This is a genomic window from Streptomyces sp. NPDC051963 (assembly GCF_044593495.1).
GTDB lineage: Bacteria > Actinomycetota > Actinomycetes > Streptomycetales > Streptomycetaceae > Streptomyces.
On sequence record NZ_JBIUCC010000008.1, the window covers coordinates 109,455 to 164,636 of the forward strand.

The window sequence follows — 55,182 nt, forward strand, 5'->3', positions numbered from 1 at the left end:
CCGGGATCAATCCCGGTCCGGCATTTTCTGATCGGGCCTCAGAAGTCGAATTTCGGCACCTTGACACCCTTGGGCAGCTCGACCTTGTTGGAGCAGTCCACGACCGGCCCGATCCTGGTGGTCCCGCCGTTCACCGTGGCGCTCTGGGGGAACGCCAGGCGCGGCCGTTCGATCGTCGAGCAGTCATGCTTCTGCTGGATGACGTACCCGCCCTGCTTGTCCTTGTGGACAGTCTCGCTCTTGCGAACACACGTGATGTCACCCTGGGCGGAGGCCTTGCAATCACGCGCGGGCACGTCGGCGTATGCGTGCCCGGCACCGCCGTAGAGCACGGCGAGAGTTCCAAGGAGCCCAGAGACGGTTGCGATCTTCTGTCGACCGATCATGTGCTGCTTTCCTTTGCAATCGGGGCCCGGCGCCTGGGCCGTTGACCGGCGCGGGCCCGAGCATTGCTGCAGCCCGGACGCGCACCCTGGTGGGTTTGCCGCGCGTCCGGGCTGCCTTCAGATCGTGCAATGTGCATACGTGGTTCCGACGGAGGTCGATGCGCCTGTCGTGACGCTCGAGGCGACGTGCGTCGCGATGGTCCGCGAGGCGGCCGAGGTGCTGGGCCGACCAGGGTGCGAACTGCGGCGCGACCGCCTGCGAAACGGCTTATGGGGCCCACTGTGGCGCGGAATGCGCAGCCACCCGACCCGCCGCTGTCACGACGACAATCGCAGTGCCCTGAAACTCGCGCATCGAACCCACGGCGCTTATTTACTTGGCGATGTACGGAGCGGAGTACTCGCCGTAGCCCTCGGGCGCGGCGTACTGCGGAGCAGCCTGGGGGGCAGCCTGCGGGGCGGCCTGCGGAGCAACCTGGGGGGCGGCCTGCGGAGCAGCCTGCGGAGCGGAGTGCGTCCCGCCGTGCGGAGTGCCCCACGTGGCAACAGCGTTGGCCTGCGAGGTCGCCACCGCGACGATGTCCGTACCGTCGTTCTCGTGGGCGAAGGCCGTACCGGCGCCGAGACCCATGGCGGACAGACCTGCGACCGCTGCGGCTACGACCGCAACGCGCTGAAACTTGCGCATTGAATTGACCCTTTCTTTCCGGGGCTTGATGCCCTGGCTTGACTACTTAGTGTGAGCATATACACGCAGACCGTAGCAATTTGGGACCTTTTGTCCTTCTGTGTGTCGTGTCGGATGACAGGGCTGGCGATGTGGAAACGACGTTGCCCCGAGGGGGAGTCACGGGTGGCGGGGCGCGGTCACCCGTTTGCCGAAACGGCGGATGGCCGGTCCAAGTCGCCCTGGTCCGGCCATCGTTGTTCGAGGGGAGGCTCAGCCGCCGAGCAGGCGAGCCAGCAGCGGACCGCCGTCCTTGGCGTCGCTCTCGGGTGCCTGCGCTCCGGGCGTCAGGTCGGCACAGGTGATCTGGGGCCCGATCCGCGTCTGCCCGTTGTTCAGCAGGCCGGGGGCAGGCAGGGTCAAAGGTTGTGTCGGCTGGCAGTTCACTGTCCGGTTGACGGTGAACGCGTCACCCTCGGGCGTCTGGCCCACGATCCGCTGGGCGCAGACGATGTTGCCCTCGGCGTCGAAGGTGCACACGCCCGGGCCTGAGGCGGCGTAGGCCTGGGAGGCGCCGAAGCAGGTCATGGCGAGGCCGCCGAGAAGTCCCGTGACGGCCGCGATCTTCTTCCCGTTGAACATGTGTTGCGTCTCCTAGGTGGGGGATGTCGGAGAGGAGGTTCAGGTCCTGGGACTGCGGGTGCAACCGCTCATCGCGGCGCCGGATTTCAGGGCCGTCGCGAACGCGTGCGTACCGGCGGAGCGGCCGCGCGCTCCGGGTGGCCGCACGTGAGCGGGCCCCTTCGGGGGGTGCCCCCGAGGGGCCCGCGGAAGGCGTCGCGCACGACTACGCCGCCGACCTCAGCCAGTGAAGGCGTTGTTGAACTGGCCGCAGGTGGTGTCGAAGGTCTCGGCGAGACCGAGCACGCCGATCGGGAGGTCGCCCTCGGCCACCGTCTGCGGGCTGCACTCCTGGTAGGGGCGGTAGAGGTCGGACACGTGCGGACGGTCGGCCACCTTCGGCGCGCGCCCGCCGTCGTGGGCGAAAGCGGTACCGGCACCGGCGCCGACGGCGGTAAGGCTGCCGGCCGCCGCTGCGACGATCATGACCTGCTGAAGCTTGCGCATGGAACCCTCGGTCTTTCATTACCTGTACGTCGAGGCTGATTGCCTACCGTGACTGAATGAACACTAGCAGTAGCGATCTACCGTATTCCACACCGGTGATATCCCGTGTCCCGGCGGGGACATGGGGGCATATGAGGGCTTCTCGAAAGTCGGTGGAATGCACCGTGACGCACACTCGGTCTGCGGTGATGACGGCTCAACCGGGCTTGACGCAGGCTTAATTGCCTAATGTCTGAAGATCGGCCCGCCGGGGACTGTCAATCTTCAGACTGTCAATATGCCTGCATGGCCAGTGAATTCGTGGAGCAGTGATGGGAAAGCGCTCGGCTGGGTGTCCCAGCCGAGCGCTCTGTGGAAGCGGGTCGTTTACAGGGTGTCGTCCTCGACTACGACGGGCTGACCCCCATCCACGATCTCGACCTCGCCCACCGGCAGGTCCTCGGCGTCCGGCAGCTCCACGCCGGGCACCTCCTCGAGGGTGACGCCGTCGTGGTTGGTCGTGGGGGCGTGGCCCGAGGTCGCTGCCGAAGCGGCTCCGCCCGCGGCGAGGAGTACGGCCAACGCGCCGGCCGTCACCATGCCCCGGCGGCGTGAAACCCTGCGCCATTGCATGTTCATGGGATCTGCTCCTTCGTGAGAGGACACAGGGGATGCCGGTCCTGTTCCGGCCCCCGGTCCCGTCGGGATCGAGTACGGGGCAACTCTTTCGCCGGGCGGCTGAGAGGCCGCTGAAGAAGCTGAAGATCCCGTTCAGCTGCCAACTCGATTGTGTGAGCGGCGGTCAGGACGAACCGGCCAGGCCGCTGGCTTCGGTCAGCCAGAGCGTTTCCTCGTGTCCGTGGAGTGCGTTGGCCAGCTGCACCCGGGACTGGATGTTGAGCTTCTTGAACACGGCGCGCAGATGGGTTCCGATGGTGTTGACGGAGATACCGAGTTCGGCGGCGGCGGACTTGTTGGTGTGGCCGGCGCCGATGAGCGCGGCGACTCGTTGCTCGGCCCTCGACAGACCGGGCGTACCGGCGTCCGGTGCTGCGACGGCGCACCACTTCACACGTCGGGCTCCCGCCTCGCGCATCGCCCGCTGCACCGCCGTACGAGGATGGTGCGCACCTATCGCGTGGTACTCGTCCCAGGCGTGGTCCAGCTGTTCCAGGCCCTCGGTCCGGCGCCCCGCGGCCAGCAGGGCACGGCCCAAGGAGTCGGCGCCGCCGGCCCGGAACACGGCGCGCGGGCCGGCGGCGAGCAGCTTCGCCGAGCGCTCGATCGTCTCCAGGTCCCGCATACGGCGGCCGAGCAGATTCAGGGCGACGCCTTCGAAGCTCGCCACCCCGGGATTGCGGGCGGCCGTGGTGTGCGCCGCCTCCGCCATGAGCTGGGTGAGGTCGTCGCCGGCGGGTGTGCTGTCGAGTTCCTCGAACCATCCCGTCCACCACGGCCACAACTGCCGGTACGGGTGGGCCCGGCCGGTGTCGTGGAGGAGCGGGAGCAGGACGTCCACCGCCGACCGCAGGTCACCCTGGGCCGCACGCAGCCAGCCGCGCATCACCGCCAGGGCGGGATCGCGCAGGGCGTCGTCGATGTGTGTCAGACCGTCCGCCTGCTCGAGCTGGGCGGCGGCGGTCGGGAGGTCGCCGCGGAGCAGGTGGACCGCCGCCCGTACGACGAACGCGTCGAGCACGAGGAGGTGGGTGCCCAGCCGCAGACCCAGCTCGGCCAGGGCCCGGGCGGTGGCGTCGGCGTCATCGAGGCGGCCGAGGTGGAAGTCCGACCACATCTGGGCGCGATGTACGGCGGGCAGCGCGTCGGTGACGCGCTCGGTGTCGGGGCGCAGTCGCCGTAGCAGCGCCCGGGCGTGGTCGTGGCGGTCCAGGGACTGCAACTCGGCGATCTCGTCCGCGAGATGGTCCGTACAGCCCAGCGAGCGCATGTCCTGGTAGTGCCGCAGGGCTTGCAGATGCCGGGATTCGTTGCCGGCGGCGACCGCGGCCGCCCACAGCGCCGACGTCACCGCCTCCCGGTCGCCGTTCAAGCGGGCCTCTTCGAGCGCCCCCTCGGCATGCCGGAGCGCTGTGTCGCCGCGCGCGAGCCCGGCGTCGGCCAGCGCTCGGGCGGCCCGCAGACGCGCCGCGACCCGGGGCGAGAGCGTCACCGCCCGCAGGGCCCGGTCGGCGCGTGCGCGCAGCTCGCCGACGCGCCCGCCGAACCACAGGGCGCTCGCCACGCGGGCCTCCACCTCGCCGACGAGATCGGGGTCACCGGCCTGCGCCGCGATCGCGTCGGCGACCGCGACGGCGTCGGCCGCACGCTCCGTACGGCACAGCACGGCCAGACAGCGACGGCTGAGCTCCTGCCACTCCGGCTGTGTGATCCGGAGCGTACGGAACGCCAGGTCAGCGCATTCGCCGGCCTCGGCCGGATTCGGATCCACGAGGGCCTCGGCCGCCGAGATCAGGAGCGCCGCGGCCGCCGTGTCACCGGGGCTGCATGCCTCACGGGCATGAGCGGCGGCCATCGGCACACGTCCCGCGGCGAGGCATTGGGCGGCGAGGGCCCGATGGAGCCCGTGTCGGCGGCCTGCGTCGATCGCGGCGTGGACGGCCTCCTCGACGAGGTCGTGGCGGAAGCCCAGTGCGGCACCGTTCACGACCAGCAGGCCGGCGTCGATCGCCTGTCCGCAGACACGCTCGCCGTCCACCCCCGCATCTCCGGTCGCGGCGCCCAGCAGCCCGGCCGCTTCCCACGTCGGCAGAGCGCCGCCCGCCACCGCCACGAGCTGCACCAGATCCCGGGCGGCCGCGGGCAGTGCCGCCAGCCGATGCGCGATGGACGCGTGGAACTCGGCCGCCATCCTGTCGACGTCACCGCCGGTCGTGTCACGGACCAGCTGGTCGACGAGGCGCGTGGCCAGCAGCGGGCTGCCGTCGAGGGCGTCGAGGAACCGCCGGGCGCGTGTGCCGGGCAGCCGGCCCAGCCGGTCGTGCGCCATCGCGACCAGGTCCGTGGTGTCCAGCGGCCCGAGCGGAATCTCCTCGACCAGGATGGGGTCACCGCAGACCAGGTCGCCCTCGAGCCCGCTGTCGCGGCCCGCGAACACCCACACGACGGGCTGCCCGGCCAGCCGCGAGACCAGCGCACGCAGCAGGAAGCGGCTCGTACGGTCCACCCACTGGGCGTCGTCGAGCGTGATGACCAGCGGGTGCGCTGTCGCCGCCACCGCCAGGCGGGCCGCGATGCGCTCTGCGACCAACAGCGGTTCGCTCGCGGCGGCCGAGATCTCCTCGTACTCGGAGGCGTCCAGCAGCGGGCGGCGCCCCGACCGCAACAGCGCGATGACCGGTGCCCCCGGACTCACCTGCTCGATCTCGTCGCACTTGCCGCCGACGACACGCAGCTTCAGCGCCGACGACTGCCGGCGCACCTCGCTCAGCAGCGCCGACTTACCGATCCCGGCCGGTCCGGAGACCAGCAGCACCCCGCCCCTGCCGTACCGGGCGGCGGCGCGTACGACGGCGAGTGCCCGCGCCATCTCCTCGCTTCTCCCGCGCAGCGGCCCGAACATCTCCCACTCCGTCCCGTCCGGACGTTCCGCATCGGAAGCTAACAACGGGACCTGCGCGAACGGCATCAGCAACTTGACTGAAGTGACCCGCGCCGACACCGGGCCGGACAGGCCCTAGCCGCCGTTCGCGGTGTGCCGGTCGATGAGGTCGCGAAGCTGGTGGCGGCCCGCGATGCCGAGTTTGGGGAAGGAACGGTACAGATGGGAGGCGACGGTGCGTGGCGACAGGAACAGCCGGTCGGCGATCTCGCCGTTGGTCAGTCCGCTGCCGGCCAGGACGACGATCTCGCGTTGCTGGGTGGTGAGTTCGTCCAGCGCGCTCGCGGCGCGGGGGGATCGCACACTCACACCGCAGGCCCGTAGTTCGGACTCCGCCCGCCGGGTCCAGGGGGCCGCACCGAGGCGGCGAAGGGTCTCCAGGGCCGCGCCGAGGACGGGTTTGGCGTCGTTGACGCGTCGCTGCCGGCGCAGCCACTCCCCGTAGTCCAGTTGGAGCTGGGCGCGTTCGAAGGGCCACACCTCACCGGCCGGGTCGGCCAGTGCCGTGACGAAGTGCTTCTCGGCGGTGTCGGGGTCGGCGAGCAGACCTCGCGCGCGGCCGGCGAGCTGATCCAGCCGGGGACCGGGTGCGGGGCTGATCCGGGCCAGCGCGCGTTCCAGCAGGGTCCGCGCCTCCGAGGGCCGTTCGGCACGGGCCGCGGCGGCGGCGAGGTCGGCGATGGCGAGGTAGGAGAAGGTGTGGTGCAGCGCCGTGCCGTCCTCGGCGAAGTGCCGGCGAAGCTGCGTGTAGGCGGCGCCGTGGTTGCCCTTGGCGAGTTCGGCGAGGCCCGCGGTGTGCCGGATTCTGGCGGCGTAACCGCCGTATTCGGCGACGTCCACGGCCGCGTGTACGCGGGTCAGCAGCGGCCCTACGTCGCCGAAGTCGCCGCGCATGGCCGCGACGGTGGCGATGGTGAGGTCGGCGGAACCGGCGACGGTCTCCATCTTGTAGGCGGCGGCGATGTCGTTGGCCTCACGCGCGGCGGCGAGGGCCTCGTCCCAGCGGCCGCTGTCGATGTACGCCCATTCCAGCGCCGAGAGCACCCCGCCGCTGGCGCCGCGCACACCCGGGGCACGCAACTCGGTGAGGTATCCGCGCATCAGACCGACCGCGGTCTCGGTCTCGTTGAGGACCCAGGCGGCGGCGCCCACCATGCCGGGGTCGGCGGGGGAGGCGTCGGCCAGCCGGTGCAGTTCGGCGACGGTCTCGTCCCGGTCGACGTACGGGTTCGTGCAGGCCTTCAGCCAGATCCGGTACTCCTGCGCGACCCCCTCGGGCGCGGGGGCGGATGCGTCCAGGGCGCCGAGCGCGGCACGGGCCCGGGTGACCGTGTCGGCCTTTCCGGTCTGGTGGGCGACGGTGGCGGCCATGGAGGTGGCGCCCCACGCCACGTCCGGCAGCCGTGCGCCTGCCTCGGCGGCGAGGGCGAGGAGCGTTTCGAACGCCTCCGCGTGGCGGTTCGACCACTGAAGCGCCCAGCCGATGCCGAAGCGGGCGGCGATGCGGAGATCCGGCTCGGAGGTCAGGGTGAGTACCTTCTCGGCCAGCGCCAGCACCCAGTCGGCCTGTCCGGCGGACTGGGCGAGATCGGCGGCGGCGAGCAGTCGCCGGGCCTTGTCGTGTTCGTCGGGGCTGAGCTCGGCGGCGCGTTCCAGGGCGGACGCCGCCGCGGCGGCGCCACCACGGCGCTGCGCCTGGGCAGCGCTCGTTTCGAGGAGTACGGCGATCTGTTCGTCGGGTTCCAGCGCCGCGGCGGCCAGATGCCAGGCATGGCGGTCGGGCTGGTCACGCAGGGCGTCTGCGACCTGCCGGTGCGCCGCGGAGCGATCGGTGAACGGCGCCGCGTGGTAGACGGCCATCCGGACGAGGCAATGCGTGAACTGGGGGCCGTGTGCGTCCAGCCGGATCAGACCGGCCGCCTCCGCCGGGGCCAGCGCGCCGGCCGACAGCCCCGGGACGGCGGCCGCCACGTCCGGGCTCTCGGCCACCGCGGCGATCAGCAGCGCGGACCGCGCGGCCGCCGGCAGGGCCGTGAACTGGGCGGCCATGACGGTGGTGAGCTGGGTGGTCAGCGGGAGCGGCTCGGTCACCCAGCGACGGCCCGCGTCGGGATCCTCCGCGATCACCTTCGCCAGCTCGATCAGCGCCAGCGGATTGCCGCCCGCCTGGGCGAGCACCTGTTCGCGGGGCCGCCCGCGCGGCGGACGCGGCTGGGCGTCCAGCAGCCGGCCGGCGTCGGGCAGGTCCAGCGGCGGCAGCCGAAGCTGCGGAAAGTCGCGTTCGAAGCCGGCCGGGGGAGCCGTCCCACGTGCGCTGAGCAGCAGCACCAGAGGCTCCGACTCCACCCGCCGGGCGGCGAAGGCGAGAGCGTCGAGCGATGCGCGGTCGAGCCACTGGGCGTCGTCCACCCACACCAACAGCGGTTGCTCGTCCGCCAGTTGGGACATCAGGGTGAGCACGGCGATCCCCGTCAGCAGGGCGTCCGGCGGCGCCGGTTCCGCGGAGATCCCGAAGGCACCGCGCAGCGCCTCGGCCTGGCGGACCGGCAGTGCGTCCACTCGGTCCAGTACGGGGCGCAGCAGCTGGTACAGCCCGGCGAACACCATGGACTGCTCCGACTCACGGCCGGTGGCGGCGAGGATACGGACCCCCGCCGACCGGGCATGCGCGGCGGCCTCCGCCACCAACGCGGTCTTGCCCACGCCCGCGTCGCCCAGGAGCAGCAGTCGGCGGCCTTCCGGATAGGGCGGGCCGACAAGACCGCGGAGCCGGTCCGTCTCCTGCCGCCGCCCGACCAGGTTCGAGCCCTCGTCGGTCATCGCGGGGATATCGCCTCGCACCCGCCCGAGAATACGCCCACGGCAGGTCGCGGCGAGGACGATGATGCGCTGCTCGGCTCCCTCGGAGCCGTGCGTAAGCGGCCCGGCTCGCCTACACCTCGTCACTCACAGCCAGGCGGTCACGAGGTTCTCGATCGGGTCGCCGCCCTCGCGGGCGAGGTAGAGGGCTCGTGCGCTGACCCACAGGACGGTCGTACCGATGAAGTCCGGGTAGCGCTCCCGCATGGCGTTGAAGAAGTCGACCGGTTTCTCGTACTGCGCCAGCGCGGCTTCGGCGTCATCGAGGTAGCGGCGGTGCTCCGTGATGAGTCGGGACGCGTCGTCGTCGAGGGTCCGGTTCTGATGGCTTGCGACGATCCTGCTGGGCGCCAGCGCGGCGACGGCGTCGACGGCTTCGCGCCAGGCAGTGAAGTCACCGTCCGGCGACTCGGCCAGGTACTGGTGGACACCGTTGTAGATCACGTCGCCGGCCGCCACCAGGCCGAGGTCCGGCACGTGCAGGACCGTACAGTCCTCGGAGTCCGCGTGTCCGACCTCCACGAGGCGCAGCTCATGGCCCTCGAGTTCGAGGCGGTCGTCCGGGACGGTGACCGCCGTGACAGGGGACGGCGGGATCTGACCGGGCCACATCTTGTCCCACAGCACTTCGCGGGCGCCGACGTTGCCGTGCATCTGCTGGATGGTTCCGGCGGAGGCCACCACCTGGGCGCCGAAGCGCTCGGCGAGCATGCCGGCCGTGAACCAGTGGTCACCGTGTCCGTGGGTGGCAAGGATGTGGGTCAGCCGCTTGCCGGTCGCCTCGACCCAGTCACCGACCGCGTTCGCCTGCGCGGTGGTCAGCGGCGGGTCGACCAGCACGGCGTCGGAGCGGCCCTGGATCAGGGTGACGGCGATGGGCTGATACCTGCGAGGCTCGCCGTCGGGCAGTGGCCCGGAGCTGTTCATGGGCATGGGGTCGGCCACGAACACGTCGTAACCGAGGGCTGTCTCGGTGGACATACGTTCCTCCTGCTGAGGGCGAGCGTGTGAATCAGGCGTTGAGTTGTTGGAGTGCCGTCGCCCAATTCTCGATGTGGTAGCCCTTCGCCAGTTTTCCGTCGCGAACGGTGAAAACATCGATTGCCATCGTCCGGAAGGACTTTCCGGTCGGAGCGGCGCCCCAGAATTCCTTGACCGGCGTTCCCGTCGCCTCTCCGCGCACGATCATCGTGTCGTCGACCACATGGATGTCGACGACTTCCCATGCAAGATCCGGCACGGTCTCTCCCATGCCCCTGAATACGTCGGCCAACTGGTCGCGCGTCAGGAATTCCTGATTCGTGTGGTACGAGTGATAGTCGTCGTTGCAGGCCTGGGCCAGAAGTTCCGAGACGTTCTTCTCGCTCGGTTTGTTCAGCGCCTCGTAGAGCGGGGCCGAGATCCTGCGCGCCTCTTCGACGGTCATGAACGATTCGTCACTCTTGGTCATCTGACCTGTCCTTTGTCGCAGACGGTGTCGTACCGAGAAGCTATCCGGGGCGTCGATTCCGGTCTCTCACCCAGATATGTGAGAGGTGTGACGGCGGTCCTCGGGGAACGAGTCGCCGTACATGGGCAGACCGCTCACCGATTCCTTTCGTGAGACTTCCTCCTCGATCACGTCCCAGTGCTCCAGCAGGATGCCGTCCTTGACGTGGAGAAAGTCGGCGGCGATCCACGGGGCCGGCTGTCCGTGACCTGAGAAACGCCCGCGCACCATGACCATGTCCCCTTCCGTCATGATCAGTTCGCATTCGTGCCGCAACTCCGCCGGCAGACTCCTGACCAAGTTCTTGTCTTCGACGGTGCTCATGGGAGTACTTGGACCCTTCCCGGTTTTGTGGTCCGATCGGTCAACAAAGCCGTATGGCGGATCCCGACGAGGAGCACGACGACGGGCAGATGCCGGCCGTCATACGGCAGCAGTTCTGGTCCCGTGGCTACGACGGGACCTCGACGTATGACCTCATGGAGGTCACCGGCCTGGGCAAGGGCAGCATCTACAAGGCCTACGGGTACAAGCACGAGCTGTTCCTGCGTACGTTCCGTGACTACTGCGAGGGCCTCGTCGCCGGAGCCAGGAAGGCGCTGCTCGCGGAGGAGGCCGAACCGTCCCCGCTGAAGCGCATCGAGGGCTACCTGCTGACGACCACCGACCAGATGATTCGTCAGTCTCCGCCGCTCGGGTGCTACCTCACCAAGGTGACCGTCGACATGGCGGCCATCGACGAGGACGTGGCCCAGGTCGCCAAGCGTGCCTACGAGGAGATCGCCGGCGCCTTCGAGGCGGCCGTGCGGGAGGGGCAGGCCGTCGGTGAGGTGGATCCGGCCAAGGACGCGAAGGCCTTGGGCCACCTCATGCTGGTGACGATCAGAGGCATCGACTGCCTGGCCCGTAGCGGGCTGGCAGCCGGCGTGCTCGCCGACACCGCTCGCGCCGCGATCTCCGCGTTGCGCACGTCAGGCGACTTCGGTACCGACCACATCACAGAGCCCCCTGTCGGAATCGAACCGACGACCTGATCATTACAAGTGACCCGCTCTGGCCATCTGAGCTAAGGAGGCAGCGCGTACAACGATGCCGTACGCGAAGGCGCCACCACTGTACACAGAGTGTGTTTCCCCAAGCCACGAGGTTCGGGACGTGGATCGGTGGCGGCACTGTACGTAGCCGTCCGTGCACCCACCGGATCATGCTCCGGCCGGCCGGGGTGGTTTCTCAGCCTCTCAGCCGTCGCGCGATTTCCAACTGCTCCTCCTCCAGCGGGCGTCCGTCCTCGATGTCCCAGAGGCAGTTCTGGAGCAGCCGCCCCAGCGTCCAGGCACGCGCGCGTGCCCGGTCCAGGCCGAGGACGTCCGTCATCGCGTCGAAGCGCCAGATGATCTCGTCCGCGTCGAAGCGGTTGGCGAGGGCGGGCCACAGTTCGAAGCCCGGGTCGCCGGACAGCGGTTTGGGGTCGATGGCGAGCCAGGGGGCGCGGTCGGAGGCGAGGACGTTCTCGTCGTGGAGGTCCCAGTGCAGAAGGCGGTCGCCTGGGTCGTCGACGACTTCTCGTACGGCGGCCGCGCAGTCGGCGACCAGGCGGCGGGCCTGCGGGTCGGGGATCCGTTCCAGCGCTCCGGGGGTCCGGTCCAGCATGGCCAGGGCGATGTCGCCGAGGCGGCGCATGTCCTGCGGGGCCGGTACGGAGGTGAGGTGCGCCAGCAGACGGGCGATGACGAGGACGGCCTCGCGGGTGTCGCCGAGATGCGACAGCATGCGGGTCGCGTCGAGGCGTTCGAGGAGCATCGTGCCGGTGGCCGGGTCGTGGTCGAGGAGCCGTACCGCCCCGTCGCCGTCCCACACGCGCAGCGCGACCGGTTCGCCCTCGCTCTCCTCGTCGAGGAGCTGAAGCTTCAGCACGGCCTGGTTGCCGTCGGCGCGGACGACGGGCACGACCAGGGCGGCGACCCCGTGCATCGGCCGTCCGTCGACCGTCAGCTCCCAGCGCTCCAGGAACCCGGCCGTCAGCTCCGGCAGCCCGGCGATGAACGCCCGCCCCGCCTCCCCGTTGAACTCCGCCTGTGACGCCGCCAGCGCGCTCGGAATGTCGATCACCCGCCGGACGTTACCCGCGTGCGTGAATCGGTTCATGCGAATTGACCGGGGTCCGAGCAAGGTGTGGGCGTACGTCCGCAGCGCCCCCGGCACCTATGTCTGGCTGGGCATCCTGTTCGTGACGACCGTCGCGCTGCACCGTATGTCGCCGGAGTTCGAGGCGGAGTTCCTGCGGCAGCGGTCCACCAACATCCATGAGCTGTCGAGCAACCCGGTGCGGGTGCTGGTCGCCAGCGCGATGTGGATCGACGGCGGGTACTGGCTGCCGTACGCCGCCCTGTACACCGTTTTCCACGCGCAGGCCGAGCGCTGGCTGGGGACCGCGCGGTGGCTGGTGGTCTGTGCGTCCGCGCATGTGCTCGCTTCGCTGATCAGTGAGGGCGCGCTGCTGTGGGCGATCCGGCACGGGATGGCGGCGCGGTCCGCCGTGGACACGCTGGACATCGGGGTGAGTTACGCGCTGGCGGGGGTCGTGGCCGTGCTGACCTACCGGATCGCGGTGCCGTGGCGGTATGCGTACGCCGGTGTCGTGCTCCTTGTGTACGGGGTGCCGTTGGCGGCCGGGCGCACCTTCACGGATCTGGGGCATTTCCTCTCCGTACTGATCGGGCTGGCCTGTTATCCGGTCGTCGGAGGGCGGACAACAGTACGGAATCCGAAGGAGACAGCTCCCGCCGCGAAGGGTTAACGTCCCGGCATGAGCAGCTCAAGCGGTGCCGTGAACGGCGGTATCTCCTTCTGGTACGCGGACGACGGCATCCCGGCGGTGCGGGAGCCGCTCGCCAGGGACGCGTCGGCGGATGTCGTGATCGTCGGCGGCGGGTACACGGGACTGTGGACCGCGTACTACCTGAAGAAGGCGGCGCCCTTCCTCCGTATCACCGTCCTGGAGCAGAAGTTCTGCGGGTACGGGGCCTCCGGGCGGAACGGCGGGTGGCTGTACAACGGGATCGCGGGGCGCGACCGGTACGCGAAACTGCACGGCCACGAGGCCGCCGTACGACTTCAGCAGGCCATGAACGCCACCGTCGGCGAGGTCGTCGCGGTGGCCGCGGCGGAAGGCATCGAGGCGGACGTCCGCCAGGGCGGCGTGCTCGAAGTCGCCGTCACCCCCGCGCAGTTGGCGCGGCTGAAGGCCTTCCATGAGCACGAGCTGTCGTACGGCGAGAAGGACCGCGAGCTGTACGGCGCCCGTGAGACCGCCGAGCGGATCCGGGTGATGGATGCCGTCGGGTCGAGCTGGACGCCCCATGGGGCGCGGGTGCATCCGGTGAAGCTGGTGAAGGGGCTGGCGGCGGCCGTCGAGGCGCTCGGGGTGGTCATTCACGAGCGGACGCCGGTGGCGGAGATACGGCCGAAGCATGCGGTGACGCCGTACGGGACCGTCCGGGCGCCGTATGTGCTGCGCTGCACCGAGGGGTTCACGGCCGGTCTGAAGGGTCAGAAGCGCACCTGGCTGCCCATGAACTCCTCCATGATCGCGACCGAGCCGCTCACCGACGAGCAGTGGGCGTCGGTCGGCTGGGACGGCCGGGAGACGCTCGGCGACATGGCGCACGCCTATATGTACGCGCAGCGCACCGCCGACGGACGGATCGCACTGGGCGGGCGCGGGGTGCCGTACCGCTTCGGATCGCGGACCGACAACGACGGGCGGACACAGGCGGCGACGATCGAGGCGCTGCGGGAGGTCCTCGTGCGGTTCTTCCCGTCGCTGGCCGGGGTGCGGATCGAGCATGCCTGGTCGGGTGTGCTGGGCGTGCCGCGCGACTGGTGCGCGACCGTCACGCTGGACCGGTCGACGGGGATCGGCTGGGCGGGCGGCTACGTCGGCTCGGGCGTCGCCACCGCGAACCTCGCCGCGCGGACCCTGCGGGACCTGGTCCAGCAGGACTCGGGCCAGGGCAGCCGGACCGACCTCACCGACCTGCCGTGGGTCGGCCACAAGGTACGCAAGTGGGAGCCGGAGCCGCTGCGCTGGCTGGGCGTGCACGGCATGTACGCCACGTATCGGGCGGCGGACCGCCGAGAGGCTACGAGCCACAGCGCGGAGTCGTCCCGACTGGCACGGTTCGCGGATCGCGTCGCCGGGCGGTGAGCTGAGCGAGGTTGGACGGAGAGGGGCTCCGCGGTCCGGTGGGCCCCTCTCCGCGTTCTCAGGGCACCGGTTCCGGTACCGGGGTGCTGGCCGGGGTGCCGTGTTTGGGGGCCTTCGCCGTGACCATGAGGCCTGCGATCAGGCCGGCCAGCAGCATGATGCCGACGGCCCACCAGATGGCGACCGTGTAGCCGTGGACGATGCCCTCCCGTACCACCAGGTCCCGCTGGGAGGGGTTGGTGAGGTGGGCGGTGACGTAGGCCGCGCTGCTCGTGGTGGCGATCGTGTTGAGCAGGGCCGTACCGATCGAACCGCCCACCTGCTGCGAGGTGTTGACGGTCGCCGAGGTCACGCCGGAGTCCTGCGGGGCGATGCCCGCGGTCGCCGTCGCGAACACCGGCATGAAGGTCAGGCCCATGCCGAGGCCCATCAGGAGCAGTGCGGGGAGGATCTCGGTGGTGTAGGCCGAGTCCACCGTCATCTGTGTGAGGATCAGCATGCCGCCGGCCGCGAGGATCATGCCGGGGACCATTAGCATGCGCGGCGCGACGTGCTCCAGCAGCCGGGCCGAGATCTGGGTGGAGCCGACGATGATCGCGGCGGTCAGCGGCAGGAAGGCCAGGCCGGTCCGCACGGGCGAGTAGCCGAGGATGACCTGGAGGTAGTAGGTCATGAACAGGAACAGCCCGAACATGCCGATCACCGCGAGCGCCATGGTCAGGAAGCAGCCGGCGCGGTTGCGGTCCTTGATGATGTGCAGCGGCAGCAGCGGCATGGGCGCGCGGTTTTGCCACCACACGAAGGCGGCCAGGAGCACGACGCCCACCGCGAACAGGGCCAGCACCAGACCGTCCGTCCAGCCGCGCGGCTGGGCCTCGCTGAAGGCGTACACGATCGCGACCAGGCCGCCGCAGCCCAGCAGCACACCCGGCACGTCGAGGCGGGCGCCCGAGTGGGCGGGCCGGTCGTGGAGCAGGGCTAGCGCGCCGAAGACGGCGGCGATGGCGATGGGCACGTTGACGTACAGACACCAGCGCCAGTCCAGGTACTCGGTGAGCAGCCCGCCGACGATGAACCCGATCGCCGATCCGCTGCCCGCGATGGCGCCGTAGATCCCGAAGGCCTTCGCCCGCTCCTTCGGGTCGGTGAACGTGGTGGTGAGCAGGGACAGCGCGGAGGGGGCCAGTACGGCGGCGAAGACGCCCTGGAGCGCACGGGCGCCGAACAGCATGCCCGCGGTGGTGGCCGCACCGCCGAACGCGGAGGCGGCGGCGAAGCCGACCAGCCCGATCACGAAGGTGCGCTTGCGGCCCACCAGGTCGGCGATGCGGCCGCCGAGCAGCAGCAGCCCGCCGAAGGCCAGGGTGTAGGCGGTGATCACCCACTGGCGGTTGGCGTCCGTCATCCCCAGATCGCTCTGCGCGGAAGGGAGCGCGATGTTCACGATGGTCGCGTCGAGGACGACCATCAGCTGAGCGAGGGCGATGACCACCAGGCCCCACCAGCGGCGGGGGTCGGCGCCCGTGGCTTCACCTGTCCGGGTGACGCTCATCCGGCCGGCAGACCATGGTTCGCCCGGTGTCGCATCTGCATCCTGAATCGCATCGGCGTCCTGTATCGCGTCCGCGTCGGACTTCTTCCTGTTCATGGTTCCAGTACGACCTTTCCGGTGGTCCCGCGGCTCTCCAGCGCCCGGTGCGCGGCGGCCGCCTCGGCGAGCGGGAAGCGCTGCACGGCCGGGGTGAGGCGGCCCTCGGCGGCTTCGGCGAGGGCGCGCAGTTCGAGGGTGCGTACGGGGTTCGGGCCGCCCGCCTTCCGCATCATCACGGGCCCGAGGACCTGCTCGGTCACCCCTTCGACGACGTACGCCGCGCCGTCCTGGAGTCCCTCGCCGGACCAGCCGAAGACGAGGTGCTGCCCGCCCGGCCCGAGCAGGTCGACGGCCGCACGGGCGACATCGCCACCCACCCCGTCGAAGACGACGGTGGTGGCCCGTCCGCCCAGGAAGGCACGGACCTTGTCGGGCCAGGCGGGGTCCTTGTAGTCGACGGCGAGGTCGGCGCCGTTCGCCGCCACGCGCGCGGTCTTCTCCGGGCCGCCCGCCAGGCCGATCACGGTGGCGCCGGCGGCTCGCGCGTACTGCACGAGCAGGGTGCCGATACCGCCGGCGGCGGCCGGGATCACGGCCACCGAGTCCGGGCCCAGCTCGGTGAACTGGAGGATCCCCATCGTCGTACGGCCCGTGCCGATCATGGCGACGGCCTGCGCGAAGTCCAGGCGCTCGGGGATCTCATGGACGCGGTCGACATCGGTGACGGCCAGCTCGGCGTACCCTCCGGGCGCGAATCCGAGGTGGGCGACCACGCGCCTGCCCAGCCACAGCGCGGCGACGCCGTCCCCGAGGGACTCGATCACCCCGGCGACCTCGCGGCCGGGGACGGTGGGGAGCGTCGGGGGTGCGGGCAGCGGGCCCTGCATGCCCTGCCGCAGCGCGGTGTCGAGGAGGTGGACTCCGGCCGCCGCGACGGCGATACGGACCTGGCCCGGGCCCGGCCGCGGGTCTGCGACCTCTTCATAGGTGAGGTTCTCGGCCGGCCCGAAGGTGTGCAGACGGATGGCGTGCATGGCGGGCTCCCTGGGTGATCGCTCGGTATGACGCCCACTCTTCAACCTCAAGTTTGCTTGAGGTCAAGGGGGTTCCAGGCCCGGCCTCAGGCCTGTTTGAGGTCGAGCGCGCTCCGGCCGAGGGCGAGCGAGACCGCGGTGAGCGCGCTGTTGAAGGAGACCTCGGACAGCACGCCCGGGGCGGCGACCTGGTCGCCGGCGAGGTAGACACCGTCGCCGCGGTCCACGGCGGGCCGGTCGCGCCAGCTGGTGCCGGGCAGGTCGACGGCGCCGGTACGGCCGTTCGCCACGGCCTCGCTCCGCCAGGTGACGCGTTCGCGCCAGCCCTCGAAGGCGAGGTCGAGCAGTCCCTCGGCGCGGGCGATGCCGTCGGTCCGGGACTCGTGCGGGGCGATCGGGATCTGCCCCTGGATGAGCTGCTCACCGGCCGGCGCGAGCGACCGGTCCTGTGCGGTGAACCGCTCCAGCCAGCCGGGGGAGTCGAGGTCGGAGACGACGAAGGCGTCCCCGCGCCGGGTCCGCAGCGCGAGGTCGATGAGCGCCGTACGCCCGCTCGGCCACGTCAGGGAGTCGTCCTTGAGCAGGCGGCGGGCGGCGTCGAGGGAGGTGGCGACGACGACCGGTGCGTCCGTGGGGAGCGTGCCGACCCGGGACAGCGTTTCCATCCGCACGCCCAGATTCCACGCCCGGGCGGCCATCCGGTCGATGAGGGTGGCCCAGCCGCCGCGTGGATACTGCGCCTCCGGCGGCAGCTTCGTGGCCCGCCGCAGCCGCTCCTGCACGAACGCGGCGGACAGGCTGCCCGGGTCGTGATGGAAGAGGGCGACGGCGGAGTAGTGCGCGGCGGCCCGCGCTCCCTCCTCGCCCGCCTCCTGCTCGGCCCAGGTCATGAAGTCGACGTCGACCGGCGCCTGTCGGGCGCTGCGGCGGAGCAGCTTGAGCAGGGCGAAGGGCGGGGTCCGGCGCAGTACGCCGTGGTGTTTCAGCCGCAGCCGGGCGGCCTCCAGGGGCGGGATCGGGGCGAGTGGCCCGATGAGGTCGCGCTGCCGGAGCCAGGCCCAGTGCGGGCCGCCGTTGTAGAGGGCGTGCGGGCCTTCGTTCGTCCGGTACGGCCCCTCCGCGGTCCGCGCTCGCCCGCCGAGGGTGTGATGGGCTTCGTGCACGGTGACCTTGGCGCCCGCCTCGGCGGCGGTGATGGCGGCGGTGAGTCCGGCGAAGCCGCCGCCGATGACGGTGATGCGGTGCATGGCTGGGGTCTCCCTTGTTTGGGGTCGCCTTTTCTCTGTGTTGCTGTGCATGGGACGCGTTGCTGTGCATAGGACGGTGGGAGGGCCCCGGAATGTGACATGACCGCCTTGGCTGATGAGTTTGTGCAGGTCAGAGAGGTTGTCAGTGGTCGGGTGCACCATGGCCTGTGACGCGGGTGTGACGGGCGGGACGGGACGGGAGACAGGGCGTGGCCAAGAAGGCAGGGGTCGTCAAGGGTGCGCGGCGGCCGGAGGTGCGGCTGCCGGTGCTGGAGCCGTACGTCGGCGGGGAGTTGGAGCCGGACGGGGACTACGACGGCCTGGAGTTCCTGGATGCCGACTTCGCCGGGCAGGACGGCGGGGGCGCCCGCTTCATGGACTGCACGCTGACGGGCTGCGCGCTGGACGAGACGCGACTGCACCACGCCCGCTTCCTCGACTCGGTTCTCACGGCCCCGCGCGGCGTCGGCACGGACCTCGCGGAGGCGACCCTGCGCGATGTCGAGCTACGGGACGCACGGCTCGGCGGGACCCAGCTGCACGGCGCCGTTCTGGAACGGGTCGTCATCCGCGGCGGCAAGATCGACTACCTGAATCTGCGCGCCGCCCGCCTCAGAGACGTCGTCTTCGAGAACTGCGTCCTGGTCGAACCGGACTTCGGCGGTGCCCGTCTGGAGCGGGTGGAGTTCCCGGGCTGCGTCCTGAAGGAAGCGGACCTCACCTCGGCGACGATGACGGACGTCGACCTGAGGGACGCGGCGGAGCTGGGCATCGCCCGGGGTGTGGACCGGCTGTCGGGGGCGGTGATCAGCTCGGGGCAACTGGTGGATCTGGCTTGGTTGCTGGCGGGGGAGCTGGGGATTCGGGTGGAGGGGTGACGGGGGAGCCGGAGGTTCGGGTGGTGGAGGGAGAGCGGCTCCGCGATAGGTTGCCCGGCGTGATCCTGGACTCCCTCCCCCTCACCCCCGACCGCGACATCCCCGCCCCGCTCCTGACCGAACTCACGGCCCTGTACGCCTCGAACCGCGAGTTCCAGGCCCTCAGCGGCGACTTCCCCGACCCGGACGACATCCGCCCGGAACAGGTGGCGGTGTCGCTGGCCGAAGAGTTGGCGAATCCGGAAGCGGAGGTGCTGCTGGCGAGGAGCGAGGGCGCGCTGGTCGGGGTGGCGATCACACTCGTCCACCACCCGGACCCGGCGGACCCGGACCCGTGGATCGGGCTGCTGATGGTGGACGCGACGGCACAACGCCGGGGATACGGACGCCGACTGGCCTCCCTGGTCGAGGACCGTTTCCGCGTCGAGGGCCGCACCGCCGTACGGCTCGCGGTCCTCGACAACAACCCGAGGGCCCTCGCCTTCTGGACGGCCCTCGGCTACGAGACCATCGGCCACCGTGAGGACCGCCGCCTCGCCCGTCCGTGCGCGGTGCTGCGCAAGGAGCTGTAGGGCTGGGCCGCTCGGCTCCGCTCAGGCCGTCCGCTTCCGAGCCGACGTCTTCTTGGCCGGTGTCTTCTTCGCCGTGCTCTTGGCGGTCGTCGACTTCTTCGCGGCCTGCGTCGACTTTGCCGTCGACTTGGACGTCGACGTGGACGTCGTCTTGGCCGTCGTCTTTTTCGCGGAGGCCGCTGTCTTCTTGGCGGCCGTCTTCTTGCTGGTCGACTTCCTTCCGGCGGGCTGCTTGGGCGCGGTGCGGGCGGACTTGCGGGCCGGGAGGCGTCTGACCTCGGCGGCTTCCTCCGCCGGCTCCTCACCGCGGGACTCCTTCGCGTCCCGCACGCTCTTCTCCAGGGCGGCCATCAGGTCCAGGACCTTGCCGCCCTTCGCGGGTTCGGGGGCCTCGGGCGGCGCCTCGCCGGCGACCTTCGCGGAGATGACCTCCTCGACGGCCTCGCGGTACTCGTCGTGCAGATCGTCCAGGTCGACCTCGCCGAGGGTGTCCATCAGGGCGTCCGCGAGGTCGAGCTCCTTGTCGCGGACCGTGACGCCGGCGTCGGGAGCGACGCCCTCGGGCTCGCGGACCTCGTCCGGCCAGAGCAGCCCGTGCATGGCGATCGCGTCGCCGACCACCCGCAGCATGCCCAGCCGCTCCCGCCCCCGCAGGGCGAATTTCGCGATGGCGACCTTGTTGCTCCGTTTGAGTGCCTCGCGCAGCAGCGTGTACGGCTTGGCGGCCGGGGCGCCGCTCGCCGCGAGGTAGTACGCGGCGTCCATCTGGAGCGGGTCGATCCGGTCGTCCGGCACGAACGCCACGATCTCGATCGTCTTGGCGGTGGGCAGCGGGAGGGAGGCCAGGTCCTCGTCGGTGATCGGGATGAGCGAGCCGTCCGCGTCCTCGTACGCCTTGCCGATCTCCGCCTGTGTGACCTCGCGGTCCTCCAGTTCGCAGACCTTGCGGTAGCGGATGCGGCCGCCGTCCTCCGTGTGGATCTGGCGGAAGGAGATCGAGTGGCTCTCGGTGGCGTTCACCAGCTTGATCGGGATGCTGACCAGGCCGAACGAGATGGCGCCGTTCCATATGGATCGCACGTGCAGCACCTCTCCGAGCGGGGTACGGGGGCCAGAGTGGAGGTACATTTGTCGCCGTTTGCGGGGGAATCCCATCGTATGGCGTCAGGGCTGGTCCGGCCTGCCCTCCCCGTACAGCCACTCCTGCCAGATCCGCGTGAAGTCCTTGCCCGGTGCCTTCTGCTCGACGTACTCCGTGAAGTCGTCGGTGTCCGCGTTGCCGTGGCGGTGGGTGGCGGCCCAGCCCTGGATGATCTCGTAGAACGTGTCGTCGCCGACCGTCTGCCGGATCTTGTGCAGGACCATCGCGCCACGTTCGTAGACCGGGGGGTCGGAGATGTGCGCGGCGTCGGTCGGCTTCGCGGGCGGGAAGTCCCAGATCGCCTCGTTGTCCTCGGCGTCGTCGTAGTACTCGCCGTCGTAGAGCGCGTCGAAGATCTGCTGGGCGGTGTCCCCGTCGTGGTCCTCCTGATACAGCCACTCCGCATAGGTCGCGAAGCCCTCGTTGAGCCACATGTCCCGCCAGGTCTTCGGGGAGACGGAGTCGCCGTACCACTGGTGGGCGAGTTCGTGGACGAGGAGTTCCGTGCTGGGGGCGCCGGGGAAGACGGGGCGGTTCTGGGTCTCCAGGGCGTAGTCGACGTCGTCCTCGCGCTCGACGATCGCTCCGGTGGAGGAGAAGGGGTACGGGCCGAAGTTGTACTCGGCCCACTCCATGATCTCGGGGAGCTCCGCCAGTACCTCCCGGCTCGCCGCGGCCTGGTCGGGGTCCACGGCGGTGTACACCGGCAGATCGCCCGCGACGGTGCTGCGGCTGATGTCGTAGTCGCCGACGGCGAGCATGGCGACGTGGCTCGCCATCGGCTCCGCGGTGTGCCAGGTGAAGGTCGTACGGCGATCCGTGCTCGTCTCGTTGGTCAACTCCCCGTTGGAGACGGCCTCCAGGCCCTTCGGCACGGTCACTTCGAGGTCGTACGTCGCCTTGTCGGACGGGTGGTGACTGCCGGGGAACCAGGCCATGGACCCCGTCGGCTCGCCGAGCGCCAGGGCGCCGTCCGCGGTGGGCAGCCAGCCCTCCTCCGAGCCGTCCGGGTCGGTGAGCGTCTCGGGTGCGCCGGAGTAGCGGACGGTGACGCGGAAGGTGTTCCCGTCGGCCAGGTCGTGGCGAGGGCGGACGGTCAGTTCCTGGCCGGCGCGGTTGAAGCGGGCGCTCTCGGAGTCCACGGTGACGGCCTCGACGTCCATGCCCTCGAAGTCGAGGTCGAAGGCCGAGAGGTCCTGTGTGGCCGTGGCCGTGATCTCGGCGGTGCCGGAGAGGTGCTGCGCCTCGGGGGTGTAGTCGAGGGTGAGGCCGTAGTGCGTGACGTCGTAGCCGTCGTTGCCCGCCTTGGGAAAGTACGGGTCGCGCACGCCCGAACCGCCGGGGGTGCCGGTGACCCCGCTGCCGCACGAGGTCAGGGCGAGGGAGAGCAGGGCGAGGACGCAGGTCGGGACAACGGGTGCAGATCGGGACACGTCAGTGATCCTAGGCGGGTCATGACAACATCGCGTACGTGCTCGACATCGGCTACGCCCTTTCCACCCGTTTCCCCGACCCGCCCCAGACCGACTACCGCCGTGCGGACGTCCGTGCGCTGCGGCACGACCTGTTCTGCGGGGACGTCTATCTCGCCGACACCAAGGCGGACCGGGAGTTGTCCACAGCCTGGGGATGGGTGCCGGTGCTGGACTTCGCGTGGGCGCTGTGCGACATCGCGGAGCGGATCGACCGCGATCCGGCGGGGTCCCGGGCCTCCCGGCCCCAGCACGCCGAACTCGACTTCACCGAGTCCACCGACCGGCTGCTCTTCGAGCGCCGCTTCGGATGGGTGGACATCGAGGCCGACTGGATGCCGGCGGACGAGAAACCGCTGAACTTCTCCCACGCGGAGCTGCGGCGGGAGGCGCGGGACTTTCTCCATGACCTGATCGCGGACCTGTGCGATCTGCATGACGACCTCGCGGAGAATCCGGCGATCTGGACGTTGCAGGCGAGATTTCCCCGGGTTGCGTGAGCTGCCGCGGCGCCCTGGTGGATCGTGCCGGCCGTCGTGGCATACGTGGCCCGGGAGTTCTACCGGCACTGCCGGCGGCGGTCAGTCGTCCCTGTGCCGTGTGTGCAGATGGCCGTCGTGCGGGAAGGCCGACGGCGCGGCGGGCAGGACGCGCTCGAAGTCGTAGCGGCTCTTGTGCGCGACCCGGCACGAGGCCGAGTTGTCGACCTGGTGCAGAAGTTCCAGGCGTGTGAGGTGGTCGGCGCCCAGGTCGTCGAAGGCCCATCCGGTGAGCGCTTCCAGAGCGCGGGGCGCCACTCCGCGTCCGCGAGCGTGGGCCGCGGTCCAGTAGCCGACCTCGGCCGAGGGCTTGCCGGGTGCCACTTCCTTGAGGACCACGTACCCGGCCAACTGCCGCCGATCGACTCCGGGTTGCGTTTCCAGGACCGCGAAGCCGAACCGGTCGCCCGCCGCCCAGCCCTGCTCCTGGGCCCGGACCCACTGGAGTGCGTCGGCGGCGTTCTCCACGTCGAAGCTCGTCCAGCGGCGCACCACCAGATCCCGGCCCACCTCGACCAGTGCGTCGACGTCCGCCGGGCACCAGGGGCGGAGAACGAGGGCGGGTGCGGACGTCGTCGCGTCCACATGCAGTACGACCGTGTCATGCACCGGCCCATCGTATGAGGTCCCGGGTGGCTCAGCCGCCGATGAGGGGTGCCGAGAGGCGGCAGTGCACCGGCTTTGCGTGGGCGGGGTCGAGGGTGTTGCGGACGAGTTGGAGGGCGTTGGAGTCGTAGGCGATCGAGATGTGTTCGGACAGGTCCTGGGGGCAGATCTCCTGGAGCAGGATGTTCCGTACGGTCGCGCCCGGCCCTGCCTTGAGGAACTGGTTGCGGTAGGGCGTGACGACCTCGTCGTAGCGGGTGACGATCGTGGTGTAGTCGACCCCTGGTTGTGTGTCGCCGTCCCGGTCGAGCGTGGTGTTCACCCGGGACCCGGGCATCTGGTCCGCGTACGCCTGTCCCAGCACGAGGGAGACCGTCGAGTTGAGGCCGAGGGCGGTGGAGAGGTTGCCCAGGCCGGAAGCGCCGGCGCCGTGGTTGGACGGGGCCAGGCCGATGAACCGGCGCACCTTGTTCTTCGCTGGATTCGCGGGGTTCGTACCCCCCTCGAACCGCAGGTACCAGCGGGGCAGCACGCCGCCGCCCTGAGAGTGCCCCACCAGGTCGACCTGACGGGCGCCGGTGGCGTCGAGGACCCGGTCCACGTATCGGGCGATATCGCGGGCGGAGTCGGGGATGTGCTGCGAGCCCTTGAACGGGACTCCCGGTTGGCCGCCGTAGTTCGGCGCGAAGACGCAGTACCCGGCCCGCTTGAGCAGAGGGGACAACCCACTCCAGTTCATGTGGGCGTTCGTCCAGGTCGCGTGCAGCAGGACGACGGGGCGGGGGTGCGCGGCGGTGGGCCGGCACTTCCAGTCGTTCGCCCCCGGCGGTGAGACGTCCGGCTGGAGCGTTCCGCGGAGGAAGGCCGCGGGGGCCGGGACGTCCGCACTCACGGGCGGGTTCGGGCGGTCGGCCGCGACCGACGTACCCGGGCAACCGAGTGCCAGGGCTGTGATCGCGCCGACGGCGGTCAACCAGGTGAGCAGTCGGGAACGCGGCGCGGACCGGGCAGGGCGAGGTGACACTTCCGCTCCTCGGCAGGATCGGGCACAAGCAGACGCCCAAGATCATCGAGGAGCGGTGGCCGGGACCGCGGCCAACCCGCACCGGACCCACCCTCTGGAGTAGCACCTTTCATTCGTGCGGCTCTGCCGCCGAAGACGACGGAGCCCCCGGCCTCGGAAGGCCGGGGGCTCCGTGAGTCAGTGCGTCTCTCAGACGTTCACACCGAAGTCCTGCGCGATCCCCACGAGACCCGAGGCGTAGCCCTGGCCCACCGCGCGGAACTTCCACTCGGCGCCGTTGCGGTAGAGCTCGCCGAAGACCATCGCCGTCTCCGTGGCCGCGTCCTCCGACAGGTCGTAGCGCGCGATCTCGGCGCCGCCGGCCTGGTTGATGATGCGGATGTAGGCGTTGCGCACCTGGCCGAAGTTCTGCGTGCGGTTCTCGGCGTCGTAGATGGACACCGGGAAGACGATCTTTTCGATGTCGGCCGGGAGGGCGGCCAGGTTGACGTTGATCGCCTCGTCGTCGCCCGCGCCCTCGCCCGTGCGGTTGTCGCCGGTGTGGACGATGGTGCTGTCCGGCGTCTGCTTGTTGTTGAAGAAGATGAAGTGGGCGTCGGAGTAGACCTTGCCCTGGGGGTTGACCGCGATGGCGGAGGCGTCGAGGTCGAAGTCCGTGCCGGTGGTGGTGCGGACGTCCCAGCCGAGACCCACGGTGACGGCGGTCAGGCCCGGAGCCTCCTTGGTGAGCGAGACGTTGCCACCCTTGGACAGGCTTACAGCCATTGTTTGGGAGTCCCTTCCCTCGTTTACGTACGGCAAGAACGCTACAGCTACCCCTATGAACGCCGGGAGGGTACGCGAGGTTCCAGGTCGCTTTACTTTCTTTACCCGGGACGTCGGGATATTCGGGTGACGTGGACCGGACAGGGACGCGACCATGGAGCCATGTCCGGTCCCTATCCCATCCGCGGCTCCGTCTCCCTGCCCGAGGCCGAGCTCATGTGGCGTTTCTCGCGGTCGTCGGGGCCGGGCGGACAGCACGTGAACACCAGCGACTCCCAGGTGGAGCTGCGCTTCGACCTGGCGAAGACCGAGGCGCTGCCCGAGGTGTGGAAGCTACGGGCCCTGGAGCGGCTGGCCGCCCGGCTCGTCGACGGCGTCGTCACCGTACGGTCCTCCGAGCACCGCTCCCAGTGGCGCAACCGCGAGACCGCCGCCGTACGCCTGGCAGCGTTGCTGGCGGAGGCCACCGCGCCGCCGCCCAAGCCGCGCCGGGCGACCCGTATCCCGCGCGGCATCAACGAGCGGCGGCTGCGCGAGAAGAAGGCACGGTCGGACACCAAGCGGGGGCGGTCCGGGCGGGACTGGTCCTGAGCCGGTCGGCGACGGCTGTCACGTTTTCCGCCCGCCGTCCGTCATGTTCGTGTCGACCGACCGCGATACGAGGGGCCCGACCATGACCGACGCGCCGCACAGCAGTGAGTTCCTCGCCGAGCGCTTCGAGTCCCATCGAAGTCACCTCCATGCCGTCGCCTACCGCATGCTCGGCTCCCGGGCCGAGGCTGAGGACGCGGTGCAGGAGGCGTGGTTCCGGCTGAGCCGGTCCGACACCGGCCAGGTCGACAACCTCGGGGGCTGGCTGACGACCGTCGTCGGCCGGGTCTGCCTCGACATGCTGCGCTCCCGCAAGTCCCGTGCCGAGCAGCCCCTCGACTCCGGCGCGCCCGTGCCGGCGGACGTGGCGCCGGACCCCGAGCGGGACGCGCTGCTCGCCGACTCGGTGGGCGCCGCGCTGCTCGTCGTACTGGAGACGCTGACGCCCGCCGAGCGGCTGGCGTTCGTGCTGCACGATCTGTTCGCGGTGCCGTTCGAGGAGGTCGCCACGATCGTGGGGCGGACGCCGACCGCGGCCCGGCAGCTGGCCAGTCGCGCCCGCCGGCGGGTGCAGGGCGCCGAGGCCCCGGACACCGATCTGGTCCGGCAGCGGCGGGTCGTCGACGCCTTCCTGGCCGCCGCGCGGGACGGCGACTTCGACGCGCTGGTCGAGGTCCTCGACCCGGATGTCGTCGCGCGGCACGAGGGCGGTGTGCTCACGGGCGCCGCCGCGGTGGCGGCCGGCGCGGCGAGCTACGCCCACCTCGCCCGTGTCGCACGGCCCGCCCTCATCGGCGGTGCCACCGGCATCGTCGTCCTGGTCGACGGCCGCCCCGAGCGGACGCTCACCTTCACGGTCGCACACGACCGGATCACCGTGATCGACATCACGGACGATCCGGCACGCGCCGCCGAACTCGACATCACACTGCTCGACGTCTGAACGGAAATTTGAACAGGAGTCAGAACGTAAGTCGGAACCGAAGTCCGAACCGCCGTCTGTACGGGACTTCGCGTCTGCACCGGACTTTGCGGCTGTACGCGACTTCGCCGGGGGAATTCACGCTCACCCCAACTGCCGGTACCGGCCCCGGAAATACGCGAGTGGGCCGCCGTCCGCGCTCGGTACGGCGGCCGTCAGTACGCGGCCGATCACCAGGGTGTGGTCCCCGGCGGGCACGCGCTGTTCCGTGCGGCACTCCAGGGTGGCGAGGGCGCCGCGCACGAGGGGGGCGCCGGTCGCCTCGCCGCGGGCGTACGGGATGTCTTCGAAGAGCAGCCGGTCGCTGATGCGGCCCTTCATGGCGAAGCGGCCGGCGATGTGGCGCTGACTCTCGGAGAGGACCGAGACCGCCCACAGGGGCTGTTCGGCGAGCAGGTCGTCCATGCGGGAGCCGTCGCGCAGGCTGACCAGGACCAGAGGCGGGTCGAGGGACACCGACATGAAGGCCGTCGCCGTCATGCCGACGTCCTCGACCTTCGGCGACGCGGGGTCGTCCGGGTCGAGCGGGGGCTCCTGTGCGGTCACCAGGACCACGCCCGCGGCAAGCCGGGACATGGCTGCGCGGAACTCGTCGTTGCTCACCCCCTCAGCATGCCCGGCGAGGGACGCGGGGGCGGTCGGGGTCGTGGCAGGGGGAGTGTTCAGCACGCGGAAACGCTAATCTTCGGCGCGCGTACGGCGCATCGGGCGTCGGTCCGAGCCTGGTCCTAGGACCAGAGTCGCAATCGCCTCCGCATTCTCCACAGACGTACAAAGTTTGCGTTCAGTAAGCGCACAGGAAAAACGCAGAAACACCGCTCAATTGTTCATGTTTCGCTGTGACTTGAGTCACAGGAGCCATTAATTGTTGACCCTGTGTACCGAGTGAGCAGCGCGCTGTGATTCAGTGTCGGGAAGATACAAGGGCACTACTGATCAAGAAGCGCCGATGAGAACCCTTGATTCGCTGCGAGGTCTCGGGGGGAGGGCGAGCATGGAGACCGAGTCGGAGCCGTACGTTCGTCTTGCGACTCTGCGACAGCTGCATCAGGTCATGGCGGACATGAACACGGCCCGCAGCCTTGCGGACACGTTGCAGACCGTCGCCGACGGCGTCGTGACCGGCCTCGGCTATGAGCTGGCATGCGTCAACCTCGTCCGGCCGGACGGCGATCTGGTCGTGGCCGCCTTCGCCGGCAACCCGGCCGCAGAGGCGCTCATCACCGGCCGTGTCGGTTCCCGCGAGTCCTGGGAACGCCGGCTGAGCATGGGCGAGCAGTGGGGCGACCTGGTCTTCATCCCGCACACCGAGGGCTGGGTCCTCGATGACGACGACGTACCGCAGTGGTACACCGACGGGCCCGCGCCCCGCTTCGACGACGAGTGGCACCCCTCGGACCGGCTCTTCGCGCCGATGTGCACGCCCGGCGTGCAGGGCGGCGCATGCGGTGAACTGATCGGCGTGCTCTCCGTGGACCGGCCGCGCAACGGCCGTCTGCCCGGCGCCTGGGGCCGCGAGGCCTTGCAGATGTACGCCTTCCAGGCAGCCATCGCGATCAGCAACGCACGTCTACGCGCGAATATGCAGCGGGCATTGGTCAGGCTCGAACGCGAGCAGCAGGCCCTGCGGGCGAGCGAGGAAAGCTTCCGGCAGGCCTTCGAGTACGCCCCCTCCGGCATGGCCATAGCCGAGATGGGCGGTGACCAGCACGGCCGGATACTCAGGACCAACGACGCGTTGTGCCGGCTCCTGGGCCGCCCCGCCTCCGCGATGCGCCGCTACTCCTTCTCCGACCTCGTCCACCCCGAGGACATCGGCACACTGCTGCGGACCTCGGCGGAGGGCGGGCGCGCGGAGCTGCGGCTGGGCCGCCGGGACGGCACATACGTCTGGGCCTCCCTCCGTAACTCCGTCGTCGCCGACGCCGCCGACGGCCCCCGCTTCCTCCTCACCCACGTCGAGGAGATCGAGGACCGCAAGCGCCGCGAGCTCCAGCTCGCCCACCGTGCCTCCCACGACTCCCTCACCGGCCTGCCGAACTCGGCCGAACTGCGCACCCGGCTCTCCTCGCGCCTCTGCCAGCGCCCCACCCACCCCGGCGCCCTCGAACCGGTGGACGCGGCGTTCGGCCATCCCGCCTTCGACACCAACGGCCATGGATTCGACTACCGGCCCGGCGGCATCGAGGTGTACGACGCCTACGACCACCACGTCCACACCGTCGCCCCCGAGGGCGAGCAGGACGACGGCACCAAGGGGCTCGCGGTGCTCTTCTGCGACCTCGACGGCTTCAAGTCGATCAACGACCGGTTCGGGCACAACGCGGGCGACGCCGTGCTCATCGAGGTCGCCCGGCGGCTCAGCCGCGGAGTGCGCGACGGTGACACGGTCGCCCGGCTCGGCGGCGACGAGTTCGTCGTCCTCGCCGACGGCCTCGGCCGCGCCGACGCGGCGGACCTCGCGGCCCGGCTGCGCACCGAGATCATCCAGCCGATCCGGGTCGACGGCCGCGGTATGCGGGTCGGCGCCAGCTTCGGTATCGGGTGGGCACACTGCGGCATGACTGCGGACGAAGTATTGAAGTCCGCTGACGAGCGGATGTACGTCGAGAAACGATCGCGTCCCAAACAGCACAGACGTGCGGGATGATCGCAGGTCAGTGAGCTGATGCGACCGGAGTCACCCGTTTGGGCCTCACGGAGCGGGTAGGCTCGCCATTCTGACCCCATGCACTGCATCCGCACCGCACCTGTTGAGGAGACCAAGGGATGACGCCCGGCAACAACGGCGCGAGCACGCCCGAGGACGACGACCCGTTCGGCTATCTCTACGCCGACGGCCAGGCCAACGGCGCCCAGCCGCCCTCCGGCGGCTACGGCTACCCCGGCTCCGTCAACAGAGTGCGCTCGGTCGGCCAGCGCCAGTACGGCCAGCAGGCCGCGACGCCCACCGCACCCACCGCGCAGTACGGCCAGACCGTGCCGCAGCAGCAGGGCGCGTACGGCCAGCCCACCGCCCACTATGCCGCGCCGGAGACCTTCCCCGGCAGCGGCGGTCCCAGCGCCCCGCAGCAGACGTCGTACAGCGACAGCGGCGGCGGCCGGGGGCGCGGTCCGAACACCAAGGGTCTGCTGATCGGTGCGGTCGCCGTGGTGGCCGCGGTGGTCATCGGGATCAGTGTGGCGATGCTGGGCGGCGACGGCGAGAACGACGGCTCGGACAAGGTGGTCGATTCGACCCCGACGACCTCGCAGAGCGCCAAGCCGAGCGAGTCGGCCGGAGACGGCGGCGACAGCGCGGCGAGCCTGCCGCCGATCGATGCGAAGGCGCTGCGGCTGGGCGGCACCGCCGCACTGGCCTCGGATGTCGAGGGCGCCCAGTCGGACGGCGGCGTCTACGTCGGCAACCTCAACCAAGTCGGCAACTCGGTGACCTGGACGGTCAACGGGATCCCCAAGGACGGCGCCTACACGCTCTTCGCGGGCTACAGCGCGGCCGGCGAGGACCAGTCGATGACGCTCACCGTCAACGGCACTGAGTTCGGCAGCAAGTTCGGCCTGAAGAACTACGCGAAGGCCGCCGACGGCGACTTCGCCAAGGGTTGGACGACGTCCTACACGTACCCCACCCTCACCAAGGGCACCAACACGATCTCGCTCTCCTGCCAGGACGGCGACAAGTGCAACGTCCTGCTGGACCAGCTGTGGCTGAAGGCAGGCCAGGTCACGAGCTAGGCCCTAGGCCGCGCTGACCTCCCCCGTCACCGCCACCCGCCCCACCAACTCCTCGTACGCGTCCCGGTCGAACTCACCCGCCACCGGCGCCAGTACCGTCGCCGCCGACAGGGCGACCGCGCGGGCCAGCCGGTCCGGCCATGGCAGGTGTTCCACCAAGCCCGAGAGCAGTCCCGCGACCGCCGAGTCGCCGGCGCCGGTCGGGTTGCCGTGGACGGGGGTGGGCGGTGCCGCGCGCCAGCGGCCCTCGGGGGTGACCGCGAGCAGGCCGGCGGGGCCGAGTGAGGCGATGACCGCGTGGGCGCCGCGCCTGCGGGCGTCCTGTGTGGCGCGCAACGGCTCGTGGGAGCCGGTGAGTTCGGCCAGTTCGTCGGCGTTGGGCTTGATCAGGTCGGGACGGGCGGCGACGCCGCGGCGCAGTGGCTCGCCGCTGGTGTCGAGCAGCACCGGGACGCCCGCGGCCCGTGCGTCCCGTATCAGTCCGGCGTACGCGCCCACCGGCACGCCCGGCGGCAGGCTGCCGCACAGGGCGACCGCGGTCACGGACGGGAGCAGATCCTCGTATGCCTCCTGGAAGGCGGACCACTCGGCGGGTGTGATGACCGGGCCGGGTTCGTTGAGCTGGGTCGTGTCGCCGGTCTTCTCGTCTACGACCGCTATGGTCCGGCGAGTTGGGCCGGTGACCGGAACCAGCGCGTCCACCACGCCCGGTACGGCGGTGAGTCGGTCCTGCACGACCCGGCCCGTCGGGCCGCCCGTGAAGCCGGTGACCGTCACCTCGTGGCCGAGGGCGGCGAGGATGCGGGCCACGTTCAGGCCTTTGCCGCCGGGGCGTTCGGTCACCTCGGTCACCCGGTGCGAGGTGTGGGGCCGTAGCGCCCTTACGCGGTAGGTGATGTCGAGAGCGGTGTTCAGCGTGACGGTGAGGATCACCCGGGCCGACCTCCCCCGAAGAAGGATGGTGAATGCGCTTGCTGTCCGTGCTGTCTGTCCGTCCGGATGACCGATCATGCCAAAAGAGACGGTGGCCGGCCCAGTGCAGGGTCGGCCACCGTCTCGCTGACTGCCGGACGGATCAGTCCAGTTGGGGACTCATCACCCATTCGCCCCGGCGCATGACGCCCTTCAGCGTGAAGTCCCGGTCGAGGATCACCAGGTCCGCGTACTTGCCGGGCTCCAGGGAGCCGATCGTGTCGTACATCCCCAGCAGCTTGGCCGGGTTGGCGGACAGGGCCGCGACGGTGTCCTCGACCGGGAGGCGGTCGACCGTCACCGCGCGCTTGAAGGCGCGGTCCAGGGTGAGGGTGGAGCCCGCGATCGAGCCGCCCTCCACCAGACGGGCGACGCCCTCGCTGACCTCGACCTCCAGCGGGCCGAGCATGTAGCGGCCGTCGCCGAAACCGGCCGCGTCCATCGCGTCGGTGATGAACGCCACGCGGTTCGCTCCCGCGTGGTGGAAGGCGAGTTGGAGGGAGGCGGGGTGGAGGTGGGTGCCGTCGTTGATCAGCTCGACCGTGATGCGGTCGTCCTCCAGAAGCGCGGCGATCGGGCCCGGCGACCTGTGTCCCAGCGTCGGCATCGCGTTGAAGAGGTGGGTCGCGACCGTGGCGCCCGCCTCGATCGCCTCCACCGTCTGCTCGTACGTCGCGTCCGTGTGGCCGATCGCCGCGATGACGCCGTGCTCGGCGAGGAGCCGTACGGAGTCGATGCCGCCCGGGAGTTCGGTGGCGAGCGTGACCATCTTCGCCCTGCCGCGCGCCGCGTCGATCAGTTTGCGGACCTCCGCGGGGTCGGGGTCGCGCAGCAGTTTCTCCGAGTGCGCGCCCTTGCGGCACGGTGAGATGAACGGGCCCTCGAAGTGGATCCCGGCGATGTCGCCCTGTTCGGCGAGTTCGCTGAGCAGGCCCGCCCGTTGGACCAGGAAGTCCATGTCGCCGGTGACGGTCGACGCGACGAGGGTGGTCGTGCCGTGGAGGCGGTGGGTGTGGATGCCGGTGACCACGTCGTCCGGCGTGCCTGAAGTGAACGAGGCGCCGCCGCCGCCGTGGTTGTGGATGTCCACGAATCCTGGGAGGAGCCAGTGGTTGGCTACGTCGATGACCTGGGCCTTCTCCGGGGCTGAACGGGCGATTCGGGCGCCCTCCACGATCACTTGACCACCGTCGACGATTCCCGTGGGGAGAACTACGCGGGCACCTGTGAGGACCGAGACGTCGTGTGGCGTCTGCGGGTGCGTGGGGGCTTGTCGCGCAGTTCCCCGCGCCCCTTTCGGGGCGCTGTCCTGAGCCGGGGTTTCGCGGCTTGGGTCGGCGGCCATCAGGTCGTTACCTCCGTGCGGTCGGTTGTGTCGAGGAGATCCCAGGCCAGCAGGCCGGCACCGAGGCAGCCGGCCGTGTCCCCGAGGGCCGCGGGGACGATCGTCGGCAGCTTTTGGAACGTCACGCGTTCGCGCACCGCGTCCCGCAGTGGTGTGAACAACGTTTCTCCTGCTTCGGCCAGTCCGCCACCGATGATGAGCGTGCGGGGGTCCAGCAGGGTGAGGGCGGTGATCAGGCCGTCGGCCAGGGCGGAGACGGCCTGCTGCCAGATCGTCAGGGCCGTGGGGTCGCCGGAGGCCACTGCCTTGGCGCAGTCCGCCGCGTCCGCGTCCGGGTTGCCGGAGGCCTTGGCCCAGGCCTCGCTCACCGCCGCCGCCGACGCGTAGCGCTCCAGACAGCCGCGCTGGCCGCAGGGGCAGGGGGTGCCGGCGGGGCGTACGACGATATGGCCGATCTCGCCGGCGAAGCCGTGTGCGCCCGACTCCACCCGGCCCTCGATGCCGATCGCGCCCGCTATGCCGGTGCCGAGGGGCACGAAGAGGAAGCGGTCGGCGCCCTGGCCCGCGCCGATGCGGCCCTCGGCGAGGCCGCCGGTGCGGACGTCGTGGCCGAGGGCGACGGGGACGCCGCCGATCTTCGCGGTGAGCAGGTCGCGCAGCGGTACGTCGCGCCAGCCGAGGTTGGCCGAGTAGGACGCGATGCCTCGCGCCTCGTCGACTATGCCGGGCACGGCGACGCCGGCCGCGGCCGCGGGCTCGCCGAAGCTCTGTTCGCCGTGGGCCCGTAGCTCCGCGGCGAAGTCGAGGATGCTCTCGACGACGGCGTCGGGTCCGCGGTCGCGGCCGGTCGCGCGGCGGGCCCGGTGCAGCAACTCGCCCTTCGCCCCTACCAGGGCGGCCTTCATCCCGGTGCCGCCCACGTCGAGGGCGATGACATGTCTCACGGGGGACAGTGTGGCCCGTGGACCCGGAAGAGGTCTAGTCCACTTACGTGGTGTAGACCTTATGGCTGAGTTTCGAAAGTTTTCGCGATGGTGGGGCAGGAGAGCAGTGCGGCGGCGTAAGAGGACAGGGGCGATCGCGGTGGTGTCCGCTCTGGGCATGACGGCGGTGCTCGGCGGCTGCGGCCTGGGCAGTGATTCGGAGGACGTCACCCTGAAGCTGGTCGCCGCCGACTACGGCGACAGCGCGGCCAACAGCTCCGAGAAGTACTGGGGCAAGCTGGTCGAGGAGTACGAGGCCGAGCACCCCGGCGTGCGGATCGACGTCAGCGTCTACTCCTGGAACGACGTCGACCGCAAGGTCAAGGAGCTGGTCGACGCCGGCAAGGCGCCGGACATGGCCCAGATCGGCGCGTACGCCGACTACGCGGACAAGAACCTGCTCTACCGCGCCGACGACCTGCTCTCCATCACCACCCAGGCCGGCTTCGCCTCGCAGCTCGCCAAGGCGGGGCAGGTGAACGGGGTGCAGTACGGCATGCCCTTCGCCGCCTCCACCCGGCTGCTCTTCTACAACAAGACCCTCTTCAAGGACGCCGGCCTCACCCCGCCGGCCACCTGGGACGAGCTCGCCGCGGACGCCGCGGCGCTGAAGGCGGACGGCGTGAAGTACCCGTACGCCCTGCCGCTGGGCTCGGAGGAGGCGCAGGCCGAGACCATGCAGTGGCTGCTCAGCGGGGGTGGCGGCTACACCGACGGCTACGGCATCTACGGCATCGACTCGCCGGAGAACGTCGACACCTTCACCTGGCTCAAGGACGAACTGGTCGGCAAGGGCCTGACCGGGCCCGTCGCGCCGGGCGAGCTGAACCGCGCCGACGCCTTCGCCGCGTTCGCGAAGGGGGACGTCGGCATGCTCAACGGGCACCCCTCGCTGATGAAGATGGCCGCGAAGAAGGGCGTCGACTACGGCATGGTGCCGATGCCCGGCGTCGACGGTGAGAGCGAGGCCACGATGGGCGTCGCCGACTGGATGACGGCGTTCAAGGAGAACGGGCATGCGGAGGAGGTCGGCGACTTCCTCGACTTCGTGTACGCCGAGAAGAACGTGCTGGACTTCTCGCGCGAGTACGACCTGCTGCCGGTCACGACGGCCGCGTCCGCGACGATGTCGGAGGCCGAGCAGGACGCCGATCTCAAGCCGTTCCTGGACGAGTTGCCGCTTTCCGAGCTGTACCCGGTCGGCAAGACCTCCTGGGCCGAGGTCAGCGCGGCCGTCAAGAAGCGGATCGGCCAGGCCGTGTCCTCCGCCGGCAATCCCTCGGCGGTGCTGTCCCAGCTCCAGGCGACGGCCGCGTCGGCGGCGAACGCGGAGTAGCTCCGCGTGCCCGCGCCCACTGTCGGTGCCGGGGGATAGCGTGCGGGGCATGGAGCAGCTGGGCCGCAGGGAGCAGGACATCCTCGCGCTCGAACGCCGGGGGTTTCCGGGGCCGGGCGCGAAGGAGCGGGCGATCCGGGAGGAGCTGGGGTTGGCGCCGGTGCGGTATTTCCAGCTGCTGAACGCTTTGCTGGACGACCCGAGGGCACTGGCCCACGACCCGGTGACGGTGAACAGGTTGCGAAGGGTGCGGGACGCTCGGCGCGGTGAGCGGTGAGGGTCCGTTGGGGCGGCAGGTTGTGTGTCGGCTGCGGGCCGGTGGGGGCTTGTCGCGCAGTTCCCCGCGCCCCTGTCGGGGCGCTGCGGTCGGCCTCTCTCGATAAGGTCGCCCTATGGGCAGCCCCGTGGATTCGAACCCCGACCCCTTGCCGATCCCCGTCACCCAGTCCGGCCGTGCCGGGCTCGCCGCCATTCTCGACCGGCCCGGTGCGGCGCTGATTGCGCTTGACTTCGATGGGACGCTTGCGCCGATCGTGGCGGATCCGGAGAAGGCGCGGGCGCATTCGGAGGCGGTGCCGGTGTTGGCGGCGCTCGCCCCGAAGGTGGCCGCTGTTGCGGTGATCACCGGGCGGCCTGCCGGTGTCGCCGTTCGGAACGGGGGCTTCTCCGGGGTTCCTGGGCTGGAGCGTCTTGTCGTCCTCGGGCACTACGGTGCCGAGCGCTGGGATGCCGCCACCGACACCGTCACCGCGCCGCCCGCGCACCCCGGTGTCGCCGCGGTGCGCGAGGAGCTGCCGGGGCTGCTGGACGGGACCAATGCCTGGGTCGAGGAGAAGGGGGGCCGGGCGGTTGCCGTGCACACGCGGCGGGCCACCGATCCGCAGGCCACCTTCGAGGCCCTTCGGGAGCCTCTCGCCGAGCTCGCCGCCGGCCATGGCCTGATCGTCGAGCCCGGCCGGCTGGTCCTCGAACTCCGGCCGCCCGGTATGGACAAGGGCGTGGCGCTCACCGACTTCGCCCGCGAGATCGCCGCCGAGTCCGTGCTCTACGCCGGCGACGACCTCGGCGACCTCCCCGCCTACGCCGCCGTCGACAAGCTCCGCTCGGACGGCACCCCGGGTCTGCTCGTGTGCAGCGGCAGCGACGAGGTGACCGAGCTGAGGGAACGGGCGGATCTGGTGGTGGACGGTCCGGCAGGGGTCGTACGGCTACTGGCGGGGCTGGCGGCCCACATCGGGTAGGGCACCCAGCTGGTCCAGGAACCACTGAGCCGGGGGCAGTGAAGTCGCCGCGGCCGCAAGGCGTTTCGTCCGCTCGCCCCGCTCCCCGACCGGCATGGTCAGCGCCTCGTACAACGCCTCGGCCGTGCCCGTCACGTCGTAAGGGTTCACGACGATCGCGTCCTCGCCCAGCTCCTCGTACGCCCCCGCCTCACGGGACAGCACCAGCACACACCCCTCGTCGGAGACGACCGGCACCTCCTTGGCGACCAGGTTCATGCCGTCCCGGATCGGGTTGACCAGCGCGACGTCAGCGAGCCGGTACGCCGCCAGCGACCGGGCGAAGTCGTCCTTGACGTGCAGTACCACCGGCGTCCAACCCGGCGTTCCGTACGCGGAGTTGATCTCGTCGGCCAGCTGTTGGACCTCCGCCGTGTACTCCCGGTACACGGCGAGATCCTGCCGCGACGGATACGCGAACGCGACATGCACGACCCGCTCCCGCAGCTCGTGGTGGTCGTCGAGCAGCTGCTGGTAGGCAAGCAGCCCGCGGACGATGTTCTTCGACAGCTCGGTGCGGTCGACCCGGACGATCGTCCTGCGGCCCTCGCCGATCTCCGCCCGCAGTGCGGCCATGCGCTCCTCGACGTCCGCCTGGTGCGAGCGGACCCGCAGGAAGTCGGCGTCGGCGCCCAGCCCGTGCACACCGACCCGGGTGTCGCCGAGCCCGCCGGCGACGGCATCGGCGCACGCGGTGAACGCGTCCGCCCAGCGCCGGGTGAGGAAGCCCAGCCGGTCCGCGCCGAGCATCCCGCGCAGCACCTGCTCGGCGATGTCGTCGGGCAGCATGCGGAAGTAGTCGACCGGCGCCCACGGGGTGTGCGAGAAGTGGCCGATGCGCAGGTCGGGGCGGAGCTCGCGGAGCATCCCGGGCACCAGCGTCAGGTGATAGTCCTGCACCAGCACCGCCGCCCCGGCCCCCGCCTCCTCGGCCAGCGCCTCGGCGAACGCGCGGTTGTAGCGGACGTACGACTCCCACTGCCGCCGGAACTCCGCGTCGAACACCGGCTCCAGGGGCGTCTGGTACAGCATGTGGTGCACGAACCACAGCACGGAGTTGGCGATTCCGTTGTACGCGTCCGAGTGGACGTCGGCCGGAATGTCCAGCATCCGTACACCGGGCTCGCCGACTCCGCGCCGTACCGCCTCGCGGTCGCCGTCGCCCAGGGCCGAGCAGACCCACAGGGCGCCGACGTCCGGCCCGATCGCCGAGAGACCGGACACCAGCCCGCCGCCGCCGCGCTTGGCGTGCAGCGAGCCGTCCGGGTCGTCTGGGCGCACCTCGTACGACACCGGTCCGCGATTGGAGGCGACCAGTACCTGCGCAGCACCGAAGGTTGCAGCCATACGCCTCAACCTAGCCCAGGTCAGAACCGCTCAAACGTACGGCTCAGCCGTATACAACCGGCGGAGTCCGTTACTCCACGCTACGGTCAGGCGGCTTTGCGTGACTGGTACTCGGCGATTTCCGCCATCGGCGGCCGCTCCTCCGTGTCCACGGAGTAGGTCCGCGGCTCGAAACCGTCCTCGCCCCGCTCGAACTGCGTGAGGGAGGGGCGGATCAGATGGCCGCGGGCCAGCCGGAGCTGGGCCGTGCGGTAGATCGCGGCCGACATCCGGCCCAGGGCCTGGCCGTCCTGGTGCCGGTGCTTGCGCACGCCGACGTCGACCTGGGCGAGGGCGTCCAGGCCCACCAGGTGCAGCGCGTCGACCAGCATGCCCAGCTCCACGCCGTAGCCGACGGGGAACGGCAGCTGTTCCAGCAGGGAGCGACGGGCCGCGTACTCGCCGCCGAGGGGTTGCACGAAGCCCGCCAGTTGCGGCCAGTGCATGTTCAGCAGCGGGCGGGCCATGAGTTCGGTGACCCGGCCGCCCTGGCCTGCGGCGCCGCCGAGCGGACGGTCGTACATCCCCTTGACGAGGTCGACCTCCGGATCCGTCAGCAGCGGGCCGACGATGCCCGAGACGAAGTCCGACTTGAACTCCCGCAGATCCGCGTCGATGAAGCAGACGATGTCGCCGCTGGTGACGAGGAGCGAGCGCCACAGGACCTCGCCCTTGCCGGGGACGGCCGGAATGCCGGGCAGGATGTCGTCGCGGTGGACGACCCGGGCGCCCGCGGCGGCGGCCACCTCGGAGGTGCGGTCGGTCGATCCCGAGTCGACGACGACGATCTCGTCGACGAGCGGGACCTGGTGCATGAGGTCATGACGGATCACGGCGACGATGTCGCCGACCGTCTCCTCCTCGTTGAGCGCGGGCAGCACGACACTGACGGTCTGGTGCGTGGCGCGTTTCGCGGCGAGGATCTTGTGGAGCGGGCGATCGGTGACAGACCAGGAGCGAGTGCTCAGCCAGCGGTCAACTTCTTCCAGCACAGTAAGCGGCTCCTCACTGTCGTGGATCACCACTTATGGGCGTGTGATCCATCTCGCGGTTCGGACGACTATCTCAACTGTCCTGGCCTTCGGTTACAGTCTTGAACAACGCTGATGACCATCGCATGTCGGGGGTCGTCGGCGACCACAACCGCATAACAACCGCATACAGCTCATCCAGAGGGGCAGAGGGATACGGCCCGTTGAAGCCCCGGCAACCCTCCAGTCGGTACTCGTAGATCAGTGTTGATCGTTCTCCGCGAGGCTCCCGACTAGGGAAGGTGCCAAATCCGTCTCACGGCGAAGTGCGTCGTGAGGAAGATGAGGAGAAAGGGCCTCGCCTCACATGGCTGCGCAGACAGTTGCAAGCACCACGAACTCCGTAGACCTCGGACCCGCCGCGGCTCTCTCGTGCCGTGAATGCGGTCACCGAGTACCCCTCGGTCCGGTCTTCGCCTGCGAGGAGTGTTTCGGCCCGCTCGAGATCGCCTACGACTACTCGGCCTACGACACCGAGGAGCTCCGCAAGCGCATCGAGGCGGGACCCGCGAACATCTGGCGGTACGCACCGCTGCTGCCCGTCCCCGCGGACGTGGCCGACAAGCCCAACATCAACCCGGGCTGGACCAAGCTCGTCAAGGCCGACAACCTGGCGCGCGAACTGGGTGTCGACGCCGGCAAGCTGTTCGTGAAGGACGACTCCGGCAACCCGACGCACTCCTTCAAGGACCGCGTCGTGGCCCAGGCCATCGAGGCCGCCCGCGCCTTCGGCTTCACCACCCTCTCCTGCTCCTCCACCGGCAACCTCGCCGGTGCCGTGGGTGCCGCCGCCGCCCGCGCCGGCTTCCGCTCCTGCGTCTTCATCCCGCACGACCTGGAGCAGGGCAAGGTCGTCATGGCCGCGGTCTACGGCGGCGAGCTCGTCGGCATCGAGGGCAACTACGACGACGTGAACCGTTTCTGCTCCGAGCTGATCGGCGACCCCGCCGGCGAGGGCTGGGGCTTCGTCAACGTCAACCTGCGGCCGTACTACGCGGAAGGGTCCAAGACCCTGGCGTACGAGATCTGCGAGCAGCTCGGCTGGCAGCTCCCGGACCAGCTCGTCATCCCCATCGCGTCCGGCTCGCAGCTCACGAAGGTCGACAAGGGGCTCCAGGAGCTGATCAAGCTCGGACTGGTCGAGGACAAGCCGTACAAGATCTTCGGCGCGCAGGCCGAGGGCTGCTCGCCGGTGTCCGTCGCCTTCAAGGGCGGCCACGACGTCGTCCGGCCGCAGAAGCCGAACACGATCGCCAAGTCGCTGGCGATCGGCAACCCTGCCGACGGTCCGTATGTCCTGGACATCGCGCGTCGCACCGGTGGTGCGGTGGAGGATGTGACGGACGAGCAGGTCGTCGATGCGATTCGGCTGCTCGCCCGGACTGAGGGCATCTTCGCGGAGACCGCGGGCGGTGTGACGGTGGGCGTCACGAAGAAGCTCATCGAGGACGGTGTCCTTGACCCGACCCTCACGACCGTCGTCCTCAACACCGGTGACGGCCTCAAGACGCTGGACGCGGTGGCCGGCACGGGGCTTACGGCGACCATTCGACCCAACCTGGACTCGTTCCGGGATGCGGGTCTCGGCTGAGTCCGAACAATCGATTTCGTCTGCGGGCCGGTGGGGCTGGTCGCGCAGTTCCCCGCGCCCCTGAAGGGGCGCTGTACTGACCGGAGGTCACATCGTGAGCGTTAACGTCCGCATCCCTACCATCCTGCGCACCTACACCGGCGGTGCGGCCGAGGTCTCCGCTGAGGGGGCGACCCTCGGTGATGTCATCTCCGACCTGGAGAAGAACCACACCGGCATCGCGGCCCGCATCCTCGACGACCAGGGCAAGCTGCGCCGCTTCGTCAACGTGTACGTCAATGACGACGACGTCCGTTTCGAGCAGGGGCTTCAGACGGCGACGCCGGACGGGGTGGGTGTCTCGATCATTCCGGCGGTCGCGGGCGGCTGACTCACGCATTGTTCATCGAATGGCCCCCTCCGTGAGAGAAGCGGAGGGGGCCATTCTCTATGGTTGAGCACGGTACAGTTGGGGAACTGCCCGCGCCTTTCATGCCGGGCGCATATGAGTTCCGCCCGCACGGCCGACAAGAAGTAGCCAAAGTACGCGGGCCTTTTGCGTCATTCGCTCCTTTTATAGGGTCCGACTTGCCCTGAATTCACACAAATTCTCCCCATTTTGCCGACCGGTCGTGCCCAGAATTCTCGTCCGATTGACCTGTTGCAGACGGCAGTTGGACAGATACATTCAGCCGCGGTCGACGCGTTCCGGCGCACGCCCCCAACCGTGGGGGGTGAGGTCTGACCCGGGTCCGCGAAGTGCGGATCTGTGCAAGGGCCAGTAATAGGGGAGTTAGGCATGGCTCAGGGCACCGTCAAGTGGTTCAACGCGGAGAAGGGGTACGGCTTCATCGCGGTCGACGGTGGTGCGGATGTATTCGTCCACTACAGCGCGATTCAGATGGACGGCTACCGCACCCTGGAAGAGGGTCAGCGAGTCGATTTCGAGATCTCGCAGGGCCAGAAGGGGCCGCAGGCGGACATGGTCCGGCTGGCGACCAGCTGAAGCACGCGCCGACTGACTGCAGCGACGTTCTTCTTCGGAGGGCTCGTTTCCCATGGGGAGTCATGGGTTGCGAGCCCTCCGGCATGTCCGGACCCCTTGGCCCGCCTGAGGATCATCGAAGGCCGCTTGCACTCGGCATGGGCGAGTGCTAATCATTGGCGTTAGCACTCTGAAGGTGAGAGTGACAACGAGGACCGGGTCGGTGAGGCCCGCAGGCCGGGTGGGGCAAGGAACCACAGGCAGGCGAGCCGTCCGTCGCGGGCGCCAGCGCGGTCCGGAGCAATCCACCCCAGTCCGGGAGGACCACTTCACATGGCCAAGATCATCGCGTTCGACGAGGAGGCACGGCGCGGCCTCGAGCGCGGCATGAACCAGCTCGCGGACGCCGTGAAGGTGACGCTCGGCCCCAAGGGCCGCAACGTCGTCCTCGAGAAGAAGTGGGGCGCCCCCACGATCACCAACGATGGTGTCTCCATCGCCAAGGAGATCGAGCTCGAGGACCCGTACGAGAAGATCGGCGCCGAGCTGGTCAAGGAAGTCGCCAAGAAGACGGACGACGTCGCCGGCGACGGTACGACCACGGCGACCGTGCTCGCCCAGGCCCTGGTCAAGGAGGGCCTGCGCAACGTAGCCGCCGGCGCCAACCCGATGGCCCTCAAGCGCGGTATCGAGAAGGCCGTCGAGGCCGTCTCCGGTGCCCTGCTGGAGCAGGCCAAGGACGTGGAGACCAAGGAGCAGATCGCTTCGACGGCCTCCATCTCCGCCGCCGACACCCAGATCGGCGAGCTCATCGCCGAGGCGATGGACAAGGTCGGCAAGGAAGGCGTCATCACCGTCGAGGAGTCCCAGACCTTCGGTCTGGAGCTTGAGCTCACCGAGGGTATGCGCTTCGACAAGGGCTACATCTCGGCGTACTTCGCCACCGACATGGAGCGTATGGAGGCCGTCCTCGACGACCCGTACATCCTGATCGCCAACTCCAAGATCTCCTCGGTCAAGGACCTGCTCCCGCTCCTGGAGAAGGTCATGCAGTCGGGCAAGCCGCTGCTGATCATCGCCGAGGACGTCGAGGGCGAGGCCCTGTCGACCCTGGTCGTCAACAAGATCCGTGGCACCTTCAAGTCCGTCGCCGTCAAGGCCCCGGGCTTCGGTGACCGCCGCAAGGCCATGCTCGGCGACATCGCCATCCTCACGGGCGGCGAGGTCATCTCCGAGGAGGTCGGCCTCAAGCTGGAGAACGCGACCCTGGACCTCCTGGGCCGCGCCCGCAAGGTCGTCATCACCAAGGACGAGACCACCATCGTCGACGGCTCCGGCTCCGCCGACCAGGTCGCCGGCCGGGTCAACCAGATCCGCGCCGAGATCGAGAACAGCGACTCGGACTACGACCGCGAGAAACTCCAGGAGCGCCTCGCCAAGCTCGCCGGCGGCGTCGCCGTCATCAAGGCGGGCGCGGCCACCGAGGTCGAGCTCAAGGAGCGCAAGCACCGCATCGAGGACGCCGTTCGCAACGCGAAGGCGGCCGTCGAGGAGGGCATCGTCGCCGGTGGTGGCGTGGCCCTGCTCCAGGCCTCCCAGGTGTTCGAGAAGCTGGAGCTCGAGGGTGACGAGGCGACCGGCGCCAACGCCGTGAAGCTCGCCCTGGAGGCCCCGCTGAAGCAGATCGCCGTCAACGGCGGTCTCGAGGGCGGCGTCGTCGTCGAGAAGGTGCGCAACCTGGCCGTCGGCCACGGTCTGAACGCCGCGACCGGCGAATACGTCGACATGATCGCCGAGGGCATCATCGACCCGGCGAAGGTCACGCGCTCTGCCCTGCAGAACGCCGCGTCCATCGCCGCGCTGTTCCTCACCACCGAGGCCGTCATCGCCGACAAGCCGGAGAAGAACGCCGCTCCGGCCGGCGGCGGCATGCCGGGCGGTGACATGGACTTCTGATCCTTCCGAGGATCGGATCCGTCCTTTCGTACCGAGGGCGGCACCACCTGCTCCAGCAGGGGGTGCCGCCCTCGGGCATGTCCGGGGCCGGGATCACGCGGCAGGGCTCGCAGGCTCGGAAATAGCCCTTGATTAAGTCAAGCAACTGACTTAAGGTTGCCTAGGTCAAGCTTACAAGCGTTCCTACGGAGGCCCAGTCATGTCCGACGCCCTTGCCCGTCCCGCCGAGGCGGCAGGATCCGCCCCGCCGAGGTCGAACGCCGTGGTGGCGGTGCTGGCCTTCGCCGGAATCGTCGTCGCGTTGATGCAGACCCTGGTCATCCCGATCGTCCCGGAGCTGCCGAAGCTCCTGGACGCCCCCGCGTCGGACACCGCCTGGGCCGTCACCGCGACCCTGCTCGCCGCCGCGGTGGCGACGCCGGTCGTCGGCCGGCTCGGTGACATGTTCGGCAAGCGGCGCATGCTGCTGATCAGCCTCGTGATGCTGATCGTGGGCTCGGTGGTCTGTGCGCTCAGCGACTCCCTGATCCTGATGATCCTCGGCCGTGTCCTTCAGGGCCTCGCGTCCGGTGTGATCCCGCTGGGCATCAGCATCATGCGGGACGAACTCCCGGCCGAGCGGCTCGGCTCCGCCACCGCCATGATGAGCGCCTCCCTCGGTGTCGGCGGCGCCCTCGGTCTGCCCACCGCCGCGCTCATCGCCGACAACTTCGACTGGCACGTCCTGTTCTGGGCCTCGGCCGCGATGGGCGTCGTCGCTCTCGCCCTGGTGCCGGCCTTCGTACCGGAGTCGAAGGTGCGCACCGGAGGCCGCTTCGACCTGGTCGGAGGCATCGGCATGGCGGTGGGCCTGGTGTGTCTGCTGCTGGGCATCTCCAAGGGTGCGGACTGGGGCTGGGCGAGCGGCACCACGATCGGTCTGTTCGTGGCGTCCGTCGTCGTCCTGCTGGCCTGGGGCTGGTGGGAGCTGCGCACCGAGCAGCCGCTGGTCGACCTGCGCACCACCGCCCGCCGTCAGGTCCTCGTCACCAACCTCGCCTCGATCGCCGTCGGTTTCGCGATGTTCGCGATGTCCCTGGTCCTGCCGCAGCTGCTCCAGCTGCCCGCGGCGACCGGGTACGGCATGGGCAAGTCGATGCTCGTCGCGGGTCTGGTCATGGCGCCGTCCGGCCTGGTCATGATGGCGACGGCCCCCGTCTCCGCCGCGGTCTCCCGGGCCCGTGGCCCCAAGGTCACGCTGATGATCGGCGCCCTGATCGTGGCCGCCGGCTATCTCCTCAACATCGTGCTGATGTCCGAGGTCTGGCACTTCGTCCTGGTGTCCTGTGTCATCGGCGCCGGTATCGGCTTCACCTACGGCTCGATGCCCGCGCTCATCATGGGCGCCGTGCCCGCGTCGGAGACGGCCGCCGCGAACAGCCTCAACACCCTGATGCGGTCCATCGGCACGTCGTCGGCGAGCGCCATCGCCGGTGTGATCCTGGCCCAGATGACCACGGACTTCGGCGGCTACGCCCTTCCGTCGCAGAACGGCTTCAAGGTCGTCCTCGCCGTCGGCGCCGGGGCGGCGCTGCTGGCCTTCGCGGTCGCGTCGCTGATTCCGCGTCAGCGGCCGGCGCAGGTGGGGGCGCCGCATGCGGCCTCGGAGCCGGCGGGGGCGGCGGCGAAGTCGTAGTCACGGTCGTCGTAGGGGAGTGCTGGGCGTCGTCGGGCGGTCGTTCTCGCGGAAGCGGGGGTGGCCGCCCTGCTCGGTATGCGCGACGGGCTCAGCGTCGGTTTTCGTTCCGGTGGTCCTCGACTCCCAGGTTGCCCAGGGGTTCGACGTCGACGTGGACGGGTGTGCCCCAGACCCGGAGGACCTCGTAGTCGGTGAACTCGTGGACGAGGCGGTAGGCCATCGCCGGGCGGGGGCCGCGTCGTTGGGCGGTGAGATACAGCTCGGCCTCGTGCCGGTCGCGGCGCGGGGTGCCGCACAGCTGCCATGCCTGGCCGTTCCACATCTCCGGCAGCCAGCGCTGCTGCGGCTGCGGCCGGTCGTCGCGGACGCCGTACCGGGAGGGGGCCGGGCCGGTGGGGTGGGGGCGGGAGGACGGTCCGTTGATCTGCGAGCGACGGGCGGCGCGACGCCTGGTCTCGCAGAGCAGGCACAGGTCGGGGGCGCTCTCGTCGACCGGGCCGGTGGGGTGCTCGGCGCAGCGGGTCGCGGGGGCGGCCGCGGTGACGCTCTCGTCGAGCAGGTCGAGGGCGCGGCGGAGGTCGGCCTTCACCTCGTGGAGCTTGGCGTCGGGGGTGCCGCCGGTCAGGGATTCGCCGTGCTCGCCGAGCAGGCGGAGGGCGCGGCCGAGGGCGGTTAGCTGGGCGTGGTTCATGAGGTCAGTCTGCGTAGTCCTTGAGTTCGTCGGCGTATTCGAGCCGCACATGTGCCGGGGGCCACACTGGCCAGTTCCTCGAAGTCCTCGATGGGCATCACAGGGCGATCAGCGGTGCTGGGGGTCATGGCTTCGCCTCCTCCCCTCCATCGTGCCCCGGGGTGGTGTCGTCGGACCGTAGGAGCGGTCATGCGGGTGTCCTTTCTCGTCGCCTCTGGGACATTGCGGCACGGATCTCTGCTGCATGGGCATGGATTGTGGACGCTTGCAGGGGTGCGGGGAGGCGGTCGGGGGCGCGCTCGCCCCGACACGCGCCGCACACACCACCCGGCAACGCCTCCGGCCGCCCCGGCACCCCGCACTTCGCGCATTCCAGGACGCGGAGGGGCGGGCGGACCTCGGGAGGTGGCGGCAGCTTGGTGGTCAGGCGGTTGCGGACGAGAGCGGCCGCGTGATGGACCGGGGTGGGCAGGCCGTTGGTCAGGGCGTGGAGTACGGCGTCGTCTGTGGCGCCCCTCGCGAACCACTCGGTCACCAGCGGAGCGAGGGCCGCGCAGTCTGCCTCGGACAGGGACAGGGCGGGGGCCGTGCGGCCGAGGGCGGCGAGGAGGATGTGGGCGCGGGAACGGGTGGGGCGTCGCCGTTCCGGCTCCGAATCCGGCTCCGGTACGTCACCTCGGGTGAACGCCGCCCACCAGACGTCGTCGCGGGCGGTACGGGTGAACCACGTTCGGGTGATCCAGCGTTGGGTGCCCGAGTCGGCCAGGTGTTCGCGGCCTCGGCGCAAGTGACCCGCCCGTTGGAGGTTGTTGAGGGCGGTGCGGAGGGCGCACTGTCCGTACGGGAGTGTCTTGGCCAGCGTCTTTACGGAGATGTCGGCGCCGTCGGGGAGGCGGTCGATGTATCCGGCGATGGCGGCTTCGCGGGGTGGGAGGTGGGCGAAGTCGCGGTTGGTGCGGCGGAGTTGGTCCGGCGCCGAGCGCTTTCCGTAACCCGGATTGGCCATTGGGTGCGGGGATGCGTGCGCGGGCAGGAAGGTAGCACTAAGCTTGGCGTCAGCCATGGGATCGAACTTTTCCTTCGATCTCGTAGGTCAAGCCCCCGCAGGTGTTGTGAGCACCTGGCGGGGGCTGTTCGTTATTCGGGCACGCTAGACGACCATCACTGTGCGTGGCAAGTCGAACGCGTCAAGTCAACTCGCCGGGTGGGAGGGTGGGTTGGGGCCCTCCCACCGTTCCTTGAAAAGAGCGCTCGCGGCTGGACGCTTGAGCTTCGGGACCCGTCAGCCCATGCTCTTCGCGCCGTCCAGGGACTCGCGGATGATGTCGGCGTGGCCCGCGTGCTGGGTGGTCTCGGCGATGATGTGCAGCAGCACCCTGCGGGCCGACCATCGAGCCCCGGGCTCGAACCACGGGGCCTTGGGCAGCGGGTGGGCGGCGCTCAGGTCGGGGAGCGTTGCGACCAACTCGTCCGTTCGGCGGGCCACTTCCTCGTACTCGGCCAGCACGCCGGCCAGCGTCTCGCCGGGCAGCATCCGGAACTCGTCGGCCCGCTTGGCCCAGTCGGCCTCGGTCATGGCGGTGAAGTCGGGCATGATCGACGGGCCGTGCTGGATGAAGCCCACCCAGTTCCGTTCCGCCGACGTGACGTGTTTGATCAGGCCGCCCAGACAGAGTTCGCTGGCGGTGGTCCGCCGGCCGACCTGTTCGTCGGTGAGGTCGCGGGTGGTGAAGCGCAGGAACTGCCGGTGCTTGGCCAGCACTTCCAGGAGGTCGGTGCGCTCGTCGGTGACGGTGGCCGTGACGGTGTTGTGCGTGGTCTCAGTCATGACGGCCACGCTAGGAGCCGATTAGGTCAGATCCTGACCGCTTTGACGAAGGCCGACCAGACCTCCGGCCGGAACGCGAGCTTCGGGCCTTGGGGGTTCTTGGAGTCGCGGACGGGGATGACGGTGGGGAAGTCGTGGGTGACTTCGAGGCAGTCGTCGCCACCGCCAGCGCTGTAGCTGGACTTGTGCCAGGTGGCCGTGCTCAGGTCGTACTCAGGGGTGTTCCTCATGGGTGTAATCCTGCGCCAACGCCTCGATCAAGGCCAGGGACTTCTCTGGTGAGAGCGCTGACGCCGTGAGGAGTTCGAAGGTGAACCTCAAGTGGGCCACGGTGGCCGGGTCGTCCTCCAGGCGTCCGGTGCGAACCCCCTCGAAGTAGACCAGCGGAGGGGCGTCCTCGAAGTCCATCAGCTTCAGTGAGCCGCCCATTGCCGTGTGCGCTCCCGCGTTGAACGGCAGTACCTGCACGATGACCCGGCCTCGGCGGGTCAGGCCTCCGATGTGGCACAGTGCCTCCGCCATCACCGATCGGCCCCCTGTTTCCCTGCGCAGCGCTGCCTCGTCAAGGACCACCCACAACAACGGTCCTGTTGGATGGTCGAGCAAGCGGGTCCGCGACATCCGGCCTTCCACCCACTCGTCGATGGTCTCCTCCGGTGCCGTCGGGTCGTGGGCGCGGTTCACGGCCCGTGCGTACGCGGGTGTCTGAAGCAGCCCGGGGATCAGCATCGGCGCGTACTGGCGGATCGCCGTGGCTCCCGCCTCCGCCTCCGCTGCCTCGGCGAAGTGCTCGGGATAGCGAGACTTGGCCACCGCCCTGCAGTTCCGCGCAAAGAAATCCTCCGTCCCCAGCACTTCATCCAGCATCCGTGCGTGGTCCAGCTGCATGCGGCGCGTACCCGCCTCCAACTGGCCGATGAACGACCCACTCACGAAGATCCGGCCGCCCAGTTCCTCCTGGCTCAGCCCCGCCTTCTCGCGTGCATGACGGAGTTCGGCGCCCAGCAGGGCGCGTGGGGACGACGACGGGTCGAGGTCCTTCGGTCCTGCCATGTGCAACTCCCGGTCGTACAGACGAGGTTGTTGGGGCGCCGCATATGGCCAGGTTAGACAGCTCGCCGCCACTCTGTGTGCTGAATCACGAACTCACCGTGGAGGTAAGGAAACGTGCGCTCGACCGAAGACATCGTGGAGTCACTGCGGGACGCCCTCGCCGGCATCGACGTCGTGTTGCCGTCGCTGTGCGTGGACCCCGTGACCGGTGCGAGCGACGAGCCGTTCGCGCTGGTCGACCTGGGGCGGTGCAACGTACGGACGGCCGAGTACCTCGCCGACGTGTTGCGCTCGATGTCCGTGGAGGATGAACTGCGGGCCCGGGTGCGGCAGTTGAACAGGGAGGGGCGGCGGGTGCCATGATTACCGGCCAACTGCCTGCCAAATCGTTGACGATTTTGCCGACGGTTCCTACCCTCGCGTGAATGAAACGCAGAGCAGTGGTACTAGGACTCACGGCGGCCACCGCTGCCGTACCGACTGTCGCCCTTGCCTCCAGCAGGCATACCGCGAGGTCAGGAAGCTCCCCTCTCGTCTTCGACCCCGCCGCCCATACCGAGTTGACCACCACCGTCACCGACGCCACCGGCACCGTCCACACCGTGACCTACCGCTTCCACAAGGTCGCCGCCTATGTGGCCAAGCCGGTGGACGCGGTGTACCAGAGCCTCAACGTCAGCGTGCCGGTGAGTGTCGACGGTGCGGCCGTCGACGCCACCGACGCGCCGATACTCCTCGCCAACTCCATCGGCGGCTACATGCCGTCCTCCGTCGCGGGCAACACCGGCATCGGTGGACGCCCCGGCGCCCGGCAGCAACTGGCCCTCGCGGCGGGATACGTCGTCGTCGAACCCGGCGCGCGCGGGCGCACCCTCGTCGACTCGGCCGGCGTGTACTACGGCACCGCGCCCGCCGCGATCGTCGACCTGAAGGCGGCGGTGCGGTATCTGAAGTTCAACAAGGGGCGCGTCCCGGGCGACGTCGAGCGGATCGTGTCCTCCGGGGTGAGCGCCGGTGGTGCGCTCTCCGCGCTGCTCGGTGCCTCCGGCGACAGTCCGCTGTACCGCCCCTACCTGGAGGAGATCGGCGCGGCCGACACCTCCGACGCGATCTTCGCCAGCGGCGACTGGTGCCCGATCACCGACCTGGAGCACTCCGACGCCGGGTACGAGTGGTGCTGGGGCGGCAACCCGCTGGGCAATGGCTCAACTGTCGACCCGAGCCTGTCCAAGGAACTCGCGGTCCAGTACGCCGACTATCTCGCCGATCTCAAGCTGCGCGCCCGGGGCTACGGCACGCTCACCGCCCGCAACCTCGACGACTACCTCCTGGAGACCTTCCTCCAGCCGTCCGCCGCCAGATACCTCGCCGCGCTGCCGGACGCCGAGCGGACCGCGTATCTCTCCGCGCACCCGTTCATCACCTGGGACGGCACGAAGGCGTCCTTCACCTGGGCCGACTTCCTCACCCACGTCGGTGCCCGGAAGAAGAACGTGCCGTCCTTCGACGGGTTCGACCTGGCCACGCCCGAGAACAACCTCTTCGGCACCGGCACCACCAAGGCCCGCCACTTCACCCTGTTCAGCCTGCGCCACGAGGAAGGTGCCGGTGCCCGGCTGGACGCCGACATCCCCGCCAAGCTCGCGCTGATGAACCCGATGCACCACCTCGTCGGCAAGGCCAATCCGCGCCGGTCGAAGCACTGGTGGATCCGCGTCGGCACGAAGGACAGCGACACCTCGCTCTCGGTCGTCTCCAACCTGCACGCACGCCTGAAGGAACTCGGCGACGACGTCAACACGGTCTACTACTGGGACGGCGGCCACGGCGCCGACGACGACCCGGGCGACTTCATCAAGTGGATCGGCCGGGTGGCCGGTCACAAGAGGTAGAGCTTGTCCAAGCGGGCGACCTGCTCCGCCGAGAGCTCCAGTCCCGCCGCCGCCACGTTCTCCTCCAGGTGAGCGGTGTTCGCCGTACCCGGGATCGGCAGCATCACCGGCGAGTGCGCGAGGAGCCAGGCCAGCATGACCTGCGTCGCCGTGGCACCGGCCTCGGTCGCCACGGCGGCGATCTCGGCCGTCGTCCCCGAAGTGCCGTGGGCGACCGGGCGCCACGGCAGGAAGGCGATGCCCGCTGCCTCGCAGGCCTTGAGGACGGGCTCGTACTCGCGGTCCAGCAGGTTGTAGCGGTTCTGGACGCTCGCGATGTCGGCGACGGTCCGGGCCTCGGTGAGTTCGGCGACCGTGACCTCGGACAGTCCGATCCGGCCGGCCTTCCCCTCGGCCACCAGCTCGGCGAGCGTGCCGATCTGGTCGGCCACCGGGATCTCCGGGTCGATGCGGTGCAGTTGGAGGAGTTCGATGCGGTCGAGGCGGAGCCTGCGCAGGGCCGCGTCGACGCCCGCCCGCAGTCCGGCGGGGCCGGCGTCCTGCCGCCACTCGCCGTCGACGCGGGTGATGCCGACCTTGGTGGCGACCAGGAGGTCGTCCGGGTACGGGTGCAGGGCCTCGGCGAGCAGTTCCTCGTTGGCTCCCCAGCCGTACAGATGGGCCGTGTCGATCAGGGTGACGCCCAGTTCGACGGCCCGTCGGGCGACGGCTATCGCGGCGGTTCTTGCATCCGCCGGTTCGGTCGGCAGGTGCATCGCCCCGAATCCGAGCCGTCCCACCTCCAGGTCGCCGCCGATCCGGAACGTGGTCGTTGCCGCCGCTGCCATGCGCCCAACTTACGTGCTCTGCGCTCCGTGCCGCGAGGGGTTATCGGTCATCTGCGGGTCCGTCGTGGCTGGTCGCGCAGTTCCCCGTGTCAGGCCTCCGAAGAGGTACGTCGCCGCGAATCCCACCCCGTACCCGGTCAGCAGCCCGCCCGCGTACACCGGCACCGTCACCGCCCAACCCCCGTTCCCCGCCAGCAGCGGGAACAGGGCCCAGCCCGAGGGGCCGATCGCTGTTGCGCCCACGTGTTCGCCGAGCATCGCGAAGAGGCCGACGAAGGCGCCGCCCGCCGCGCCGCCCGCGCAGGCGGTCAGGAAGGGGCGGCCCAGGGGGAGGGAGACGCCGTAGATCAGGGGTTCGCCGACGCCCAACAGGCCTGCGGGGAGGGCTGACTTGATGGTGGTGCGGATGGAGGTGTCGTGGCGCAGGCGGACGTAGACGGCGAGTGCCGCGCCCACCTGTCCGGCGCCTGCCATGGCGAGGATGGGGAGGAGGGTGGTGTGGCCCTGTTCTTCGATCAACGTCACATGGACCGGGATCAGTGCCTGGTGGAGGCCCAGCATCACCAGGGGGAGGAACAGGCCGCCGAGGATCAGGCCGGCGAGTGCGCCGGTCGTCGTGAGGAGCCAGTTCGCGGCTGTGCCGATGGTGGTGGAGACCTCGCCGGCCACGTACATGAGGCCGTAGAGCGTGGCCAGGCCGGAGACGAGGACGGTCAGGGTCGGGGTGAGGAGGACGTCGAGGGTCTCGGGGATCCAGGTGCGGCACCAGCGCTCCACATACGTGCCCAGCAGCGCGGCGGCCAGCGCGCCCAGTACCCCGCCCTGGCCCGGCGCCAGCGTCACCCCGAACGCCGTCACCTTCGCCACCCCGGGATACACGACGATCGCCGCCACCGCCCCGCCCAGCACCGGGGTGCCGCCGAACTCCTTCGCCGTGTTGTAGCCGACGAAGACGGCGATCAGTGCCATGAAGGCGGAGGCGATGGCGGCGAGGGCGGGGGTGAGCGCCGGGAGCCAACCCGCGTTGGTCAGGAGGCCGTTGACGCCGGCGAGGATGCCGCAGCCGATCAGGGCGGGGATGAGGGGGACGAAGATGTTCGCGACGCGGCGCAGGGTCTGCTTGAGCGGCGTCGCGTTGCGCCGGCGCTGCGCCTCCTTCAACTCGGTGCCCTTCAGGCCCAGTTCGCCCGCCGCCGTGAGCAGCGCCTCGAACTCCGGCGTCACCCTCGCCACCACCCCCGGCCCCAGCACGATCTGATACGTGTCGTCGTCGGCGACCACGCCGAGGACACCGGGCACCGCCCGTACGGCTTCGTCGTCGACCAGGGCGCGGTCGGCGAGGCCCAGGCGGAGGCGCGTCATGCAGTGGGCGACGGAGGTGACGTTCGCGGGGCCGCCGACCAGGGGAAGCAGGGCGGCGGCCGTGGATGCGGAGGTGTGCATGCGGTGAGCGTGCGGGTCAGCCCCTCGCCGCGGCCAGCGCGGCGCGCAGATGGCCGCCGGACTCCTCCAGAAGGCGGGCGGCCGTCGGGCCGTCCACGCCGGTGAGGATGGTCAGGATGGCGTTCTTCACCTCGCCGTCCGTGGCAGCGAGGGCGGCCTCGATCTCGTCGTCCGACGCGCCGGTGGCGAGCGCGACGATACGGCGGGAGCGGGCGCGCAGCTTCTCGTTCGACGCGCGTACGTCGACCATCAGGTTCCCGTACGTCTTGCCCAGCCGGATCATCGTGATCGTGGACAGCATGTTGAGCACCAGCTTCTGCGCCGTGCCCGCCTTCAGCCGGGTCGACCCGGTCAGCAGCTCCGGTCCGGCCACGATCTCGATGCCGTGCTCGGCCGCCGCCGCGAGCGCGCTGTCCGCGTTGCAGGACAGGCCGACGGTCAGCGCGCCCAGCCCCCGGGCGTGCTCGACGGCGCCGATGGCGTACGGGGTGCGGCCGGAGGCCGAGACACCGACCACCGTGTCCACGTCCCGCAGTCCGAGCGCGTCGAGGTCCCGTCTCGCCAGCTCGCTGGAGTCCTCGGCCCCTTCGACGGACGTGACCACGGCGTCAGGTCCGCCCGCGATCAGACCCACGACCTGGGAGGGGTCCGTGTTGAACGTGGGCGGGCACTCGGAGGCGTCCAGGACACCGAGCCGGCCGGCGGTACCGGCGCCCGCGTAGACGAGTCGGCCGCCGCGCGACATACGCTCCGCGATGTCGTCGATGGCCGCGGCGATCTGCGGCAGCCGCGAGGCGAGCGCGGCAGGCACGGTGGCGTCTTCGGCATTCATCAGCCGGGCGATCTCAAGGGTGGGCAGCTGATCGATCTCGGAGAGTTCGGGCCGAAAGGCTTCGGTGGTCAGCGATTCCAGCTCGGCACGGACGTCGCGGTGAGGAGAGGTGGAAGTCATGGAGGCGGCTCTTTCTCATGTGCGGTGAGGTGTTTGGCCCAGGGGCGCGGGGCTGTGTCAATATGCGGCTCCGCCGCGCGGGCGCGACCAGCCACGACGGACCCGCAGCCGCCCGTGACGATTCAGACCTACGGTCTACCGCGAACCGTTCCGATGCCGATGAGCCAACGCCTCATAGGACGCCGACAACGCCGGCGCAGCCGTCTCGTACGTCCGCTGCGCAACCCCGATGAACAAGCAGTCCACCACCAGCAGCTGACTCGTACGCGACGACATCGCCGCGGGCCGAAGTTCACTCTCCCGGGCCGTGGACGTGGTGAGCACATGATCGGCGTACTGGGACACCGACCCGCCCGGCCGCCCCGTGATCGCAATCGTCGTGGCCCCGTGCTCGAACGCGACCCGCAGCGGCTCGATGACATCCCCCGTGGACCCGGAGTGCGTGATCGCGATCGCCACGTCCCCCGCGCGGAGTTGCACCGCGTTGGTCACGGCAAGGTGCGGATCGCTGTGCGCGTGGGCTATCAGACCTATGCGCAGCAGCTTCTGGGTGAGGTCCTGGGCGACCAGCCCCGACGCCCCGATCCCGTACACATCGGTGCGGCGCGCGGAGGCCAGCGCCGTCACGGCCGCGCCCAGCTGCACCGTGTCCAGCCCGGCCGCCGTGTCGGCGAGGGTCTGCTGTTCGTCGTAGGCGAGCTTGGCGACCACGTCGGCGATCGGGTCGTCGACGGCGATGTCGGTGGTGAGCGCGGGCGCCCGCCCGGACTGCTGTTGTGCGGCGAGCCCGGCGAGGGCGAGGCGCAGATCGCGGTAGCCGGGGTAACCGAGCAGACGGGCGGTGCGCACGACGGTCGCCTCGCTGGTGCCGGTGAGTTCGGCGAGGCCGGTGACCGTGAGGGCGGCGCAGCCTGCCGGGTCGTGGGCGACGGCTTCGGCGACGCGCTGCATGGAACGGGTCATGGAGGGGGCGAGGGTGCGCACCTTCGCCGCGAGGGCGGCGGGCGCGGGCGGCGCGGCTCCGGAGCCGGTGGAGAAAATTTCCTTCACGTTCTGGGTCACCCTTGAAAGATATTTTCGGCTCGGTGTCGTGGTCAAGAGTGCGCACAATGGAGGCATGGATCCCACCGGCTCCCCTGTCAGCCCCCTTGAGCAGGCGTTGCACGCGGCACGCGCCCTCGTGCTCGCCGATCTCGTCGCGGGCGATGTCGCCGAGGCGGATGTGGTGTCGCTGGTCGAGGAGTCCGTCGTACAGCGCCGCTGGTGGGTCGAGCAGTGGCCGGAGGGCGCCGAGTACGTGGCCGGGCTGGTCGCCCAGGACGTGCAGGACGCGCTGCTGGAGCGGTACGGCCGCTGGCCGCTGTGCCCGGTCTGCGGCTCCGGCGACCCGCACGCGCTCGACGTCGAGCCGGAGCTCGGGCCCGACCCGCACTGGGTGTGCCACAAGGCGGGCGTGCGGGTCG

Annotated in this window: 55 protein-coding genes, 1 tRNA gene and 1 riboswitch (1 of these 57 cut by a window edge); of the genes, 21 read left to right on the plus strand and 35 right to left on the minus strand. The window is 70.1% G+C overall.

Annotated elements, in window-relative coordinates; translation table 11 throughout:
• Positions 1 to 38 precede the first annotated feature (38 nt).
• The 10 genes from ACIHFB_RS31885 to ACIHFB_RS31930 form a co-directional block, all read right to left on the minus strand.
• Entirely contained in the window at positions 39 to 386 is a 348-nt protein-coding gene (locus ACIHFB_RS31885) for a hypothetical protein (RefSeq protein ID WP_365275464.1), read from the minus strand.
• Positions 387 to 759: 373 nt separating this feature from the next.
• Entirely contained in the window at positions 760 to 1,074 is a 315-nt protein-coding gene (locus ACIHFB_RS31890) for a hypothetical protein (RefSeq protein WP_365275466.1), read from the minus strand.
• Positions 1,075 to 1,326: 252 nt separating this feature from the next.
• Complete coding sequence (locus tag ACIHFB_RS31895) at positions 1,327 to 1,695, minus strand: hypothetical protein (protein WP_365275469.1); 369 nt, start codon at positions 1,693 to 1,695, stop codon at positions 1,327 to 1,329.
• A 219-nt stretch (positions 1,696 to 1,914) separates the two neighbouring features.
• Complete coding sequence (locus ACIHFB_RS31900; RefSeq protein ID WP_365275471.1) at positions 1,915 to 2,181, minus strand: hypothetical protein; 267 nt, start codon at positions 2,179 to 2,181, stop codon at positions 1,915 to 1,917.
• Between the two features lie 366 nt (positions 2,182 to 2,547).
• Positions 2,548 to 2,799 carry a hypothetical protein gene (locus tag ACIHFB_RS31905; RefSeq protein WP_365275473.1) on the minus strand — a complete coding sequence of 84 codons (252 nt, stop codon included), beginning with the start codon at positions 2,797 to 2,799 and terminating at the stop codon, positions 2,548 to 2,550.
• A 163-nt stretch (positions 2,800 to 2,962) separates the two neighbouring features.
• The gene (locus tag ACIHFB_RS31910; RefSeq protein ID WP_400128768.1) at positions 2,963 to 5,740 is read right to left on the minus strand and encodes an AAA family ATPase; all 2,778 of its coding nucleotides are present in this window, start codon (positions 5,738 to 5,740) and stop codon (positions 2,963 to 2,965) included.
• A 114-nt stretch (positions 5,741 to 5,854) separates the two neighbouring features.
• The gene (locus tag ACIHFB_RS31915) at positions 5,855 to 8,620 is read right to left on the minus strand and encodes an AAA family ATPase (RefSeq protein WP_400128769.1); all 2,766 of its coding nucleotides are present in this window, start codon (positions 8,618 to 8,620) and stop codon (positions 5,855 to 5,857) included.
• 105 nt (positions 8,621 to 8,725) lie between these two features.
• Positions 8,726 to 9,619 (minus strand): MBL fold metallo-hydrolase, encoded by an 894-nt coding sequence (locus tag ACIHFB_RS31920; protein WP_400128770.1) that lies wholly within the window; start codon positions 9,617 to 9,619, stop codon positions 8,726 to 8,728.
• Positions 9,620 to 9,650: 31 nt separating this feature from the next.
• Entirely contained in the window at positions 9,651 to 10,088 is a 438-nt protein-coding gene (locus ACIHFB_RS31925; protein ID WP_400128771.1) for an ester cyclase, read from the minus strand.
• Positions 10,089 to 10,154: 66 nt separating this feature from the next.
• Positions 10,155 to 10,451, minus strand: a complete 297-nt coding sequence (locus ACIHFB_RS31930) for a hypothetical protein (RefSeq protein ID WP_365275486.1) — start codon at positions 10,449 to 10,451, stop codon at positions 10,155 to 10,157.
• 53 nt (positions 10,452 to 10,504) lie between these two features.
• On the opposite strand from ACIHFB_RS31930, the gene ACIHFB_RS31935 reads away from it, so the two are divergent.
• Positions 10,505 to 11,161 (plus strand): TetR/AcrR family transcriptional regulator, encoded by a 657-nt coding sequence (locus ACIHFB_RS31935; RefSeq protein ID WP_400128772.1) that lies wholly within the window; start codon positions 10,505 to 10,507, stop codon positions 11,159 to 11,161.
• Here the strand turns inward: ACIHFB_RS31935 and ACIHFB_RS31940 are convergent.
• Together ACIHFB_RS31940 and ACIHFB_RS31945 are read right to left on the minus strand one after the other, a co-directional pair.
• Positions 11,130 to 11,203: transfer RNA gene (locus ACIHFB_RS31940), tRNA-Thr, on the minus strand. The genes ACIHFB_RS31935 and ACIHFB_RS31940 overlap by 32 nt on opposite strands.
• A 154-nt stretch (positions 11,204 to 11,357) precedes the next feature.
• Positions 11,358 to 12,272, minus strand: coding sequence for an aminoglycoside phosphotransferase family protein (locus tag ACIHFB_RS31945; RefSeq protein WP_400128773.1), 915 nt, complete (start codon positions 12,270 to 12,272; stop codon positions 11,358 to 11,360).
• Here ACIHFB_RS31945 and ACIHFB_RS31950 point away from each other — a divergent pair.
• Entirely contained in the window at positions 12,271 to 12,924 is a 654-nt protein-coding gene (locus ACIHFB_RS31950) for a rhomboid-like protein (RefSeq protein WP_365275495.1), read from the plus strand. The genes ACIHFB_RS31945 and ACIHFB_RS31950 overlap by 2 nt on opposite strands.
• A gap of 9 nt (positions 12,925 to 12,933) precedes the next feature.
• Positions 12,934 to 14,334: an NAD(P)/FAD-dependent oxidoreductase gene (locus ACIHFB_RS31955; RefSeq protein ID WP_400128774.1), complete on the plus strand. Its 1,401-nt coding sequence runs from the start codon at positions 12,934 to 12,936 to the stop codon at positions 14,332 to 14,334.
• A 58-nt stretch (positions 14,335 to 14,392) separates the two neighbouring features.
• Here the strand turns inward: ACIHFB_RS31955 and ACIHFB_RS31960 are convergent, their stop codons facing one another.
• From ACIHFB_RS31960 to ACIHFB_RS31970, 3 genes are all read right to left on the minus strand, one after another.
• The gene (locus ACIHFB_RS31960; protein ID WP_365275501.1) at positions 14,393 to 15,886 is read right to left on the minus strand and encodes an MFS transporter; all 1,494 of its coding nucleotides are present in this window, start codon (positions 15,884 to 15,886) and stop codon (positions 14,393 to 14,395) included.
• A 92-nt stretch (positions 15,887 to 15,978) separates the two neighbouring features.
• Entirely contained in the window at positions 15,979 to 16,959 is a 981-nt protein-coding gene (locus tag ACIHFB_RS31965) for a zinc-binding dehydrogenase (RefSeq protein WP_400128775.1), read from the minus strand.
• Between the two features lie 86 nt (positions 16,960 to 17,045).
• Positions 17,046 to 18,206, minus strand: coding sequence for an NAD(P)-binding protein (locus ACIHFB_RS31970; protein ID WP_400128776.1), 1,161 nt, complete (start codon positions 18,204 to 18,206; stop codon positions 17,046 to 17,048).
• 209 nt (positions 18,207 to 18,415) lie between these two features.
• Here ACIHFB_RS31970 and ACIHFB_RS31975 point away from each other — a divergent pair, with 209 nt between their 5' ends.
• Both ACIHFB_RS31975 and ACIHFB_RS31980 read left to right on the plus strand, forming a co-directional pair.
• Complete coding sequence (locus tag ACIHFB_RS31975; protein WP_400128777.1) at positions 18,416 to 19,084, plus strand: pentapeptide repeat-containing protein; 669 nt, start codon at positions 18,416 to 18,418, stop codon at positions 19,082 to 19,084.
• A 59-nt stretch (positions 19,085 to 19,143) separates the two neighbouring features.
• Positions 19,144 to 19,656: a GNAT family N-acetyltransferase gene (locus ACIHFB_RS31980; protein WP_400128778.1), complete on the plus strand. Its 513-nt coding sequence runs from the start codon at positions 19,144 to 19,146 to the stop codon at positions 19,654 to 19,656.
• Between the two features lie 21 nt (positions 19,657 to 19,677).
• On the opposite strand, the gene ACIHFB_RS31985 is transcribed toward ACIHFB_RS31980, so the two are convergent.
• The gene (locus ACIHFB_RS31985; protein ID WP_400128779.1) at positions 19,678 to 20,745 is read right to left on the minus strand and encodes a Ku protein; all 1,068 of its coding nucleotides are present in this window, start codon (positions 20,743 to 20,745) and stop codon (positions 19,678 to 19,680) included.
• A gap of 75 nt (positions 20,746 to 20,820) precedes the next feature.
• On the minus strand, positions 20,821 to 22,230 hold the full coding sequence (locus ACIHFB_RS31990; RefSeq protein WP_365275519.1) for a M1 family metallopeptidase: 1,410 nt from the start codon (positions 22,228 to 22,230) through the stop codon (positions 20,821 to 20,823).
• Positions 22,231 to 22,268: 38 nt separating this feature from the next.
• On the opposite strand from ACIHFB_RS31990, the gene ACIHFB_RS31995 reads away from it, so the two are divergent.
• A complete protein-coding gene (locus tag ACIHFB_RS31995; RefSeq protein WP_365275522.1) occupies positions 22,269 to 22,769 on the plus strand; it encodes a hypothetical protein in 501 nt (166 codons plus the stop codon).
• 81 nt (positions 22,770 to 22,850) lie between these two features.
• Here ACIHFB_RS31995 and ACIHFB_RS32000 read toward each other — a convergent pair whose 3' ends face one another.
• From ACIHFB_RS32000 to ACIHFB_RS32010, 3 genes are all read right to left on the minus strand, one after another.
• Entirely contained in the window at positions 22,851 to 23,417 is a 567-nt protein-coding gene (locus ACIHFB_RS32000; protein ID WP_400128780.1) for a GNAT family N-acetyltransferase, read from the minus strand.
• 28 nt (positions 23,418 to 23,445) lie between these two features.
• Positions 23,446 to 24,438: an esterase/lipase family protein gene (locus ACIHFB_RS32005; RefSeq protein ID WP_400128781.1), complete on the minus strand. Its 993-nt coding sequence runs from the start codon at positions 24,436 to 24,438 to the stop codon at positions 23,446 to 23,448.
• Positions 24,439 to 24,627: 189 nt separating this feature from the next.
• The gene (locus ACIHFB_RS32010; protein ID WP_365275530.1) at positions 24,628 to 25,203 is read right to left on the minus strand and encodes a TerD family protein; all 576 of its coding nucleotides are present in this window, start codon (positions 25,201 to 25,203) and stop codon (positions 24,628 to 24,630) included.
• Positions 25,204 to 25,365: 162 nt separating this feature from the next.
• On the opposite strand from ACIHFB_RS32010, the gene arfB reads away from it, so the two are divergent.
• Positions 25,366 to 25,794, plus strand: coding sequence for an alternative ribosome rescue aminoacyl-tRNA hydrolase ArfB (gene arfB, locus ACIHFB_RS32015; protein WP_365275533.1), 429 nt, complete (start codon positions 25,366 to 25,368; stop codon positions 25,792 to 25,794).
• An 82-nt stretch (positions 25,795 to 25,876) separates the two neighbouring features.
• Complete coding sequence (locus ACIHFB_RS32020; RefSeq protein WP_400128782.1) at positions 25,877 to 26,737, plus strand: sigma-70 family RNA polymerase sigma factor; 861 nt, start codon at positions 25,877 to 25,879, stop codon at positions 26,735 to 26,737.
• A gap of 123 nt (positions 26,738 to 26,860) precedes the next feature.
• Here ACIHFB_RS32020 and ACIHFB_RS32025 read toward each other — a convergent pair whose 3' ends face one another.
• Positions 26,861 to 27,445: a flavin reductase family protein gene (locus ACIHFB_RS32025; RefSeq protein WP_365275537.1), complete on the minus strand. Its 585-nt coding sequence runs from the start codon at positions 27,443 to 27,445 to the stop codon at positions 26,861 to 26,863.
• Between the two features lie 325 nt (positions 27,446 to 27,770).
• On the opposite strand from ACIHFB_RS32025, the gene cdgB reads away from it, so the two are divergent.
• Both cdgB and ACIHFB_RS32035 read left to right on the plus strand, forming a co-directional pair.
• Positions 27,771 to 29,426: a diguanylate cyclase CdgB gene (gene cdgB / locus ACIHFB_RS32030; RefSeq protein ID WP_400128783.1), complete on the plus strand. Its 1,656-nt coding sequence runs from the start codon at positions 27,771 to 27,773 to the stop codon at positions 29,424 to 29,426.
• A gap of 119 nt (positions 29,427 to 29,545) precedes the next feature.
• On the plus strand, positions 29,546 to 30,511 hold the full coding sequence (locus ACIHFB_RS32035; RefSeq protein ID WP_400128784.1) for a carbohydrate-binding protein: 966 nt from the start codon (positions 29,546 to 29,548) through the stop codon (positions 30,509 to 30,511).
• Between the two features lie 3 nt (positions 30,512 to 30,514).
• Here ACIHFB_RS32035 and ACIHFB_RS32040 read toward each other — a convergent pair whose 3' ends face one another.
• The 3 genes from ACIHFB_RS32040 to ACIHFB_RS32050 form a co-directional block, all read right to left on the minus strand.
• Entirely contained in the window at positions 30,515 to 31,444 is a 930-nt protein-coding gene (locus ACIHFB_RS32040) for a 1-phosphofructokinase family hexose kinase (RefSeq protein WP_400128785.1), read from the minus strand.
• A 142-nt stretch (positions 31,445 to 31,586) separates the two neighbouring features.
• Positions 31,587 to 32,828, minus strand: a complete 1,242-nt coding sequence (nagA, locus tag ACIHFB_RS32045) for an N-acetylglucosamine-6-phosphate deacetylase (protein ID WP_400128786.1) — start codon at positions 32,826 to 32,828, stop codon at positions 31,587 to 31,589.
• Positions 32,828 to 33,772, minus strand: a complete 945-nt coding sequence (locus ACIHFB_RS32050; RefSeq protein WP_400128787.1) for an ROK family protein — start codon at positions 33,770 to 33,772, stop codon at positions 32,828 to 32,830. The genes nagA and ACIHFB_RS32050 overlap by 1 nt, the downstream gene beginning before the upstream one ends.
• A 157-nt stretch (positions 33,773 to 33,929) precedes the next feature.
• Here ACIHFB_RS32050 and ACIHFB_RS32055 point away from each other — a divergent pair, with 157 nt between their 5' ends.
• The 3 genes from ACIHFB_RS32055 (at position 33,930) to otsB (ending at position 36,388) form a co-directional block, all read left to right on the plus strand.
• Positions 33,930 to 35,147, plus strand: coding sequence for an extracellular solute-binding protein (locus ACIHFB_RS32055; protein ID WP_400128964.1), 1,218 nt, complete (start codon positions 33,930 to 33,932; stop codon positions 35,145 to 35,147).
• 49 nt (positions 35,148 to 35,196) lie between these two features.
• Complete coding sequence (locus ACIHFB_RS32060; RefSeq protein ID WP_365275553.1) at positions 35,197 to 35,424, plus strand: DUF3263 domain-containing protein; 228 nt, start codon at positions 35,197 to 35,199, stop codon at positions 35,422 to 35,424.
• A gap of 115 nt (positions 35,425 to 35,539) precedes the next feature.
• Positions 35,540 to 36,388 carry a trehalose-phosphatase gene (gene otsB, locus ACIHFB_RS32065; RefSeq protein WP_400128788.1) on the plus strand — a complete coding sequence of 283 codons (849 nt, stop codon included), beginning with the start codon at positions 35,540 to 35,542 and terminating at the stop codon, positions 36,386 to 36,388.
• Here the strand turns inward: otsB and ACIHFB_RS32070 are convergent.
• Together ACIHFB_RS32070 and ACIHFB_RS32075 are read right to left on the minus strand one after the other, a co-directional pair.
• The gene (locus ACIHFB_RS32070; protein ID WP_400128789.1) at positions 36,356 to 37,774 is read right to left on the minus strand and encodes a trehalose-6-phosphate synthase; all 1,419 of its coding nucleotides are present in this window, start codon (positions 37,772 to 37,774) and stop codon (positions 36,356 to 36,358) included. The genes otsB and ACIHFB_RS32070 overlap by 33 nt on opposite strands.
• Positions 37,775 to 37,860: 86 nt before the next feature.
• A complete protein-coding gene (locus ACIHFB_RS32075) occupies positions 37,861 to 38,805 on the minus strand; it encodes a glucosyl-3-phosphoglycerate synthase (RefSeq protein ID WP_365275562.1) in 945 nt (314 codons plus the stop codon).
• A 170-nt stretch (positions 38,806 to 38,975) separates the two neighbouring features.
• A riboswitch (SAM riboswitch) is annotated at positions 38,976 to 39,133 on the plus strand.
• Between the two features lie 18 nt (positions 39,134 to 39,151).
• Here ACIHFB_RS32075 and thrC point away from each other — a divergent pair.
• From thrC to ACIHFB_RS32100, 5 genes are all read left to right on the plus strand, one after another.
• Positions 39,152 to 40,435 (plus strand): threonine synthase, encoded by a 1,284-nt coding sequence (thrC, locus tag ACIHFB_RS32080; RefSeq protein WP_400128790.1) that lies wholly within the window; start codon positions 39,152 to 39,154, stop codon positions 40,433 to 40,435.
• Between the two features lie 94 nt (positions 40,436 to 40,529).
• Positions 40,530 to 40,805, plus strand: a complete 276-nt coding sequence (locus tag ACIHFB_RS32085) for a MoaD/ThiS family protein (protein WP_365275567.1) — start codon at positions 40,530 to 40,532, stop codon at positions 40,803 to 40,805.
• A gap of 408 nt (positions 40,806 to 41,213) precedes the next feature.
• Positions 41,214 to 41,420: a cold-shock protein gene (locus ACIHFB_RS32090; protein WP_019057200.1), complete on the plus strand. Its 207-nt coding sequence runs from the start codon at positions 41,214 to 41,216 to the stop codon at positions 41,418 to 41,420.
• A gap of 312 nt (positions 41,421 to 41,732) precedes the next feature.
• Positions 41,733 to 43,355, plus strand: a complete 1,623-nt coding sequence (gene groL, locus ACIHFB_RS32095) for a chaperonin GroEL (RefSeq protein WP_365275570.1) — start codon at positions 41,733 to 41,735, stop codon at positions 43,353 to 43,355.
• A 199-nt stretch (positions 43,356 to 43,554) separates the two neighbouring features.
• A complete protein-coding gene (locus ACIHFB_RS32100) occupies positions 43,555 to 45,030 on the plus strand; it encodes an MFS transporter (protein ID WP_365275573.1) in 1,476 nt (491 codons plus the stop codon).
• Between the two features lie 91 nt (positions 45,031 to 45,121).
• Here the strand turns inward: ACIHFB_RS32100 and ACIHFB_RS32105 are convergent, their stop codons facing one another.
• The 5 genes from ACIHFB_RS32105 to ACIHFB_RS32125 all read right to left on the minus strand — a co-directional run bounded on the left by ACIHFB_RS32105 (position 45,122) and on the right by ACIHFB_RS32125 (position 48,605).
• Positions 45,122 to 45,724 (minus strand): hypothetical protein, encoded by a 603-nt coding sequence (locus ACIHFB_RS32105; protein ID WP_365275576.1) that lies wholly within the window; start codon positions 45,722 to 45,724, stop codon positions 45,122 to 45,124.
• 187 nt (positions 45,725 to 45,911) lie between these two features.
• Positions 45,912 to 46,787 (minus strand): hypothetical protein, encoded by an 876-nt coding sequence (locus ACIHFB_RS32110; protein ID WP_400128791.1) that lies wholly within the window; start codon positions 46,785 to 46,787, stop codon positions 45,912 to 45,914.
• 219 nt (positions 46,788 to 47,006) lie between these two features.
• Positions 47,007 to 47,552: a DinB family protein gene (locus ACIHFB_RS32115; protein ID WP_400128792.1), complete on the minus strand. Its 546-nt coding sequence runs from the start codon at positions 47,550 to 47,552 to the stop codon at positions 47,007 to 47,009.
• A gap of 26 nt (positions 47,553 to 47,578) precedes the next feature.
• The gene (locus ACIHFB_RS32120) at positions 47,579 to 47,782 is read right to left on the minus strand and encodes a DUF397 domain-containing protein (protein WP_400128793.1); all 204 of its coding nucleotides are present in this window, start codon (positions 47,780 to 47,782) and stop codon (positions 47,579 to 47,581) included.
• A complete protein-coding gene (locus ACIHFB_RS32125) occupies positions 47,766 to 48,605 on the minus strand; it encodes a Scr1 family TA system antitoxin-like transcriptional regulator (protein ID WP_400128794.1) in 840 nt (279 codons plus the stop codon). The genes ACIHFB_RS32120 and ACIHFB_RS32125 overlap by 17 nt, the downstream gene beginning before the upstream one ends.
• A gap of 114 nt (positions 48,606 to 48,719) precedes the next feature.
• Here ACIHFB_RS32125 and ACIHFB_RS32130 point away from each other — a divergent pair, with 114 nt between their 5' ends.
• Both ACIHFB_RS32130 and ACIHFB_RS32135 read left to right on the plus strand, forming a co-directional pair.
• Complete coding sequence (locus tag ACIHFB_RS32130) at positions 48,720 to 48,968, plus strand: hypothetical protein (RefSeq protein ID WP_400128973.1); 249 nt, start codon at positions 48,720 to 48,722, stop codon at positions 48,966 to 48,968.
• A gap of 62 nt (positions 48,969 to 49,030) precedes the next feature.
• Positions 49,031 to 50,497 (plus strand): subtype B tannase, encoded by a 1,467-nt coding sequence (locus tag ACIHFB_RS32135; protein ID WP_400128795.1) that lies wholly within the window; start codon positions 49,031 to 49,033, stop codon positions 50,495 to 50,497.
• On the opposite strand, the gene ACIHFB_RS32140 is transcribed toward ACIHFB_RS32135, so the two are convergent.
• The 4 genes from ACIHFB_RS32140 to ACIHFB_RS32155 form a co-directional block, all read right to left on the minus strand.
• Positions 50,485 to 51,324 (minus strand): aldo/keto reductase, encoded by an 840-nt coding sequence (locus tag ACIHFB_RS32140; protein WP_400128796.1) that lies wholly within the window; start codon positions 51,322 to 51,324, stop codon positions 50,485 to 50,487. The two genes, ACIHFB_RS32135 and ACIHFB_RS32140, sit on opposite strands and share 13 nt — an antisense overlap.
• Before the next feature lie 9 nt (positions 51,325 to 51,333).
• On the minus strand, positions 51,334 to 52,767 hold the full coding sequence (locus ACIHFB_RS32145) for a PTS transporter subunit EIIC (RefSeq protein ID WP_400128797.1): 1,434 nt from the start codon (positions 52,765 to 52,767) through the stop codon (positions 51,334 to 51,336).
• 16 nt (positions 52,768 to 52,783) lie between these two features.
• A complete protein-coding gene (gene murQ / locus ACIHFB_RS32150; protein ID WP_400128798.1) occupies positions 52,784 to 53,719 on the minus strand; it encodes an N-acetylmuramic acid 6-phosphate etherase in 936 nt (311 codons plus the stop codon).
• Positions 53,720 to 53,854: 135 nt separating this feature from the next.
• Positions 53,855 to 54,781 carry a MurR/RpiR family transcriptional regulator gene (locus ACIHFB_RS32155; protein WP_400128799.1) on the minus strand — a complete coding sequence of 309 codons (927 nt, stop codon included), beginning with the start codon at positions 54,779 to 54,781 and terminating at the stop codon, positions 53,855 to 53,857.
• 55 nt (positions 54,782 to 54,836) lie between these two features.
• Between ACIHFB_RS32155 and ACIHFB_RS32160 the strand changes: the two genes are divergently transcribed.
• A protein-coding gene (locus ACIHFB_RS32160; RefSeq protein WP_400128800.1) for a hypothetical protein crosses the window boundary here: on the plus strand, positions 54,837 to 55,182 show its 5' portion. Its footprint extends 50 nt past the window's final position; 346 of the gene's 396 nt are visible here — the first part of the coding sequence; the start codon lies at positions 54,837 to 54,839; the stop codon falls past the right edge of the window.

Coding starts and splice junctions, on each gene's coding strand:
- ACIHFB_RS31885 (WP_365275464.1), bottom strand. CDS start 386: ATGATCGGTCGACAGAAGATCGCAACCGTCTCTGGGCTCCTTGGAACT.
- ACIHFB_RS31890 (WP_365275466.1), bottom strand. CDS start 1,074: ATGCGCAAGTTTCAGCGCGTTGCGGTCGTAGCCGCAGCGGTCGCAGGT.
- ACIHFB_RS31895 (WP_365275469.1), bottom strand. CDS start 1,695: ATGTTCAACGGGAAGAAGATCGCGGCCGTCACGGGACTTCTCGGCGGC.
- ACIHFB_RS31900 (WP_365275471.1), bottom strand. CDS start 2,181: ATGCGCAAGCTTCAGCAGGTCATGATCGTCGCAGCGGCGGCCGGCAGC.
- ACIHFB_RS31905 (WP_365275473.1), bottom strand. CDS start 2,799: ATGAACATGCAATGGCGCAGGGTTTCACGCCGCCGGGGCATGGTGACG.
- ACIHFB_RS31910 (WP_400128768.1), bottom strand. CDS start 5,740: ATGTTCGGGCCGCTGCGCGGGAGAAGCGAGGAGATGGCGCGGGCACTC.
- ACIHFB_RS31920 (WP_400128770.1), bottom strand. CDS start 9,619: ATGTCCACCGAGACAGCCCTCGGTTACGACGTGTTCGTGGCCGACCCC.
- ACIHFB_RS31925 (WP_400128771.1), bottom strand. CDS start 10,088: ATGACCAAGAGTGACGAATCGTTCATGACCGTCGAAGAGGCGCGCAGG.
- ACIHFB_RS31930 (WP_365275486.1), bottom strand. CDS start 10,451: ATGAGCACCGTCGAAGACAAGAACTTGGTCAGGAGTCTGCCGGCGGAG.
- ACIHFB_RS31935 (WP_400128772.1), top strand. CDS start 10,505: ATGGCGGATCCCGACGAGGAGCACGACGACGGGCAGATGCCGGCCGTC.
- ACIHFB_RS31950 (WP_365275495.1), top strand. CDS start 12,271: ATGCGAATTGACCGGGGTCCGAGCAAGGTGTGGGCGTACGTCCGCAGC.
- ACIHFB_RS31945 (WP_400128773.1), bottom strand. CDS start 12,272: ATGAACCGATTCACGCACGCGGGTAACGTCCGGCGGGTGATCGACATT.
- ACIHFB_RS31955 (WP_400128774.1), top strand. CDS start 12,934: ATGAGCAGCTCAAGCGGTGCCGTGAACGGCGGTATCTCCTTCTGGTAC.
- ACIHFB_RS31960 (WP_365275501.1), bottom strand. CDS start 15,886: ATGAGCGTCACCCGGACAGGTGAAGCCACGGGCGCCGACCCCCGCCGC.
- ACIHFB_RS31965 (WP_400128775.1), bottom strand. CDS start 16,959: ATGCACGCCATCCGTCTGCACACCTTCGGGCCGGCCGAGAACCTCACC.
- ACIHFB_RS31970 (WP_400128776.1), bottom strand. CDS start 18,206: ATGCACCGCATCACCGTCATCGGCGGCGGCTTCGCCGGACTCACCGCC.
- ACIHFB_RS32010 (WP_365275530.1), bottom strand. CDS start 25,203: ATGGCTGTAAGCCTGTCCAAGGGTGGCAACGTCTCGCTCACCAAGGAG.
- arfB (WP_365275533.1), top strand. CDS start 25,366: ATGTCCGGTCCCTATCCCATCCGCGGCTCCGTCTCCCTGCCCGAGGCC.
- ACIHFB_RS32020 (WP_400128782.1), top strand. CDS start 25,877: ATGACCGACGCGCCGCACAGCAGTGAGTTCCTCGCCGAGCGCTTCGAG.
- cdgB (WP_400128783.1), top strand. CDS start 27,771: ATGGAGACCGAGTCGGAGCCGTACGTTCGTCTTGCGACTCTGCGACAG.
- ACIHFB_RS32035 (WP_400128784.1), top strand. CDS start 29,546: ATGACGCCCGGCAACAACGGCGCGAGCACGCCCGAGGACGACGACCCG.
- nagA (WP_400128786.1), bottom strand. CDS start 32,828: ATGGCCGCCGACCCAAGCCGCGAAACCCCGGCTCAGGACAGCGCCCCG.
- ACIHFB_RS32055 (WP_400128964.1), top strand. CDS start 33,930: ATGACGGCGGTGCTCGGCGGCTGCGGCCTGGGCAGTGATTCGGAGGAC.
- ACIHFB_RS32060 (WP_365275553.1), top strand. CDS start 35,197: ATGGAGCAGCTGGGCCGCAGGGAGCAGGACATCCTCGCGCTCGAACGC.
- otsB (WP_400128788.1), top strand. CDS start 35,540: ATGGGCAGCCCCGTGGATTCGAACCCCGACCCCTTGCCGATCCCCGTC.
- ACIHFB_RS32070 (WP_400128789.1), bottom strand. CDS start 37,774: ATGGCTGCAACCTTCGGTGCTGCGCAGGTACTGGTCGCCTCCAATCGC.
- thrC (WP_400128790.1), top strand. CDS start 39,152: ATGGCTGCGCAGACAGTTGCAAGCACCACGAACTCCGTAGACCTCGGA.
- ACIHFB_RS32090 (WP_019057200.1), top strand. CDS start 41,214: ATGGCTCAGGGCACCGTCAAGTGGTTCAACGCGGAGAAGGGGTACGGC.
- groL (WP_365275570.1), top strand. CDS start 41,733: ATGGCCAAGATCATCGCGTTCGACGAGGAGGCACGGCGCGGCCTCGAG.
- ACIHFB_RS32100 (WP_365275573.1), top strand. CDS start 43,555: ATGTCCGACGCCCTTGCCCGTCCCGCCGAGGCGGCAGGATCCGCCCCG.
- ACIHFB_RS32105 (WP_365275576.1), bottom strand. CDS start 45,724: ATGAACCACGCCCAGCTAACCGCCCTCGGCCGCGCCCTCCGCCTGCTC.
- ACIHFB_RS32110 (WP_400128791.1), bottom strand. CDS start 46,787: ATGGCTGACGCCAAGCTTAGTGCTACCTTCCTGCCCGCGCACGCATCC.
- ACIHFB_RS32115 (WP_400128792.1), bottom strand. CDS start 47,552: ATGACTGAGACCACGCACAACACCGTCACGGCCACCGTCACCGACGAG.
- ACIHFB_RS32120 (WP_400128793.1), bottom strand. CDS start 47,782: ATGAGGAACACCCCTGAGTACGACCTGAGCACGGCCACCTGGCACAAG.
- ACIHFB_RS32125 (WP_400128794.1), bottom strand. CDS start 48,605: ATGGCAGGACCGAAGGACCTCGACCCGTCGTCGTCCCCACGCGCCCTG.
- ACIHFB_RS32135 (WP_400128795.1), top strand. CDS start 49,031: ATGAAACGCAGAGCAGTGGTACTAGGACTCACGGCGGCCACCGCTGCC.
- ACIHFB_RS32140 (WP_400128796.1), bottom strand. CDS start 51,324: ATGGCAGCGGCGGCAACGACCACGTTCCGGATCGGCGGCGACCTGGAG.
- ACIHFB_RS32145 (WP_400128797.1), bottom strand. CDS start 52,767: ATGCACACCTCCGCATCCACGGCCGCCGCCCTGCTTCCCCTGGTCGGC.
- murQ (WP_400128798.1), bottom strand. CDS start 53,719: ATGACTTCCACCTCTCCTCACCGCGACGTCCGTGCCGAGCTGGAATCG.